The sequence below is a fragment of the Microcoleus sp. S13_C3 genome (genome assembly GCF_036700905.1).
Lineage (GTDB): Bacteria > Cyanobacteriota > Cyanobacteriia > Cyanobacteriales > Microcoleaceae > Microcoleus.
On the sequence record NZ_JAUBPT010000044.1, the window covers coordinates 1 to 51,124 of the forward strand.

General features: G+C 45.8%; 42 protein-coding genes and 2 pseudogenes. 20 read left to right on the forward strand and 24 right to left on the reverse strand.

Annotated features, from left to right (window positions below):
- The first annotated feature begins 178 nt into the window (after positions 1 to 178).
- The 7 genes and pseudogenes from QUA16_RS14285 to QUA16_RS14315 all read left to right on the forward strand — a co-directional run bounded on the left by QUA16_RS14285 (position 179) and on the right by QUA16_RS14315 (position 10,908).
- Positions 179 to 634, forward strand: a pseudogene (locus QUA16_RS14285) (HAD domain-containing protein).
- Between the two features lie 129 nt (positions 635 to 763).
- The gene (locus tag QUA16_RS14290; protein WP_333103565.1) at positions 764 to 2,032 is read left to right on the forward strand and encodes a transposase; all 1,269 of its coding nucleotides are present in this window, start codon (positions 764 to 766) and stop codon (positions 2,030 to 2,032) included.
- Positions 2,033 to 2,075: 43 nt separating this feature from the next.
- Entirely contained in the window at positions 2,076 to 3,515 is a 1,440-nt protein-coding gene (locus QUA16_RS14295) for a pentapeptide repeat-containing protein (RefSeq protein WP_333103571.1), read from the forward strand.
- A gap of 149 nt (positions 3,516 to 3,664) precedes the next feature.
- Positions 3,665 to 5,398: an ATP-binding protein gene (locus QUA16_RS14300; RefSeq protein ID WP_333103564.1), complete on the forward strand. Its 1,734-nt coding sequence runs from the start codon at positions 3,665 to 3,667 to the stop codon at positions 5,396 to 5,398.
- Positions 5,399 to 6,288: 890 nt separating this feature from the next.
- Positions 6,289 to 7,293, forward strand: a complete 1,005-nt coding sequence (locus QUA16_RS14305; protein WP_333103563.1) for an RNA polymerase sigma factor, RpoD/SigA family — start codon at positions 6,289 to 6,291, stop codon at positions 7,291 to 7,293.
- Positions 7,294 to 7,671: 378 nt separating this feature from the next.
- Positions 7,672 to 8,181, forward strand: coding sequence for a hypothetical protein (locus QUA16_RS14310; protein ID WP_333181185.1), 510 nt, complete (start codon positions 7,672 to 7,674; stop codon positions 8,179 to 8,181).
- Positions 8,182 to 8,370: 189 nt separating this feature from the next.
- On the forward strand, positions 8,371 to 10,908 hold the full coding sequence (locus QUA16_RS14315) for a CHASE4 domain-containing protein (RefSeq protein ID WP_333103561.1): 2,538 nt from the start codon (positions 8,371 to 8,373) through the stop codon (positions 10,906 to 10,908).
- A 271-nt stretch (positions 10,909 to 11,179) separates the two neighbouring features.
- Here the strand turns inward: QUA16_RS14315 and cobO are convergent, their stop codons facing one another.
- The 4 genes from cobO to QUA16_RS14335 all read right to left on the reverse strand — a co-directional run bounded on the left by cobO (position 11,180) and on the right by QUA16_RS14335 (position 13,913).
- Positions 11,180 to 11,815: a cob(I)yrinic acid a,c-diamide adenosyltransferase gene (cobO, locus tag QUA16_RS14320; RefSeq protein WP_333103560.1), complete on the reverse strand. Its 636-nt coding sequence runs from the start codon at positions 11,813 to 11,815 to the stop codon at positions 11,180 to 11,182.
- Positions 11,816 to 11,873: 58 nt separating this feature from the next.
- Entirely contained in the window at positions 11,874 to 12,452 is a 579-nt protein-coding gene (locus QUA16_RS14325; RefSeq protein ID WP_333103559.1) for a Uma2 family endonuclease, read from the reverse strand.
- A gap of 105 nt (positions 12,453 to 12,557) precedes the next feature.
- Positions 12,558 to 13,136: a Uma2 family endonuclease gene (locus QUA16_RS14330; RefSeq protein ID WP_333103558.1), complete on the reverse strand. Its 579-nt coding sequence runs from the start codon at positions 13,134 to 13,136 to the stop codon at positions 12,558 to 12,560.
- A 159-nt stretch (positions 13,137 to 13,295) separates the two neighbouring features.
- The gene (locus tag QUA16_RS14335; RefSeq protein WP_333103557.1) at positions 13,296 to 13,913 is read right to left on the reverse strand and encodes a hypothetical protein; all 618 of its coding nucleotides are present in this window, start codon (positions 13,911 to 13,913) and stop codon (positions 13,296 to 13,298) included.
- Positions 13,914 to 14,030: 117 nt separating this feature from the next.
- Between QUA16_RS14335 and QUA16_RS14340 the strand changes: the two genes are divergently transcribed.
- Both QUA16_RS14340 and QUA16_RS14345 read left to right on the forward strand, forming a co-directional pair.
- On the forward strand, positions 14,031 to 15,284 hold the full coding sequence (locus QUA16_RS14340) for a molybdenum cofactor synthesis domain-containing protein (RefSeq protein ID WP_333103556.1): 1,254 nt from the start codon (positions 14,031 to 14,033) through the stop codon (positions 15,282 to 15,284).
- A 202-nt stretch (positions 15,285 to 15,486) separates the two neighbouring features.
- Positions 15,487 to 16,119, forward strand: a complete 633-nt coding sequence (locus QUA16_RS14345) for a response regulator (protein WP_006632834.1) — start codon at positions 15,487 to 15,489, stop codon at positions 16,117 to 16,119.
- A 68-nt stretch (positions 16,120 to 16,187) separates the two neighbouring features.
- Here QUA16_RS14345 and QUA16_RS14350 read toward each other — a convergent pair whose 3' ends face one another.
- Positions 16,188 to 16,385, reverse strand: coding sequence for a hypothetical protein (locus tag QUA16_RS14350; RefSeq protein WP_333103555.1), 198 nt, complete (start codon positions 16,383 to 16,385; stop codon positions 16,188 to 16,190).
- Between the two features lie 7 nt (positions 16,386 to 16,392).
- Here QUA16_RS14350 and rimM point away from each other — a divergent pair, with 7 nt between their 5' ends.
- Positions 16,393 to 17,034, forward strand: a complete 642-nt coding sequence (gene rimM / locus QUA16_RS14355; RefSeq protein WP_333103554.1) for a ribosome maturation factor RimM — start codon at positions 16,393 to 16,395, stop codon at positions 17,032 to 17,034.
- Between the two features lie 63 nt (positions 17,035 to 17,097).
- Here rimM and QUA16_RS14360 read toward each other — a convergent pair whose 3' ends face one another.
- The 5 genes from QUA16_RS14360 to QUA16_RS14380 form a co-directional block, all read right to left on the reverse strand.
- Positions 17,098 to 17,568 (reverse strand): phosphate-starvation-inducible PsiE family protein, encoded by a 471-nt coding sequence (locus QUA16_RS14360; protein WP_333103553.1) that lies wholly within the window; start codon positions 17,566 to 17,568, stop codon positions 17,098 to 17,100.
- Between the two features lie 563 nt (positions 17,569 to 18,131).
- Entirely contained in the window at positions 18,132 to 18,446 is a 315-nt protein-coding gene (locus tag QUA16_RS14365; protein WP_333103552.1) for an RNA-binding protein, read from the reverse strand.
- Between the two features lie 1,106 nt (positions 18,447 to 19,552).
- Positions 19,553 to 21,736 carry a nitrate reductase gene (locus tag QUA16_RS14370; protein ID WP_333103551.1) on the reverse strand — a complete coding sequence of 728 codons (2,184 nt, stop codon included), beginning with the start codon at positions 21,734 to 21,736 and terminating at the stop codon, positions 19,553 to 19,555.
- Positions 21,737 to 22,109: 373 nt separating this feature from the next.
- A complete protein-coding gene (locus QUA16_RS14375) occupies positions 22,110 to 23,747 on the reverse strand; it encodes a nitrate ABC transporter ATP-binding protein (RefSeq protein ID WP_333103550.1) in 1,638 nt (545 codons plus the stop codon).
- A gap of 104 nt (positions 23,748 to 23,851) precedes the next feature.
- Entirely contained in the window at positions 23,852 to 25,876 is a 2,025-nt protein-coding gene (locus QUA16_RS14380; protein WP_333103549.1) for a nitrate ABC transporter ATP-binding protein, read from the reverse strand.
- A gap of 30 nt (positions 25,877 to 25,906) precedes the next feature.
- Here QUA16_RS14380 and QUA16_RS14385 point away from each other — a divergent pair, with 30 nt between their 5' ends.
- Positions 25,907 to 26,053 carry a hypothetical protein gene (locus QUA16_RS14385; RefSeq protein ID WP_333103548.1) on the forward strand — a complete coding sequence of 49 codons (147 nt, stop codon included), beginning with the start codon at positions 25,907 to 25,909 and terminating at the stop codon, positions 26,051 to 26,053.
- 79 nt (positions 26,054 to 26,132) lie between these two features.
- Here QUA16_RS14385 and ntrB read toward each other — a convergent pair whose 3' ends face one another.
- The 4 genes and pseudogenes from ntrB to QUA16_RS14405 form a co-directional block, all read right to left on the reverse strand.
- The gene (gene ntrB, locus QUA16_RS14390; protein ID WP_333103547.1) at positions 26,133 to 27,002 is read right to left on the reverse strand and encodes a nitrate ABC transporter permease; all 870 of its coding nucleotides are present in this window, start codon (positions 27,000 to 27,002) and stop codon (positions 26,133 to 26,135) included.
- Between the two features lie 166 nt (positions 27,003 to 27,168).
- Positions 27,169 to 28,497 (reverse strand): CmpA/NrtA family ABC transporter substrate-binding protein, encoded by a 1,329-nt coding sequence (locus tag QUA16_RS14395; protein ID WP_333103546.1) that lies wholly within the window; start codon positions 28,495 to 28,497, stop codon positions 27,169 to 27,171.
- A gap of 162 nt (positions 28,498 to 28,659) precedes the next feature.
- On the reverse strand, positions 28,660 to 28,986 hold the full coding sequence (locus QUA16_RS14400; RefSeq protein ID WP_333103570.1) for a 2Fe-2S iron-sulfur cluster-binding protein: 327 nt from the start codon (positions 28,984 to 28,986) through the stop codon (positions 28,660 to 28,662).
- 21 nt (positions 28,987 to 29,007) lie between these two features.
- Positions 29,008 to 30,543 (reverse strand): annotated as a pseudogene (locus QUA16_RS14405) (ferredoxin--nitrite reductase); the annotation flags it as partial.
- Between the two features lie 611 nt (positions 30,544 to 31,154).
- Between QUA16_RS14405 and QUA16_RS14410 the strand changes: the two are divergent.
- The 3 genes from QUA16_RS14410 (at position 31,155) to QUA16_RS14420 (ending at position 34,029) form a co-directional block, all read left to right on the forward strand.
- Positions 31,155 to 31,370 carry a hypothetical protein gene (locus QUA16_RS14410; protein WP_333103545.1) on the forward strand — a complete coding sequence of 72 codons (216 nt, stop codon included), beginning with the start codon at positions 31,155 to 31,157 and terminating at the stop codon, positions 31,368 to 31,370.
- Positions 31,371 to 31,703: 333 nt separating this feature from the next.
- Positions 31,704 to 32,963: a transposase gene (locus QUA16_RS14415; RefSeq protein WP_333181186.1), complete on the forward strand. Its 1,260-nt coding sequence runs from the start codon at positions 31,704 to 31,706 to the stop codon at positions 32,961 to 32,963.
- A gap of 178 nt (positions 32,964 to 33,141) precedes the next feature.
- Positions 33,142 to 34,029 (forward strand): PEP-CTERM sorting domain-containing protein, encoded by an 888-nt coding sequence (locus tag QUA16_RS14420; RefSeq protein WP_333103543.1) that lies wholly within the window; start codon positions 33,142 to 33,144, stop codon positions 34,027 to 34,029.
- A gap of 96 nt (positions 34,030 to 34,125) precedes the next feature.
- Here the strand turns inward: QUA16_RS14420 and QUA16_RS14425 are convergent, their stop codons facing one another.
- The 4 genes from QUA16_RS14425 to QUA16_RS14440 form a co-directional block, all read right to left on the reverse strand.
- Positions 34,126 to 36,780, reverse strand: coding sequence for a C39 family peptidase (locus tag QUA16_RS14425; protein ID WP_333103542.1), 2,655 nt, complete (start codon positions 36,778 to 36,780; stop codon positions 34,126 to 34,128).
- 648 nt (positions 36,781 to 37,428) lie between these two features.
- Positions 37,429 to 37,869, reverse strand: a complete 441-nt coding sequence (locus tag QUA16_RS14430) for a peroxiredoxin (RefSeq protein WP_333103541.1) — start codon at positions 37,867 to 37,869, stop codon at positions 37,429 to 37,431.
- A 213-nt stretch (positions 37,870 to 38,082) separates the two neighbouring features.
- Positions 38,083 to 38,565 carry a hypothetical protein gene (locus QUA16_RS14435; protein ID WP_333103540.1) on the reverse strand — a complete coding sequence of 161 codons (483 nt, stop codon included), beginning with the start codon at positions 38,563 to 38,565 and terminating at the stop codon, positions 38,083 to 38,085.
- Positions 38,558 to 38,791, reverse strand: coding sequence for a hypothetical protein (locus QUA16_RS14440; protein WP_333103539.1), 234 nt, complete (start codon positions 38,789 to 38,791; stop codon positions 38,558 to 38,560). The genes QUA16_RS14435 and QUA16_RS14440 overlap by 8 nt, the downstream gene beginning before the upstream one ends.
- Positions 38,792 to 38,940: 149 nt before the next feature.
- On the opposite strand from QUA16_RS14440, the gene QUA16_RS14445 reads away from it, so the two are divergent.
- Complete coding sequence (locus QUA16_RS14445; protein WP_333103538.1) at positions 38,941 to 39,207, forward strand: hypothetical protein; 267 nt, start codon at positions 38,941 to 38,943, stop codon at positions 39,205 to 39,207.
- A gap of 140 nt (positions 39,208 to 39,347) precedes the next feature.
- Here QUA16_RS14445 and QUA16_RS14450 read toward each other — a convergent pair whose 3' ends face one another.
- Positions 39,348 to 42,083, reverse strand: a complete 2,736-nt coding sequence (locus tag QUA16_RS14450; RefSeq protein ID WP_333103537.1) for a DNA methyltransferase — start codon at positions 42,081 to 42,083, stop codon at positions 39,348 to 39,350.
- 92 nt (positions 42,084 to 42,175) lie between these two features.
- Between QUA16_RS14450 and QUA16_RS14455 the strand changes: the two genes are divergently transcribed.
- Complete coding sequence (locus QUA16_RS14455) at positions 42,176 to 42,586, forward strand: Npun_F0494 family protein (protein WP_333103536.1); 411 nt, start codon at positions 42,176 to 42,178, stop codon at positions 42,584 to 42,586.
- Between the two features lie 16 nt (positions 42,587 to 42,602).
- Here the strand turns inward: QUA16_RS14455 and QUA16_RS14460 are convergent, their stop codons facing one another.
- Positions 42,603 to 42,731, reverse strand: a complete 129-nt coding sequence (locus QUA16_RS14460; protein ID WP_333103535.1) for a hypothetical protein — start codon at positions 42,729 to 42,731, stop codon at positions 42,603 to 42,605.
- Between the two features lie 438 nt (positions 42,732 to 43,169).
- Here QUA16_RS14460 and QUA16_RS14465 point away from each other — a divergent pair, with 438 nt between their 5' ends.
- From QUA16_RS14465 to QUA16_RS14475, 3 genes are all read left to right on the forward strand, one after another.
- Positions 43,170 to 43,334, forward strand: a complete 165-nt coding sequence (locus QUA16_RS14465; protein WP_333103534.1) for a hypothetical protein — start codon at positions 43,170 to 43,172, stop codon at positions 43,332 to 43,334.
- A 634-nt stretch (positions 43,335 to 43,968) separates the two neighbouring features.
- Complete coding sequence (gene ileS / locus QUA16_RS14470; protein WP_333103533.1) at positions 43,969 to 47,556, forward strand: isoleucine--tRNA ligase; 3,588 nt, start codon at positions 43,969 to 43,971, stop codon at positions 47,554 to 47,556.
- A gap of 179 nt (positions 47,557 to 47,735) precedes the next feature.
- Positions 47,736 to 48,335, forward strand: a complete 600-nt coding sequence (locus tag QUA16_RS14475; RefSeq protein WP_333103532.1) for a hypothetical protein — start codon at positions 47,736 to 47,738, stop codon at positions 48,333 to 48,335.
- A gap of 207 nt (positions 48,336 to 48,542) precedes the next feature.
- Here QUA16_RS14475 and QUA16_RS14480 read toward each other — a convergent pair whose 3' ends face one another.
- The 4 genes from QUA16_RS14480 to QUA16_RS14495 form a co-directional block, all read right to left on the reverse strand.
- Positions 48,543 to 48,839 (reverse strand): hypothetical protein, encoded by a 297-nt coding sequence (locus tag QUA16_RS14480; RefSeq protein WP_333103531.1) that lies wholly within the window; start codon positions 48,837 to 48,839, stop codon positions 48,543 to 48,545.
- Between the two features lie 7 nt (positions 48,840 to 48,846).
- A complete protein-coding gene (locus tag QUA16_RS14485) occupies positions 48,847 to 49,182 on the reverse strand; it encodes a XisI protein (RefSeq protein WP_333103530.1) in 336 nt (111 codons plus the stop codon).
- Positions 49,170 to 49,589: a XisH family protein gene (locus QUA16_RS14490; RefSeq protein ID WP_333103529.1), complete on the reverse strand. Its 420-nt coding sequence runs from the start codon at positions 49,587 to 49,589 to the stop codon at positions 49,170 to 49,172. Before QUA16_RS14490 ends, QUA16_RS14485 begins: the two co-directional genes overlap by 13 nt.
- 224 nt (positions 49,590 to 49,813) lie before the next feature.
- Entirely contained in the window at positions 49,814 to 50,326 is a 513-nt protein-coding gene (locus tag QUA16_RS14495; protein WP_333103528.1) for a dihydrofolate reductase family protein, read from the reverse strand.
- 292 nt (positions 50,327 to 50,618) lie between these two features.
- Here QUA16_RS14495 and QUA16_RS14500 point away from each other — a divergent pair, with 292 nt between their 5' ends.
- The gene (locus QUA16_RS14500; protein WP_333103527.1) at positions 50,619 to 50,792 is read left to right on the forward strand and encodes a type II toxin-antitoxin system VapB family antitoxin; all 174 of its coding nucleotides are present in this window, start codon (positions 50,619 to 50,621) and stop codon (positions 50,790 to 50,792) included.
- Positions 50,793 to 51,124: the final 332 nt, after the last annotated feature.

Sequence of the window (51,124 nt, forward strand, 5' to 3'; positions counted from 1 at the left end):
AATATCTGCCAATAATTGACAATCTCAAAAACCCGCCCGGCCGGGATATTATGGTCAATCGATCGGACATGATATAACAAGTCGATGTAGCGAACACTTGAGAGAGCATCGTCGATGCACATTTATATTCTTAAGCAGTATTAATAGTCCTTAAATCATTCAAGAGGCTTTTTAATTAATGTTAATTTTTTTAGACATTGATGGTGTACTTATTCCTGACAGAAGACATGAAACATCGAGCTTGCCAACAGATATAATGAAATTCAATTCAGCTTGCCTTAATCACTTTGAGAATGTCCTTCGTTCCTATCCTAATGCGCGAGTAGTAATTTCATTTTCCTGGCGGTAAATATTCCCCTTCGAGGTAATCCCGCCATTGTTTTCACCAGATATCGCTATCCGTATTATCGGATTCACCCCTTTTCTCAACCCCAAAAATATTCATCAAAACAAATATTTACGACACCAGGAAGTTCTTGAGTATCTTCGACAAAATCAAGCAGAAAACTCACCTTGGGTAGCCATTGACGATATTCCAGAACACTACCAGCCAGATGCGCCAGTTGTGGCTATTGATGATTACAATGGTTTTGACCAGAACTCAGCAAAGATACTTTCAGAATATCTAACTTGATTTCAAAGGTTAGAAAAGAAGTATTGTAAAACTTCATGGACTTTATAAGCAATTATAAACAATAATGGTATTATATGGTTGTGAGTGTTGAACAAGGAATACGCATAGCCCAAAGAACGGAAGTCTCAAATGCAACTAACAGAGAGGCACATCATTAAATCAACGTCACACCGTTTCGCCCAAATAGACGAACTAGCTTTCAAGTCCAAAAACCTCTACAATGCCGCCAATTACGTCATTCGTCAGAGCTTTATTTATGGATGGGGTTATGTCAGTTATAACGAAATGAACCGATTGATGAAGTCTCAGGAAGCCTACAAGGCTTTGCCTGCCAAAGTAAGCCAGCAAATCTTAATGGTGTTAGACAAGAGTTGGAAATCGTTTTTTAAAGCAGTTAAAGCTTACAAGGCTGATTCGTCAAAATTCACGGGTCGCCCGAAATTGCCAAAGTACAAAGACAAAACCAAAGGGCGAAACCTTCTCGTCTACACGATTCAAGCGATTAGTAGTAAACAGTTGAAGAAAGGAATCATTAAACTTTCGGGTACTGAACTTTTAATCAAAACCAAAGTCGCTCCCGATAAGATTTGCCAAGTTAGGCTGGTTCCGAAATGTGATTCCTATGTAATTGAGGTAATTTATGATGAACCGGAGTCCACCCTTGGTAACGCAAATTCTGTAGCTAGTATTGATTTAGGACTAGATAATTTAGTGGCGTTAACTTCAAATCAACCGGGATTTATCCCTTTGTTGATCAACGGGCGACCATTGAAATCGATTAACCAGTTCTACAACAAACGCTCTTCACGATTACAATCCCAGTTAAAAGGGAACCGCAAAACTTCACCCCGGATTCAGCGCTTAACTCGTTGTCGCAATCAAAAAGTTGATAATTACTTGCATCAGGCTAGTCGCCTGATTGTTGCCATTTTAAATACCAAACAAATGGGGACGCTAGTAATTGGCAAGAATGCACAGTGGAAAACTGAAATTAATCTAGGGAAGCAAACAAACCAAAACTTTGTTAGTATTCCTCACTCTCGATTAATTGGAATGTTGGAGTACAAAGCTCGGTTGGCGGGAATCAATGTAATTGTGCAGGAAGAATCCTACACATCGCGGGCCAACTTCGTGGGTTTAGACCCAATACCTGTCTACGGGAAAACAGAAAAAGAGCCGATGTTTACTGGTAAGCGTATTAAGCGAGGTTTGTACAAAACATCGACTGGTCAGTTAATTAATTCTGATATCAACGCTTCGTACAACATCCTCAGAAAAGCAATCCCAAATGCGTTCAGCAATGGGATAGAGAGCTGCGTAGTTCAGCCAAGGCGGGTTAATCCGCTTAAAGCAAAAGTGAAGGGGGAGGGGCTTAAAGCCTCCCATGTCTATAAATGACTATACTTTTGCCAGCTATCGGAATAGAGAGGGTAAATTTGACATGGAAATGAACGTTGGTGACTTTCTGCACCGACTCGATCTCAGGGGACAAGCACTTAAAGGCACCAACCTCGGCGGTGCGGAACTCCGGGGAGCCAACCTCCGAGGCACGGATCTCCGAGAAACCAACCTCAGCGGCGCTATGCTCAGGTATGCAGACCTGATGGAAGCCGACCTCAGCGGCGCTAATCTCAGCGGGGCGGATTTAGCTGAATCATTTCTTAATTTAGCTAACCTCACTAGAGCTGATTTGACTGGTGCTGTCCTCCGAGAAGCTAATCTGGTCGGAGCCGAATTAACCGGCGCCAACCTCAAACAAGCAAGTTTGATCAAGGCTAATTTAGTAGGAGCAAATCTCCACGAAGCCAACTTAACCAGAGCCAACCTTAGCGGGGCCGATTTGCGCGGTTCTCAGTTGAGCGGCGCCATTTTAGACAAGGCTGTATACAACAACCGGACTATCTTTCCCGAAGATATTGATCCGGGTGCAATGGGAGCATTTTTGCTAGCTCCCAATGCTTCGCTCCCTGGCTTAAATCTGGCTATGGTAGATTTGACCGAAGCGGATTTAAAAGGAGCCGATTTGCGGCGGACAAACTTATACAAAGCTATTTTATTTGGCGCCAAACTCGATCGGGCAAACTTAGCAGGAGCCAACCTCAGCGCAGCGGACTTGAGGGAAGCCAGTTTGAGCGGCACGATTTTGGAGAAAGCTGTTTACAGCAACAAGACTTTGTTTTCAGAAGGCATTGACCCCAGTCTGGGCGGAGCTTATTTAATTGCTCCCAATGTATCGCTGCAAGGGGTAAATTTAACCGGAGCCGACTTAAACGGGTCAGATTTAAGCGGAGCTAATTTGAGCGGTTCTAACTTAACTTCGGTCAATCTCAAAAATGTAGACCTCAGCAGAGCTAGCTTAAAAAAAGCTTACCTCAAAGGTGCAAACTTGGAGGGAACTGATTTAAGAGGAGCCGATTTAAGCGGCGCAATTTTACACCAAGTAAACTTGAGTTCTGCTGACCTCCGGGGTGTAGACTTAACAAGGGCTGACCTCAGCGGCGCTAATTTAAGGGATGCCGATTTGAGGGAGACAGATTTCACCGGAGCTACTTTGCTGTTCGCTAACTTGAGCGGGGCCGACTTGAGAGGTGTAGACTTGACAAAAGCTGACCTCAGTGGCGCTAAGTTAAACGAAGCCGATCTCCGAAAAGCAGATTTGATGAGAGTAAATTTGGAGGGAGCAGATTTAACTGAGGCCGATTTGAGCGATGCTCATTTATTCCGAGTTAATCTCAGAGGTGCTAACCTGAAAGGTACTAACCTCAAAGGCGCAAGTTTAAAAGGGGTATTTTTAACCGACGCTTATTTGAGCGAAACGGATTTGACCGATCTAGAGCTGAGTCCGAGTTTTTTTGAATTGCCGCTAGAATCGGAATGGTAATTAGTCATTTGGCAGTTGGCAGTTGGCAGTTGGCAGTTGACAGTTGACAGCGGCCAGTTGACATTTGACAGGAAAGCAGTCATTTATCTGAACAATCTAAAATCTAAAATCTATCTGAACAATCTAAAATCTAAAATCTAAAATCTAAAATGGATCGACCGTTAGGCTCTGTTATTCAAGGTTCCCTCAGCAAGGGATTAGAAGTGCGACTGCACGCCGATGTTTCGGTGGAAGATATGAGGGTGGGGAAATTTCTAGTAGTGCGGGGGGTGCGATCGCACTTTTTCTGTATGCTCACCGACGTGTCTCTCGGAACTTCTAGCGCCCGCATTTTATCGAATCCTCCCAATCCCGACGACGATTTTCTGCTCGCAGTGCTAGCCGGTAGCAGCACCTACGGTACGATCGAACTGTCGCCGATGTTGATGTTGACTGCTGAACGAGAAAAACAGCAGGCAATTTTCGACCCGAGGAAAAACGGCGGAGTTCGCGAGAATAAGTTGGCGTTAGGAAATTTGGCTTCTTTTGAGTCACAAAGCGGTGCGGATATTGAGTTGCTGCCCGTTAAAACTATTCCCAGCCACTTTTCGCAGGTGTTTGATGCCAAAGAAACTGATTTTCGGGCAGTTTTTGGCTGGGAAGATGACCCGTATCGCCGCAATTTTGCGATCGGCAAACCGATTGACATGGACGTTGCTGTGTGCTTGGATTTAGACCGCTTTGTGGAACGCAGCAACGGAGTTTTTGGCAAGTCGGGAACGGGAAAATCTTTTCTGACGCGCTTGCTATTGTCGGGAATTATTCGCAAGCAAGCTGCTGTTAATTTAATTTTTGATATGCACTCGGAGTACGGGTGGGAAGCTGTTTCGGAAGGGAAACAGTTCAGCACTGTTAAAGGTTTGCGACAGTTGTTTCCCGATAAAATTCAGATTTATACCCTCGATCCAGAATCGACAAAACGCCGGGGAGTCCGCGACGCTCAAGAATTATTTTTGAGTTTCGATGAAATAGAAGTGGAAGACATCGCGCTGGTACAACGCGAGTTAAATTTGTCGGAAGCTAGTATCGAAAATGCAATAATTTTGCGAAACGAATTGGGCAGCAGTTGGATCAATAAGTTGCTGGAAATGAGCAATGAAGATATTTCAATGTTTTGCGAAGAGAAGCGGGGAAATAAATCTTCGATTATGGCTTTGCAGCGAAAATTAGAGCGCTTAAACGATTTGAAATATATTCGTAAACGCTGTCCGAAAAATTATGTGAGTGAAGTTTTGCAGTGTTTGGATGGGGGGAAGAATGTAGTAATTGAGTTCGGTTCGCACTCGGATTTGCTGTCCTATATGTTAGCAGCAAACGTAATTACTCGCCGCATTCACGGCTCTTACGTGCGGAAAGCTGAGAAGTTTTTGCAGAGCAAAAATCCGTGCGATCGCCCGCAGCCCTTGGTGATTACCATAGAGGAAGCTCACCGCTTTCTCGATCCGGCGATCGTGCGATCGACTATTTTCGGTACGATCGCCAGAGAAATGCGAAAATACTTCGTCACCCTGCTGATTGTAGACCAGCGTCCCTCCGGCATCGACGGCGAAGTCATGTCGCAAGTCGGAACGCGGATCACAGCTTTGCTAAACGACGATAAAGACATCGATGCTATTTTTACCGGCGTTTCTGGAGGGCAGAGTTTGCGTTCAGTTTTGGCAAAACTCGACTCCAAACAGCAAGCATTAGTTTTGGGGCACGCCGTACCGATGCCCGTCGTCGTGCAAACTCGCGCCTATGACGAGCAATTCTACAGAGAAATTGGGGATATTGACTGGCAAGAAATGCCGGATGAACAAGTATTTGCCGAGGCAGAATCTGCTAAAATGGATTTAGGATTTTAGATGGACAACTGCTAGATTCATTACAGAACTTAGGCAAATGTTACTGTAAATTAGTCTTTGCGAACAATTGGCGATCGCTGGCAATGACAGAAATATCTGATTTTTGCCTCAGTTACAAACGAAAATATAAACGAAAAAGTGCGATCGAACGTCCAAAAAATTCGGCCCCAGCTTTGAGTCAGAAGCTTTTCCCCTTTCACCCCGTCACCCCTCATCCCTAAGTGCCCAAAATTTGCTTAAGCTTAAAGATGATGGAGATGATGGAGCCTAGGGGCACAATGAAAGTCAAACAGGGCAACAGCCAGCCTTTATACACCTTGTGGTTACTCGTAGCCGAATTTGATTAGCATATTTAAATAAAAATGTCAATAAATATTTTAAACAGTTACTCGCATCTAATACGGCGATCGAGTTCGGTTATCTCGCATCCCACCATCTAGGCAGCGAGAAAATTTCAAGCGATGATGGAAGAGAGAGCAAAACAAAGCCCTCGAATTGCATGAGTCTGTTTGCATGAGTATTGTGAAGTTGAGTTGCAGTTAAAACTAACAGGGAATTCAAAACCTTAAGGAAAAATGTAGAATCTTGACCTTAAGACAGAGGTTTTTACTCTTTACGATCCTCAAAATTGGGAATAATATTGAGAAAACTAAACTCTTGCTCCACTTCGCCTGGAACTAGCCGTTAAAGCTAGCTAGCTACCGAAAATAGACGGCGATTACTGGAAAATCCAGCACAAAAGTAATCCCAAACAAAAAGCTTCTACCGATCGTCACCGATAAACAAGAGGGGAAACATCCCCTTTGTCGCAGTCTTTATCCCACTTGCAAAAGTGGGACAGGGTATCACCAACTTTTTATCTGTTGTTACAAGGAGTGCAATACTCACCCATGTCCACCACAACCCCCAAAAACAAAACAGTGAAAGCCGATCGCATGGGCAGCCGGCCATACTCCTCAACGGATACGGTTCGTGCCTATCTGCACGAGATCGGTCGCGTACCCCTGCTAACCCGAGAAGAAGAAATTGTTTTCGGGAAGCAAGTGCAGCAAATGATGAAATTAATCGAAGCAAAACAAGCACTTGCTAAAGAATGGCAGCGGGATCTGACGGATCAAGAGTGGGCTGCCGAAATGGAGTTGACCGAACCTGAACTTAGCCGCATCTTACACATAGGGCGGCGGGCTAAGCAAAAGATGATTGAAGCGAATTTGCGGCTAGTAGTGGCGATCGCCAAAAAATACCAGAAACGCAATATGGAATTCTTGGATTTAATTCAAGAAGGTACTCTTGGTTTAGAACGAGGAGTCGAAAAATTTGACCCGATGCGGGGATACAAATTTTCTACCTATGCCTACTGGTGGATTCGGCAAGCAATTACCCGCGCGATCGCCCAACACGCCCGCACCATTCGATTGCCAATTCACATCACCGAAAAACTCAACAAAATCAAAAAAGTGCAGCGGGAACTCACGCAGCAGTTGGGCCGGTCTCCATCCCCAGGGGAAATTGCCACCGCCCTCGAACTGCACCCTTCCCAAATTCGGGAATACCTGCTGATGGCAAGACATCCAGTTTCTTTGGACTTGCGGGTAGGAGACAACCAAGATACCGAACTGCAAGAACTCTTAGAAGACGAAACGGCATCTCCAGACAACTACATTACCTCGGAATTGCTGCGGCAAGACCTCGATACTTTGATATCAGAACTTACCCCCCAGCAGCGAGATGTAATAATTCTGCGCTTCGGTTTGGAAGACGGCACCGAAATGTCTCTGGCGAAAGTCGGAGAACGGTTAAATCTCAGCCGGGAACGGGTGCGGCAGCTAGAACATCAAGCCCTCGCCCACCTGCGCCGCCGCCAATCTCAAGTCCGAGAATACTTGGCTAGTTAGTCACTAAAAAAGTTGAGATTTTTCCCAAAATCTCAACTTTTTTTTCGTGTTGGCGCTGCTGGGAAGGATACTTTTATACCAGTTCAAAAAAAGAATGCAACTGTAGGCCCGTGCTCCAAACCCTTATGGAATAGGTCACGCCAAATTATTCAATTCTTTAATCTAAAATCTCAAATCTAAAATGGTATTATTTGAGGGGTCGATCGCCAGATCGGGGCGGACGCAAAATTGGTCAAAACTAATCTTAGATTTATGTTCAGGCATGGGGCGGGCGATCGTTCCTTCAAGTTAATAGCCAAAATTAAGCCAAATACCCGGTTTCTCTACGATCTTTGTGAAAATGGTACAAGAGGCGCTTGGAACCAGCTATTTTAAATTTTGGGGTCTGGAGTGGTTTTGACTTATTTGATATTGACAGGAAGTTTAGAAGCGATCGCGATCGTGCTTGCTCTCTCGCCCGGTAACTTCAGCATCGCATTCCCCGCACGCCGGGCACAGGACTCGGACATCAAATCCGACGTTTTTAGCTCGCAATCCCCGCCAAATCCTGGGCCAGATACAGCTAGCACAGGTTTAGCAGATGGCATTTACCTCTACGGCCAGTCGAGCCAGCCAGAGGAAATTAAACAAGAATATTTTGTATTTGAAATGCGGCAGAGTAAAGTAGTCGGCGCTTTTTACCTGCCTCGGTCTGCTTTTTACTGTTTTTACGGCACGGGCGAGCTAAATCAGTTAAATTTAACAGTAGTGGACACTTACGACGGCAGTCGCTCTCCCTACTCGGTAAACCTGCAACAGTATTACCCCATTTCTACCATCAGCGAGAACGATCGGCGCATCTTGGGTATTTGCAAAGAATCTCACAAAGAGCAAGTGTGGGAAAAGTAGGAAACACGCGCTGCGCCACCAGTCAATCGATTTTAGATTTTAGATTTTAGATTTTAGAATTGAAGAAAGCAACCCCACTGATACATCGGACGCCCCCGGGCCAAATTGCTTTCGGTCAGGGTTCAGGAAACAGTAGTAAAATTGCTCCTGAGTTTGAGAATTTCGGACGGACACCACACACATGGCACAATGAAACTGCGTCGAAAAACACTATCGATCATTGGCATTACCATCGCTGGATTGACTGGCATTCTGTATGTCGCCTCCTCAAGCATCCTCTTGGGCAGCCTGATCAAAGCAGAGGAACAAGAAGCCACACAGGTTGTCAAGGGAGTGCTCAATGTGTTCGGGCAAACCGCAGATGACTTTAACTCGCGCTTTGCCGACTGGTCGTCCTGGGACGACACCTACACTTTTATCCAAAACCGCAACTCAAAATTCATTGCCTCCAATTTAATTCCAGAAGGGCTGGCTAATATAAGAGTTAATATAGCCATTTTTGTCAATACTTCTGGCAAAATAGTTTACAGTACGGGTTTAGACAGCCAAAAGCTGAAACTAACGCCTGTTCCAGAAGCATTAAAACGGCGCATTTCTCTCAGCGACCCGCTGTTGCACCACCCCAACGCCAAAAGCAGCCTCGCTGGTATCATGCTGCTACCGTCAGGGCCAATACTGATTACTTCCCGGCCTATTCTCACCACTAAAAGCACTGGCCCAATCCGAGGTACGCTGATATTCGGGCGCAATTTGGATGCTACGGGCATTGCAAAGGTCTCTAAAATTACTCGCTTGCCGCTAATCGTACACAGCGTGAATGAGGCTAGGTTGCCTGCAGACTTCCAGAAAGCGCGGGAGAAACTGTCGGAAAAAAAACCGATTTTGGTGCGTCCTTTAAGCGAAGAGTCGATCGCGGGTTACGCTTTGATCAGGGATATTTACAACCAACCTGCGCTGCTATTGCGGGTGGATATCCCCAGAGAAATATACCGGCAAGGTCAGATTAGTTTGCTGTACCTGCTGGGGTGTGTAGCGTTAGTAGGAGTTGGGTTAGTCGGCTGCACTCTACTACTGCTAGAGCGTCTTGTACTGTCTCGGTTGAGCAGTTTGGCGAAAGCAGTGAAGCGCGTCAGTAGCAGCCAAGACCTCTCGGTGCGACTACCGGTGACGGGCGAAGACGAGTTGTCCGACCTTGCCCATACTATCAACGGAATGTTGAGTGCGATCGCCCAAGCCGACAGCGAACAACTTGAGGAAAAAGCCCGCTACAGAGCCGTCGTGGAGCAAGCTACAGATTGCATTTTCCTGTGGGACGCTCAAACCAAACGCCTTTTGGAAGCCAATACAGCGTTTAGAGACTTGCTCGATTACAGTCTTGATGTGATTTCCCAACTGACTATTTACGATATCATCGCTTACTCTAAAGACCTAATTGACAACAATATCGACTTGCTGCTGACGGACAAACAATTCAGAATTGGCGAAGTTCTCTACCGCCGCCGAGACGGTTCCTGCGTGGATGTAGAAGTGAGCGGGAGCGTGATTTCCTACGGCGGCCGCGAGATTATTTGCACGGTTGTCCGCGACATTACCGAGCGCAAGCAAGCGGAAGCCGAACTGCGAGCCTCGGAAGAACGCTACAGACTTTTGTTTAAAAATAACCCCCATCCGATGTGGGTTTACGATTTAGAAACTCTGGAATTTATAGCCGTCAATCAGGCTGCTGTCAAACATTACGGCTACACTCGCGAAGAATTTCTCAAGATGACCGTTGCGGACATTCGTCCCCCCCAAGAGATGCCGAGATTGATAGAAAATATCTCCCCAGTAGATGTCGGTATTGAGTTGGCAGATGTGTGCCAGCACCAGAAAAAAGACGGAACAATTACTGATGTAGAAATTACTTCTTATGCTCTGGTATTTGATAGCAGAAATGCTGAATTAGTGCTGGCTCACGACGTAACCGACCGCTTGCAAGCCGAGGCAGAACTTTACAAGGCAAAGGAAGCTGCAGAAGCAGCTAATTTGGCTAAAAGCCAGTTTTTGGCTAACATGAGCCACGAACTGCGAACTCCTCTGAATGCGATTATCGGTTACAGCGAGATCCTGCAAGAAGAGGCTTTAGATTTGGGCGCGGAAAATTTTGTGTTGGATTTGGAGAGAATTCACAATTCAGGCCAGCTTTTACTTTCCTTAATTAATGATATTCTGGACTTGTCGAAGATTGAAGCCGGTCACGCGGAACTTGAATTAGAAACTTTTGACGTGTCGGAGGCAGTTCAAGATGTAGCCAGAACTGTTGAGCCGCTATTTTTGCGGAACACTAATCGCCTGAATGTGGAGTGCCCTAATAATATTGGCGAATTGTATTCCGATCAAATTAAGTTTACTCAAATTTTGTTTAATTTGCTCAGTAATGCAGCTAAGTTTACTCATAAAGGGACAATTACACTCAGCGTTGAAAGAATTAAAAATGACGAGAATCGTTGGAATTCGGGACAGTTAATTATTAAGTGTACTGATACGGGGATTGGGATTACTCCTGAACAGCTACAAAAGTTATTTCAACCTTTTACGCAAGCTGATGCTTCGACTACCCGCAAGTACGGAGGTACGGGTTTGGGTTTGTCAATAGCGCAGAAATACTCTCAGATGCTGGGGGGACAAATTACTGTGAGTAGCGAGTTCGGCAAGGGGTCAACTTTTACTCTGATGTTGCCAGCATAGCTCGATTTTAGATTTTAGATTTTAGATTTTAGATTTGGTAAAAAGTCCTGACTATAAACAACATAAATACGGTTTGTAGTCAGGGCTTCATATCCTGTCCGATCGAGTGACCGCGATTAAAAGGGCGGGTTTTTGAGATTGTCAATTATTGGCAGATATTTTTCGTGAGGGAAGCCCCTACCTGATTAGGGGTAATCGACCGGACATAATATCAGTCCACTCCCAATCAGCTTTTAGCTAATTAGGACTAAACTTTTGAAGACCAACAACATTAATACTCAATACCTGCTTGAGCTTTAATCCCTTGTTCTCGGAATGGATGCTTAACTAAAGTCATTTCTGTAACCAAGTCTGCCCGTTCGATTAGTGCTGGCGGGGCGCCTCTGCCGGTTAAAATAATGTGGGTTTCTTCGGGTTTTTGGTCTAACCCGGAAAGCACTTGCTCGACTTGCAAATAACCTAGTTTTAATGCTATATTGACTTCATCTAGAAGAACTAATTTAAATTCGGGATTGCAGATAAAAGTTAGGGATTTTTCCCAGGCTTTTTGAGCTGTTTCGATATCTCGATCGCGGTCTTGCGTGTCCCAAGTAAAGCCTTCTCCCATTGCGTGGAATTCTAGCTGTTTTTCCCATAGTTGAAAAACGGCTTTTTCTGCGGGTTCCCAAGCTCCTTTGATAAATTGTACTATGGCGACGCGGTATCCGTGACCGAGCGATCGCACAACCATTCCCAAGGCAGCCGTGGTTTTGCCTTTACCGTTACCCGTATTGACTATAATTAAACCTTTTTCTTTTGAGGAGTTAGCGATTCGCTGTGATTGCACTTCTTGGCGGCGCTGCATTTTCTGTTTGTGTTGTTGGGCTGTTAAGCCAGTGGTTGCAGTAGTTTCTGTATTGGTTTCCATTAATTTTTTTTAACCGCAGATGAACGCAAATAAACGCTGATAGATGCAGGATCTCTAGTTATTGCCACAGTGTTTTCAAGTTTAGCACGAAACCGGGTAAAACATCTTCTCCTGAAAGTTCTGTTGGACATTCCAAAACTTCTATTTCTTGTCCTTGGCGATAGATTTCGACTCTCCGGGTTTTGCGGTTGATTAACCAGCCTAATTTTACTTGGTTATTCATGTATTCTTGCATTTTGTCTTGAGTATCTTTGAGGCTGTCTGTCGGCGACATTAACTCTAAGACGAAATCCGGGGCAATGGGAGGAAATTTTTGTTTTTGTTCGGGGGTGAGTGCATCCCATCTTGATTTTTCAATCCAAGAGACATCGGGAGAACGGTTGGCACCGCTTGGCAGTTTGAAGCAAGTTGAAGAATCGAAACAAATTCCCAGTTTAGTTTGTCGGTTCCAAATCACAAAATCCGCATTAATTTCTGAATTGTAATTTCCGGTTTCTCCTCCTGTGGGTGGCATGACGATTATTTCTCCTTTGGCGTTGCGTTCAAATTTGACATCGGGGTTTTCGCGGCACAGTTGATAAAATTGGTCGTCGGTTATTTTGGCGATCGAGTTGAAGTTGATGGTAACTGCTATCATGGTATTTTAGAGGCTGCATTTAGAGTATTTTAATTGCACATGAATGCCGATCGATGTAGGTAGTCTGTTCGCCCCGAAAATATTGTTGTCAAAGCCGATTTTGCCTTACGCCCAGACTAGCTGCAAGTTTAGCACGAAACCGGGCAAAACATCTTCTCCTGAAAGTTCTGTTGGACATTCCAAAACTTCTATTTCTTGTCCTTGGCGATAGATTTCGACTCTCCGGGTTTTGCGGTTGATTAACCAGCCTAATTTTACTTGGTTATTCATGTATTCTTGCATTTTGTCTTGAGTATCTTTGATGCTGTCTGTCGGCGACATTAACTCTAAGACAAAATCCGGGGCAATGGGAGGAAATTTTTGTTTTTGTTCGGGAGTGAGTGCATCCCATCTTGATTTTTCAATCCAAGAGACATCGGGAGAACGGTTGGCACCGCTTGGCAGTTTGAAGCAAGTTGAAGAATCGAAACAAATTCCCAGTTTAGTTTGTCGGTTCCAAATCACAAAATCCGCATTAATTTCTGAATTGTAATTTCCGGTTTCTCCTCCTGTGGGTGGCATAACGATTATTTCTCCTTCGGCGTTGCGTTCAAATTTGACATCGGGGTTTTCGCGGCACAGTTGATAAAATTGGTCGTCGGTTATTTTGGCGATCGAGTTGAAGTTGATGGTAACTGCTATCATGGTATTTTATCAGGATGCGTTGGGACTTTTAAGCCAGATTATGTATATGAAGGCGGCTCAATGCCGAGCGATGCAGATGCTGTAAATATTATTAAGGGTTAAGAGGATTTAATGGATATCTTTTTATGCACCTTGGCTCATTATATCACATCCTTATAACTAGCTATTAATAGTTTTATCAAATGCTTTTTGGAGTAAACCCTTACAGACATACCAATAATAAAATGCAATGTTGATTTCGCTAAGCAATTTAGGTATTCCTTCTAGTAAACTGGAGAAAATTTTGTTGTTTATATGCAGGGAATCCACGCCGATCGCAAAAAACAACAAGCCTACCCCTGCTAACAATATTTGGTAGGGAGTTAACTGTAGTTCTCGCCGAAAAAACCATCCGTAGGAGGACAAAACAACGGCGTATAAAAGACTTACTCCTAGCTTAGGAATTCCCCCTGCTACCATATATATATGAATTCTGTAAATCTCATTTAGTAAAAATCCACCTGTTAACAAAGCCGAAAACAGAATAAATCGATTTTCTGAACTGCGCGGTTGAATACTTCGAGCTAATTTATAGGTGAAAGTACAAACAATTACGGGTACAGAACATAAAATTTGGAAACTCCGAGTTAACAAAGCGACATTGGGATGGGGATAAGAATAAGGCGGCAAGAATAAATCGCTGACTTTTAACCCGGAAAATTGAGTGAAAAATATCAGTATCGCCACCACAAATAAGGATAAACAATTGAGTCTAACAACCAAACGAGAAATAGTCATAAGCAATTAACACCAGAAATTAGGTTTACTGCCAAAAGCCAAAAAAATTATATCACCAATATCTCTGGATATTTTGCTAAACTTAATCATGAGTGTTATCAAAACAAGGAGACAGTCATGCTGTCAGTGAAAGAAGCAGAATCGATCGTTCTAAATTTGGCGCAACCCCTCGACAGTCAGCGGGATGTAGAAACTGTAGACTTACTGGCAGCATCGGGGCGCATTTTGGCTGCAGCAGTCACTGGTTCCCTGGATTTTCCTTATTGGGATAATTCAGCAATGGATGGGTACGCGGTGCGGTTTGCGGATGTGGAAAACTGTAGCCCCGAAAAACCAGCGGTACTCGAAGTAGTTGAGGAGATTCCAGCCGGATATCAGCCTCAAAGTACAGTGCAATCGGGGCAAGCGGCGCGAATTTTTACGGGTGGGGTGATGCCTGCCGGTGCTGATACGGTGGTAATGCAGGAAGAAACAAGGCGTGAGGGCGATCGTATTTTTATCTTAGTTTCTCCTGAAAAACCGCAAGCATTTGTCAGACACAAAGGCGCTTTTTATCAAGCAGGAACAACTTTGCTAACTCCCGGTACAGTTATCAACGCCCCAGAAATGGCGGTGTTAGCAACTGCCCAGTGCATTCAAGTTCCCGTTTATCGGCGGCTGCGGGTGGCAATTTTTTCTACTGGTGACGAATTGGTATCGCCTGACGAACCTTTGGCACCGGGGAAACTGGTAGACTCGAATCAGTATGCTTTGACAGTTTTGTTGGCGCAGATGGGATTTGAACCGATTCGATTGGGCATTGTTCCTGATAATGAAGATGCCTTAAACAAGGCGATATCGGGGGCTGTGGCGACGGCGGATGTGGTGCTTTCTACGGGCGGCGTCTCGGTAGGAGACTACGATTATATTGAGAAAATATTGGGGGATTTGGGAGGAAAAGTTCACATTAGTTCTGTGGCGATTAAGCCGGGGAAACCTTTAACGGTTGCTGCGTTTAAACGAGGTGAAAAAAATTCGGATTGTCTCTATTTTGGTTTGCCGGGAAATCCGGTTTCGGCTTTAGTCTGCTGTTGGCGGTTTGTTGTGCCTGCTTTGAGAAAGATGTCTGGGCTTGGCCCGGATGCTTGGGGGCCGGAGTTTCTCAAAGCTAGGTGTAATGCTGAATTGCGATCGCACGGTCAGCGCGAAACTTATGTTTGGGGTAAACTACATTTAGTTGCCGGAGTCTGGGAATTTGAACCTGCTAGTGGCAGCCAAAATTCAGCGAATTTAATTAACCTCGCCAATACGAGTGGTTTAGCAGTTTTGCCACCAGGGGACACCTGGATTGTACCGGGCGAATTAGTGGAAGTTTTAAAAGTTAGTCAGTAGTCAGTAGTTAGTGGTTATTGGTTATTGGTTATTGGTTCGGTATAAGTTCATGTAAAATATTAACAACTAAGTAATCTTCCTTCTTCCGACTTCCATCGGACTGACATCCGTTACATCCGTTACACAATCCGTTGCCGAACTTCCTTCTTCCTGACATCCGTTACATCCGTTACACAATCCGTTGCCGAACTTTCTTCGTATTATGAGAATTTTAATTGTTGAAGATGACCCGATGATGCAACTGGGATTAGAGCAAGTTTTAGCCGATTCCCCAGAAATAGAAATAGTAGGACAAGCCGAAGACGGCTATTTAGGCGTAGCAGCCGCACTGAAACTCAAACCTGATATTATTGTAATGGATATCGGTTTGCCACGGCTGGACGGCATAGCAGCGACGCAGCAAATTAAAGCACAACTGCCCGAAGTTCGAGTAGTAATGTTAACTTCTCACACGGCAGAAACTGAAATTATTGCTGCCCTTTCTAGTGGTGCGGATGCTTATTGTATTAAAGGTGCTTCCGTAGACAGGCTGTTAGCAGCGATTGCAGCCGCAGCAGAGGGCGCTACATATCTTGACCCTCAAATTGCCCGGACTGTGATAGAACACCTGAAACCCCCGATACCTGCCTCTACAACTACTTTTGGTCAGTTGTCGCAGCGGGAATTGGAGGTGTTAAAATTAATGGTGGAAGGTAACAGCAATCCCGAAATTGCAGCGGCGCTTTACTTGAGCCCAAATACTATTAAAACTCACGTTCGCGGTATTATGAATAAGTTGGCAGTGGATGACCGCGTGCAAGCCGCAGTTGTAGCGCTGAGAACTGGATTGGTGTAAAGAAGTCAGTAGTCAGTAGTCAGTAGTCAGTAGTCAGTAGTCAGTAGTCATTAGTCATTAGTTATTTGTTATTTGTTGTTTGCTACCAAGGCTTTTCTGCTACCGATGCCCGATGCCCGATGCCCTGTTTGGCCGATGCCCTGTTTGGCCGATGCCCTGTTTGGCCGATGCCCGATGCCCGATGCCCCATGCCCCATGCCCGATGCCCCATGCCCCATGCCCCATGCCCCATTCCCAATTCCCAATTCCCAATTCCCAATTCCCAAAAAGTTTATGTCTGAATGGATAGAAATCGGTAAAATTGTAGCAGCTCAAGGTTTGGAGGGGGAAGTGCGAGTCTATCCCGATTCGGATTTCCCGGAAAGGTTTATCGAACCGGGGAAGCGGTGGATTTTGCGCCCTAACAAAAGTGAACCGGAACCGATCGAGTTTTTGGGCGGTCGCTACATTCCCGGCAAAGGGCTGTATGCTGTAGAGGTAGAGGGTGTGGAAGACCGCGATAGTGCTGAGGCGCTGCGGGGCTGTAAGTTGTTTGTTGAAAAGACCGATCGACCTTACCTCGAATCTGATGAGTTTTACGTCCAAGATTTGATCGGTATGGAAGTTTTTAACCAGTTAACCGGGGAAATCTTAGGCAAGGTAAGTGATATTATTCCCGCAGGTAACGACCTTTTAGAAGTAGAAACGAATCTAACTGCGCCGGAAACTGTCGCTGCAGAATTAGAAAAGCCAAAACAGCCTGAAACTCCCCAAGCAAATGCTGACCCCAGAAATACCCGCAAACCACGGAAAATTCGCGTTAAAGAGCCTAAATCCACAAAAATCTTGATTCCTTTTGTGGAAGAGATTGTGCCAGTTGTGGACTTAGAACAAGGCAGAATTGAAATTGTGCCTCCTCCTGGTTTATTGGAATAATATCATGTCCGGTCGAGCGATCGGATATGATATTAGTTATTAACAATTCCCAATTCCCAATTCCTAATGCCCACCATCACTGTTTCCTCTATTTGTAGACCGCACTATCAAGTAACTGATGGAAAGCGCGAAAATTGCAGTCGCCAAACCAATCAAGTCGGCTGCGGTTTTTTTTTCCAGGTCAAGAATGATGATTTTTCGAGATACTGCTATCAAAGAAGTTACAATAACTAGCTCTACTTGAATTACGTGCTTTTTCAGATAAGCTGTAATATTTTCCAAGATTTCCAGAGCAATTAAAACATTTAAAAATAACCCAAATATGACAAACAACGTGTCTTTTAACAAATTATCGTCGTGGTTTACCAATTCTTTTGCTAAAAAAATCAGCAAATCGCAAACGCTGAGGAGAATTACCCAAATCATCGCCAGTGATAAAATTTTCGATATTACTACTTCTACACTTTCTGTAAAATGCAGAAAATTTTCATCAGTGCTTGACTTGGAAATTTGCCTAAATATTTTTTTCAGCATAAAAGTGATTTAGTCTTCATTCTTAATGATTCTGTCATTGTTCGGTACAGTTTGCAAGCGCAAAACTTTGTGATTGCCTGGTTTTACGGCGGCAACCGATTGCTGGGAAAAGGCGGCTCTCTTTGCCCGTTATATTTCAATACGGTTCAGTTAAGCCCGATCCCCCGGCGCCTAGGGCGGGCACTCTTGGCATCGCCCCTACGAAGGGGAGTAGGGGGTGGGACAAGAACTTACTCAAAACCAACCCCTACTCCCCAACAATCAGGGGGAGTAGGGGGTATGCGAGGGGGATCTCGCCCGGAATAAACAGTTTTAACCCAAGCGTATTGCGTTATATTTTATAGTTTTTCGTGTCAGCGAGGAATCGATCGCACGCGAGCGAACTCCTGATTAATAATTTTTGCCATAAAAAAACCTCAAACTATTGTCTAGCAATATTTTGAGGCTTTTAAGGCGCGGTGCGACCACTGAACTAACTATCTATTCTCAACAGAGAATGATTGTTGGATCCCAGCTTGCTCCGACGCAATATAGAAGATAGCTAAAAATTTAGCTCGGGTGGTTTAGTAGCGACGAGAATTGCCACCGCGATCGTTGTTACCCCAGTTACCACCACCAGAATTACCACCACGTTCTTCACGGGGTTTTGCTTTGTTGACTTTGAGGTCGCGACCCATCCACTCAGCACCGTCAAGAGCCTCAATGGCTGCGGCTTCTTCGGCTTCTGTAGACATTTCTACAAAAGCGAAGCCCCGCATCCGACCTGTTTCCCGGTCAGCAGGCAACTGAACGCGCTTTACTGTACCGTACTCTCCAAAAGTTTGGTTGAGGTGCTCCTGCGTTACTTCGTAGGATAAATTGCCGACATAGATTGACATTGAACATTCTCCAGAATCAGAGTGTGTAGAGATTTAAATCCGGAGGAACGCCGATCGAACGAACTGCACTGCCGAAAATAAAGCCTTGTAAAACCATTATAGCACCTATAGGTGCAAACTGCAATTGTCTGACTCGATTAATTAAAAAGAAGGCAGAAGGCATTCGCCAGAAGACATTCTCCCGAAGGAAAAACCCCCATCAAGAAGGAAGAACTCAGAATACATAAATTTACATAAATTTAATTTTCCTTGTTTCCGAACTCTGGCGGGGAAACCCAGTTTTTAGGCTGCTTGACACTCCCCTGCCTGAAGGCGAGGGGATTCTTGGTTCTGCGACCTACCTTAAAACTATCTATCCTTGCGGCAGTGTTTAAACCAGGTATCCGTTCAAAAGAACCAAATATCGAGCTTAATTTAGATCGCCTCAGAGGGTTTGTCTCCCCAAGCTTTCGAGAATTGCTTCTCTTGTTTCTGTGTGCCCCACAGTACATTTTAGAAATAAAAAGTTTAGTCTCTGATTTTGGCTTACATTAGTTAGCCCAGCTATGTTTTTCGTGGTTTTCGCCACCCACTAACCATTATTGTTTTCCGACAAGTCGTTTGAGCGTGGTGTCTCATGTGTATCGGCGGTTATTCTACCTGTAGTATAGTTATTGTACTCTACAATGAACACAATGCAAGAAAGTTCAAGAAAACAATTAACAAAAGTTGATAATTAATTAAAGCCGTCGAGCTTATGACGGGGCTTTAGACCCAATTTCTTGGTAATGGCATAACGATGTTAGGTTTTAGATCTGGGATTGGGGATTTGAGATTTATGTGTAGGGTGCGTCCGGGTTCAAAATTGCTCGATCGAAAGAGGTTGTTACCCGAAAAACGGGTACAAGCCTCCGACTCCTGTCTTGGAGAGATCCAAATTTGAGACTCTTATTCAAAATCGCACATTTATCTGTGGAGTAAATCTCAAATCCTTCGACTCACGGCGATTGACTAAGCGCTTGTGGAACGTCTCGCCAAACATCAACCCGGTTCCTCCCCATGTCTAAAGCCCGCGGCTTCCCGCTGGTTCTGCGGTGATTTGTAACATCCCGTAGTTGGACGGCAGATCAAGAAGTGGCAGCTAGGGGGGATTTTGGCCAATTAAATTCCTCAACTTCTGCGGCAACTTCCGCTGCAGTTTCTGCCCCAACCAGCACCAACTGCACCGCACAAGCTTTTAACTCTGGCTGTTTTGAATCTGGACAGCTTGCAGCATGAGTCATGGCATTGGCTTCAGCCGCTTCGGCCCACAGAGAACCCCAGTGCATCGGTACAAATAGCGTACCTGGGGCGATCGCCTTTGTGACTTTTGCCGGAAACTGCGCCTTGCCGCGGCGCGATCGAACTTCCAGCAAATCCCCCTCCTTAATCTGCAATGTGGCAGCATCGCGGGGGTGAATTTCCAAAAACGGATCGGGGTGCAATTGATTAATTTTCTCTGTTCTACCCGTCCGCGTCATCGTGTGCCAGTGTCCGTAAAGTCTCCCTGTCGTCAACACAAACGGATAATTTGGATCGGGAGGTTCTGCCAGTCCCCGCGAGTGATAGGCCGAAAATCTCGCCCGCGCGTCAGGAGTGTGAAAACGCCTGTCAGTATACAGCCGTTTCGCTTCGTTCGCTGGATGCACAGGCTCGTTTTCCCGGCAAGGCCACTGCTGCGGCCCTTCTTGGCGGATGTATTCGTGGCTGAGGCCGGTCATATCGCAAGGCTGCCCCCGCGTCAACTGTGCGTACTCTGTAAAAACCTCCGCACTGTTCTCGAAAGCAAAGTGTTCAGCAAAACCCAACCGGCGGCCGACTTCAGCGAAAATGCTCCAGTCGTCGCGGGCTTCCCCGGAGGGAGTGTCGAAACCGGGACAAAAGGTAACGCGGCGTTCGGAATTCGTCATTACTCCGGTTTTTTCGCTCCACTGCGTTGCCGGCAGCAGGATGTGAGCGTAGGCCGAGGTTTCAGTGGGATAGTAAGCTTCTTGATAAATAGTAAAGGGCGATCGCAGCAAAGCGGCTTTAGTGCGTTCCAAATCCGGCATACTCACCACCGGATTGGTAGCTGCAATCCACAGCAACTCGACTTCGCCAGTTTCCAAACCGGTAATCATCTCCCAAGCTGTGCGGCCCGGATTCGGGGAAATGCTTCCCGGTGCGATTCCCCAAAACTCCTCGACTTGGGTTCTGTGTTCAGCATTTTTCACAAATCGGTAGCCTGGGAGCAAGTGAGACAGTCCTCCGGCTTCCCGCCCTCCCATCGCATTTGGCTGGCCGGTGAGGGAAAACGGGCCGCATCCCGGTTTGCCGATTTGACCGGTCATCAAGTGCAAATTAATCAGCGATCGCACCTTTGCCGTGCCTTCCGACGACTGGTTTATTCCCATCGACCACAGAGACAAAACGCGCTGCGACTGTTCCCAGTAGTTTGCCGCCGTTTCTAACTCGCTGACAGTAATGCCGCAGCGCGAGGCTACAAACTCCGGCGTGTAGCTGCTAATAACCTCAGCAAAAGCTGAAAAATTCGCCGTGCATTCTTCAATAAACTCAGAATCTATTGCTTGCCTGCGTAACAGCAAATATGCAATTCCGTTAAGCAAATCTATATCCGTACCCGGTTTAATTGCTAAGTGCAAATCCGCCGCTTCAGCAGTCGGAGTCCGTCTTGGATCTACCACAATCATCTTGACATGAGGATGCTTTTTGTGGTATTTAGCTAATCTATTGAATACGATCGGATGGCATTCTGCTGTATTGCTACCGATAATAAAAGCGCAATCTGTTAATTCTAAATCGTCGTAACAGCAAGGCGGCCCGTCCGAGCCAAAGCTTTGAACGTATCCAGAGACTGCTGAAGACATACACAAGCGAGAATTAGCATCAAAATTATTAGTACCCAGACAACCTTTCATTAGTTTCTGGGCAATATAATAATCTTCTGTTGCGAATTGACCCGAACCGTAAACGCACAAAGCATCGGCGCCGCTGGTGCTGCGAATTGTTTGGATGCGGTGAACAATTGCATCGATAGCTTCGTCCCAGCTAGCGCGGCGGAACGGTTGGTCGAGAGTATCTCGCATCATCGGATACAGTAGCCGATCGCTCCGAATCGACTCTGCTACGGTTGCTCCCTTAATACAAACCATGCCCTGACTCGATGGGTGATTGCGATCGCCCCGCACTTTCCAACTTTGTTTTTTGTCGGGAACAACTTCTAGACCGCAACCTACACCGCAGTATGGGCAAAGAGTTTTTATAGTTTCCATCTGGTGATTTTAGATGCTAATTTTTGAAAGCTAATGCGTAATTGGTAATTCGTTATTATAGTCGGAACTGAGGGCTCCTGCAAATAACCTGTGAATAATTACTTAGTTTCCGCATATATGCTTCTCAGAAATCGACAATACCCTGATTTAAAATTACTCGCTATCTTACTACAAATCGCCCTCGCTCTCGCTTGTAGCCAGCTTTGGGCTGCTACAAAATCTTCCTCAAACAGAGGAAATTCCAACCTAACTCTTGTCACCCCCAATGATGGGGGCTAGGATGATTTTTTGCAGAACTCAAACAGCGCATAGGTAATACTTTCGCCCTAGTTGTTGATAGCAATGTGAGATTTAGTGCGGAGTATTATGTCGCCTACTTCCCAGATTTTACTTCAAATACGCCACCGTTGGTGGGGCTAAAAGTTACTTGGAACTCAGCAGTTTTTTCCGCGCTTGCTGCGGCACCGGCAGGAGTTTGCAAAACCGGCAGAGGAGTTTCTTTGACGAAATCTTTAGCCGCTTTATTTGTGGGATCGAACTGTAGGATATCGCCGTTTTCTTTTACTTTGACCCGATAAGTCAAGCTTTCGGTAAATGTCGGAGTTGTTGTCCACTTTTGGTCGATTTGTGCATACAACTGCTTTCCGATCGCATCGAGTTTGGCTTTGTCAGAAATCTCTGATGTGGCACTGGTGGCTGCATTGGGCGCGCCTGCGTTGTTAGCGGCAGCGATGGGTGCAGGGCTAGCGGCAGCGATGGGTCCAGGGCTGGCACCAGCGATGGGTGCAGGACTTGCATTCGGTGCGATCGAACTTGCTGCGATTTGCGGGCTGGGGGGTGAACTCACAACCGCCGCCGCAGTCGTCGCCTGCGGTGCAGTTTCTTCTAGTTTCGCTTCCTTTAGCTGGCTGGAAATAGCAGACATATTGACGGCTGCTAAAGTAACCATTGCTACGAACCACGAGGCAGCCAGGATGCCGCGTTTGATCGGCGAAGCTTCTGGGGCAACGGCTGCGTGATGCACAAAGGGTGCAGGTGCGATCGGCCTGTTAGCAGTCTCCGCAACCGCAGACTTTTTCTTACTAGCAGGTAATGGCATCGGTAGCGCGACGGCTTCTGTCTCTGAGTCCGTTTCTTCACCTTCTTCGTGGTGGGCGTAGCGAGAAAACAGGAACTCCAAAGCAAAGTTACGCAGTTCGTAGTATTTCGGGTCTTCCATAATCCGCGCCCGGTTGCGGGGACGGCTGAACGGAATGTGCATATCTTCGCCGATGGAAGCTGCAGGCCCGTTGGTCATCATCACGATGCGATCGGCCAAAAACAAAGCCTCATCAATATCGTGAGTAATCATAATGACGGTAATTTTTTCCTTCCGCCAAATTTTCAGCAATTCTTCCTGCAACTCTTCGCGGGTAATCGGGTCTAGAGCTCCGAAAGGTTCGTCCAAAATCAACAGTTTGGGACGAGTTGCCAGAGCTCTGGCGATCGCCACCCGCTGTTTCATCCCCCCGGACAATTGGCCCGGTCTTTTGTTACAAGCTTCGGTCAGCCCCACTAATTCCAAGTGTTCCTTGACGATGGTATTGTGTTCGTCTGCGGACTTTTCCGGGTAAACATTTTCAACGCCGAGGTGAATATTTTCTGTAGCAGTCAGCCACGGTAGCAGCGAGTAGTTTTGAAATACCACCATGCGATCGGGGCCTGGTTCAGTAATCTGCGAACCTTCCAGGGCTACTTCTCCGTTTGTCGGCCCGTTGAATCCCGCAATCATATTCAGCAAAGTTGATTTGCCGCAGCCAGAGTGACCGATCAAACAAATAAATTCGCCTTCATTAATAGTCAGGTTTACACCGTCGAGAACGACGTAAGGGCCTTTAGGAGTTTCGTAGACTTTCGATACGTCTTTAATAGTAAGAAAGTCTTGCTTAGGCGTTTGAATTTGGGTTGTTTGGGGGGTTTTTAGAGTTTGCATATTTTCAGGAGGGGGATTTTGGGTTGGGGAATTAGACATGACAGCTTTCGATTGATAATTTGAAACTATGGAGTTAGGAAGGGGGAAATGTGGAGTCTTGTTTCCTGATTTCTTGCTCCTCATTCCCTCTTCCTATTTGCTGATTATGCTGGCAATTTGATGGAACACTGACTGCCTATTTGTTCAATTAATATTTCTTCAATGCGGACAGCGCGCTTGATTTTGACATTTTGAAGATAGTCGATCGGGTCGTCGAGATTAAAGACAGTGCCGTCAAATAGCTCGATCGTCCGGCGATCTCTGGCAATATCCGGCAAACCCAATTCGCGCACGGCTTGACCAAAAACATCGGGCCGCAAAACTCGATCGACCACTTCCACCCAGTTTTTCGGGAACGGGATCAGTCCCCAGCGAGCCATCTGCGCCATCACCCACACCATTTCTAGGCGGTCTGGAAAATTGGCTTTGTCAACATAGAACTGGTTGAAGTTGTAGAGCATTTCGGGTTCTGCCTCCGTACCGGAGTTGTACGGATCGATGAACCCTGGACGGATGTCTTTCGGATCTGCGCCGATGTATTGTTCTTGGCTAATCAATCCTAGGACTTCTTCGCGGTTGCGGCGGTCGTCGCAGTATTCGCAGGCTTCCAAAAGCGCTTTGACGAGGGCGAGGTGGGTTTGAGGATATTTCTGAGCCCAATCTTCGCTAACACCGAGAACTTTTTCGATGTGTCCGGGCAGAATATCTAGGGAACGGGCCATGACAAAACCCGTGCCGCTGTTGACTGCGTGGGAGTTCCAGGGGTCGCCTGAACAGTAACCGTCAATGTTGCCTGCTTTTAAATTCGCTACCATCTGCGGGGGCGGAATCACTGTCAAGCCCACGTCGATGTCGGGGTCGATGCCGCCGGCTGCCAGCCAGTAGCGGAACAGCAGATTGTGCATGGAGGCGGAGTGTACCATGCCCAAGGTGTGAACTTTATCGGGACTCTTGGCGATCGCAGCTTTGAAATCCTCTAATGTCCGAATGCCTTGTCTGTACAGGTCTTTGCTGAAAACAATCGAATTGCCGTTGCGGGACAGGGTGAGGGCGCTACAGACGGGTACAGGGGCTTCACCGTCGAGGCCCAACAGCATGGCGATCGGCATTCCTGCGACCATTTGCGCCGCGTCCAGCCGTCCTTCGGCGACTCCTTTGGCGATCGCTTTCCAGCTAGGTTCGCGGCTGAGACTAACTTCTTCCAAGCCGTGGGCTTGGAAGAATCCTTTTTCTTTGGCTACAACTAAGGGCGCGCAGTCGGTGAGGGGAATAAAGCCGATGTCGAGGTTGATTTTTTCCAGGCCGTTGCGGGCGATCACAGGCGGTTGTTGTTTGGCCCGGCGCTGTTTGACCCGCTTTTGCTGGTTGAGGAAGTAAACCATTTCGTTACGCAGCGCGTAGTAACTCGGATGGTTGACAACTTCCATGCGCTTGCGGGGGCGGGGAATGTTCACTTCGAGGATTTGCCCGATTTGGGCTTCCGGGCCGTTGGTGAGCATCACAATGCGATCGCTCAGTAATAAAGCCTCATCCACGTCGTGAGTTACCATGACGCTGGTGACTTTACTTTCTTCGCAAATTTTCATCAACTGTTCTTGCAAACCGCCCCGAGTTAAAGCATCAAGTGCTCCGAAGGGTTCGTCTAGCAGCAGCAATTTCGGGCGAATGGCCAGGGCGCGGGCGATCGCAACTCTTTGTTTCATCCCCCCAGAAATTTCGCTTGGGCGTTTGTCGGCGGCGTGTCCGAGTCCGACCAATTTAATGTGGTGTTCGATCACCAACTCGCGATCTTCTTGAGAGTTACCGCTGTAAATTTCATTGACTGCTAGGGCGATATTTTCGCGCACCGTCAGCCAAGGTAGCAGCGAGTAATTTTGAAACACCACCATTCTGTCCGGGCCTGGATCGCGGACTTCGCGTCCTTCTAAAGTAATCCCGCCCTGACTTGCTTTGTCGAGGCCGGCGATGATATTTAGCAGCGTAGATTTGCCGCAGCCAGAGTGCCCAATTAAGGTGATGAATTCTCCCTTTTTAATTTTCAGTTCGATATTTTTAAGAGCGATGTATTGCTCTCCATTGGGCAAGTTAAATACGCGGTCAACGTGGTCTACTTCAACAAATATTGACATGGCTATTTTAGGTTAGTTGGTAATTTCTAGATGCTAATTATTAATTGGAAATTGGCCAAACAGGGCATTGGGCATTGGGCATTGGCCAAACAGGGCATTGGCCAAACAGGGCATTGGGCATTGGGCATTGGGCATTGGGCATTGGGCATTGGGCATTGGGCATTAATTTACAACTAATTTCTAGCAGTTTGTAGTTGGCAACCATTCCCCATTCGCCATGCCCGATGCCCGATGCCCGATGCCCCATTCCCAAATCCTATTTCTGTTCTTCGGGAACCACTTTGGAGGCGATGAAACCAACGATTCTGTCTAAAATTAAACCGACTATTCCTACATAAAGCACTGCTAGAATCACTGCACTGAGTCGAGAACTGTTGTAAGCGTCCCAGATGAAGAAGCCGATGCCGACGCCGCCGACTAACATTTCCGCAGCTACGATCGCCAGCCAAGACAAACCGATGCCAATTCTCAAGCCAGTGAAGATGTAAGGAACTGAAGAAGGGAGCAGGATTTTCCAGAAGTATTTTTGGTTGGGTAGGCGCAATACGCGGGCGACGTTTCTGTAGTCTTGGGGTATTTGTTGAACGCCTACTGTGGTGTTAATTAAAATCGGCCAAATTGCTGTAATTAAAATTACGAAAAGTGCAGAAACTTCGTTAGCTTTCACCCCCATGCCTTCAAAGGGATTGAACTGTTGAAATACAGCCAGGGCGATCGGCAGCCAAGCCAGGGGCGGGATAGTTCTGAATACTTGAAACAGCGGGTCTAAAGCATCGAACATTAGGGAGTTGGTGCCAATCAGGATTCCTAAACTGATGCCGAGAACTGCTGCCAAAGTAAAGCCGATCGCCACCCGTTGCAAGCTCGCCAAAATTTGCCAGAACAAGCCTTTGTCTGTACCGCCGTTGTCGAAGAAAGGATTGATAATTAGATTCCAGCTTTCTTGGACAGCTTTGATTGGCCCCGGCAAGGTGGACTCTGGACTGTGGCAGAGGATTTGCCATATTATCAGTAGAACTGTAATCGCGACTAGCGGGCGGATGATTTTTCGGCGGTTTTTTTGAACCTGATCCAGAACGAAATTTACTGGATTTTTGCTTTTAGTAACAGCGAGGTTTGTTGCCATTTTTGTTTTTGCCGTATTGTGAATAATCGATTATTTGTAGATACTTTGAACAGAGTTCAGCCGGCTGGAACCGTCGAACGCACCCTCCGTTTCCCTCTGTCCAACACCATCACTTTTAGGGGTTTGTCAACTGTCAGCAGTCAACTGTCAACTGTCCACAAACTAATTATGCTTTTTTAATTGCCAGACCCTTCAGATATTCTTCGGGTTTTTCTGGGTCAAACTTCACGCCGTCAAAGAAGGTTTCGACACCGCGAGAAGTGGTAGCAGGAATTTGGGCGGCGGGAACGCCAAGTGCTGTCGCGGCTGCTTTCCAAATATCTTCGCGGTTAACTTTATCAACCGTTGCTTTGATGTCGGTAGTTGCCGGGATATAACCCCAGCGAATATTTTCAGTTAAGAACCAAGCATCGTGACTCTTGTAGGGATAAGAAGCATTATCAGCCCAGAATTTCATCGCCACTGGGCTGGCAGCTTCTATGCGACCTGTACCGTAGTCAATTTGACCTTTAGAGCGACCGATAATATCTGCTACTGGAACTTTTAACCACTTATCTTGAGAGATGATTTGGCACATCTCATCCTGATTTTCTGCCTTGTCGCACCACTGCTGGGCTTCCAGTACGGCCATTGTAATTGCTTTAGCAGCTTTGGGGTTTTTCTCAACCCAATCTGCTCTTAAAGCTAAAGCTTTTTCTGGGTGGTCTTTCCAAAGTTCTCCGGTTAGTAAGGCGGTGTATCCTACCTTTTGAGTAACTAGCTGAGCATTCCAAGGTTCGCCGACGCAAAAGGCTTCCATGCTGCCAGATTTCATGTTCGCTACCATTTGGGGCGGCGGTATGGGAATCACGGAAACATCTGTATCTGGATTGATGCCGCCGGCTGCTAGCCAGTAGCGCATCCACAAGTCGTGGGTGCCGCCGGGAAAAGTGATAGCAATTTTTTGATTGGCGAGGGCTTCTTTGAGAGGTTTGCTGTCAGTACCTACTTTTAAGTCTAGGTATTTTTTGCTGATCGAAATTGCCTGACCGTTAGTATTTAACCGCGCCACAAGGTTCATCGGCACTGGCTGATTGCCTTTGGTAATAGTGCCTAATGTCATGTGGTAAGGCATGGGGGATAAGATGTGGGCGCCGTCAATGCCGCCTTTGTCGGAACCGAGTTCTAAGTTGTCGCGAGTAACTGGCCAAGATGCTTGTTTGGTAACTTGTACGTCTTTCATGCCGTACTTGGCAAATAGCCCTTTTTCTTGGGCGATGATTAAGGGTGCTGCGTCGGTGAGGGCGATGAATCCGAGTTTGGCTGCGGTAACTTCTGGGGCGTCGGCGGGGTTGATGTTGACTGCTGGGGCGGCGCTGGGTGATGCGCCGCCGGCTGCGGGGGTTGCACCTCCGTTAGATGTGGTGGAACTGGAACTGCAACCGTGGGCTAGGAGGGTGCCGGCTGCTGTTGCTCCAGCGGTGATGATGAATTTTCTTCTAGAAAGGTTGCTCATTTGTCTTGAATTGTTGTTGTACTTTGAGATGGTGGAAATGTGAGATTTGATATCAATTCCGGTTGCACCGGAATGATTGTTGACTGTTGACTGTTAACTGTTGACTGTTAACTGTGAAATGACATGATTTTGTGTGTCCAGATCGCATCTCACATTGTCAGATTAGGCGTCGATCGTCACTTTGCCGATCGCCCGCGCGCTGCAAGCTAAAATGAACCCTGGTTGTAAGTCTGCGGCCGCGTCGGGTTGGCTGTCGTAGACTGTTTGGCCTTCTAGGAGTTTCTGCTGGCAAGTGCCACAGCTTCCCGACCGGCAATTGCTGTCAAGTTCGACTCCCGCCCGTTCGGCAACATCGAGAATGAACTCATCTTCGCTGCAAGCAATTTCTTTGCCCGATCGAGCGAAAATGACAGTAGATGTCTGAGGTTTGGCTGCCGGGACTGCCGTTTCGTCCCTGTCAACCGTCAGTTGCAGTTGCCGGTTCAGCAAAGCTACATCCCCTGTAGTCTGTTTGGGAACTGCCCCAAACTGCTCGACTAACAATTGATGCAGTAGCGGTTTGAGGTCTTCGCAAGGGATGCCTTTTTGGACGCAAGCACCCAAATGAGCGTCTTTGCCAACTGTGCCTCCCATGTAAATGTCTACACCTTCGAGGGTTTTGCCGTTCTTGCGAACTTTTGTTCCCATCAAACCAATGTCTGCTACCTGGGGTTGACCGCAGGAATTGGGGCAACCCGTCCAGTGAATTCTGACAGGTTTGGGTACTGAAAGTTCGGCTTCGAGTTCCTCAATCATTGCCACGGATCGGCTTTTGGTTTCGATGAGGGCGAAGTTGCAAAACTTGGCGCCGGTGCAGGAAACCAAGGCTCGCGTCAGCGGTGCGGGGTTGATCGAAAAACGCTGCAACAGCGGTTCTTTGACCAGGGATTCAATCCGCGAGTCGGGAACGTTGGGAATAATCACGTTTTCTTCGACAGTGAGCCTGAGTTCGCCGCTGCCGTAAACCTCGGCGATTCTGGCCAAATCGAATAAATCCGATGCCTGCAGCCGTCCGACGGGAACGTGCAGCCCTACATAGTTGAGCCCTGATTGTTTTTGGGGGTAGATGCCGATGTGGTCGCGTTTGTCCCAGGTGATTTCATCTTTGAGGGCGGCGGCGGGCAAAGTGCGACCTAATTCTTGTTCGACTTCGGCTCGGAATTGTTCGATTCCGAGTTCGTCAATCAGCCACATCAGTCGCGATTTTTGGCGGTTTGCTCTCGGCCCTCGATCGCGAAACACAGTTAAAATTGCTTTGCACAAATCTACAACGTCGCTGGGACTTGCCCATGCGTTGAGAGGAATTGCAGCTTCGCAGCGTTTGGCGGAGAAGAAACCGCCGACTAATACGTTAAAGCCGATGTTGCCGTCTTTGTAAGCGGGTACGAAGGCGATGTCGTTGATTTCTGCGTGGACTGAGTTGTCGCGGCAGCCTGCGATCGCAATATTAAACTTTCTCGGCAAATTTGAAAACGCGGGGTTGCCTTCGCCGCTGTTCGTAATCATGTCTTGGACTTGGTTCGCCAGTTCCCGCGTATCAATCAGTTCGTCGGCGTCGAGCCCTGCGACTGGGGAACCGGTGATGTTACGCACGTTGTCCATGCCCGACTGGATGCTGGTCATGCCCGCTTCTTTGAGGCGGCGGAAGATGTCGGGTACGTCTTCGATGCGAATTCCGCGCAATTGCAGGTTTTGTCTGGTGGTGATGTCGGCGCTGCCGTCGTCGCCGTAGCGTTGGACGATTTCTGCTAGCGTTCTGGTTTGATTGCTAGTAATGATGCCGTTGGGCAAGCGCAGCCGCATCATGAATTTGCCCGGAGTTACTGGCCTAAAGAAGATGCCGAGCCATTTGAGGCGGTGCTCGCGATCGATTTCGTCCATTGCTTCCCAGCCGATTGCGGCGAAGTGGTCGAGTTCGGCTGTTAATGCTAAGCCATCTTTTTCGGCTTTGAGTTTTTCAAACTTGTTCAGGCTCGCTTGGGCTTTGGGTTCTACTGTTTGGGTCATCGATTTACCCTCGCTGCTGGCTTGTGTGGGGAGGTATTGACTTGGAGCATAAAGTGTGTCTTTCCTGCTAACCTTAGTGAGTGTATGGATTTAAAACTGTATATTTAGTTACTAGATGGAATTTCTTTTAAGCATGGTTGATCGGCTGTACAGTTGAGCTTGACTGGGCGCTGGCTCGAACGTCGCCCAACTATTTATGGTTATAGTTGCTACCGAGGATTCGGTCGATCGCTCTGTTTCGATGCACCTTTGTTATGAGCTAATGTAAAGCCCCCGATTGTAAATATTCGTATCTATTTTTACAAAATATTGAGTTTTATGAATATTTCGCATACTGCCGATGCGTTTTATACATGGGAAATGGGTAAAGAGACCCCCAAAACCAAAAAATCTCTCTAAATCTTTAGATTTAGGAGGGGAGAGGGGGATATTGGAATATCTAAGATTAATTTTGTGACTGCGATCGCAGACTTAGAACGAGATCGTCACAACATTAGAGGGTCGCTGTCACACAGTTTGCCTCAAAACATCACATTGTGTGCTATGCCAGCGTCACTATTAATTTTCGGAGAACGAGAGATGATATAAGTATCGAATTCAGGGAACGTCTCATGTTTTTAGTTCAACTTATCCCCGGCGCTATTTCCGAAATGCTTGCCTCTGTTACGGATACGGGTTGTTTGACTTTAGCCGATCGCTACGGCTTGATGGCCGCTGTTTTGGACGACTCTCTCGACGATGAATGCAGACATTCGATCAACCGCCTGCTGCGTTCTGTGATCAAGGGAAGAGTCAAGATAGTCAACGAACTGTCGGCGATATATTAATAGCATTTAAAAATTTGATTGATTTATGCAGCGCATAAGAGTGCAGAAACCATCGGCCGAGTTAGAAGGAACCCACGATGCCTGCAGCGGATGTAGGGTAGGAAGTTGATTGGGTGTTCTAAAAACGTGCGATCGTTATTGCCGTATGATTTTTTTTGACTATAGCGCGTCGCGTGAGAACCCCGGTCTTTCCCGCAGGGTATGAAACGCAGTTGTAGCCTTTAGGCTACCAGTGTTTTATATTTTTTCTGTTATGGGATATATTTTCTAACAATTTTAGTTGAGGTATTGACTTCGTTAAATAGTCGTGTACAATCAATATATTACAAAAAAATGATGCCAATGTTTGGGTGTCAACAAATCCTACTAAAGCCTAATAAAGAACTCAAAGCGGTTCTACAATACATTTGCCAAGAATCGAACAAGCTGCACAATTGTGCAGTTTACTATGCTCGTCAAATATATTTTAAAGCTCGCACTTGTGTCCGTCCATTTGACATAATCAACGCATTAAAGCGCAATCCTCATTACGGGGCTTTATGCGCTCAAGCTGCTCAGCAGACTTGCGGTGCTGTTGGCGAATCGGTAAAATCTTTCAAAGGACTAATTAAATTATTTGGGGAGGGCAAACTCGAAAACAAGCCAAAGTTCCCGAGTTACCGCACTCCTGGTGGATTTCATTTAATCGCTTATCCGAAGCAAGCGCTTGGGAAAAAGTTGGTTGACGGTCAAGTTTTAATTCCTCTTGGTCAAAAGGTAACAACTTGGTTTGGACTGAAGAACTTTCAAGTTCCCATGCCTACCAACTTAAACTATGCCGATATCCGAGAAATTAGAATTCTCCCCAGAAATGGCTGCTTTTACGTTGAGTTTGTTTACAAAACAGCCAGCGTTCAAACTGTGACAGACAGTCAAAAAGCTTTAGGTATCGATCACGGTATTGGTAACTGGCTTACTTGTGTCAGCAACTCAGGGACAAGCTTTATTATTGACGGCAAGCATTTAAAGTCGGTTAATCAGTGGTATAACAAGCGGGTAGCAGCTTTGATGGAGGGCAAGCATAATGGTTTTTGGTCACATCAATTGGCGCGATTAACCGAAAAACGGAACCGTCGGATGCGTGATGCTGTGAACAAAGCAGCTCGTTTAGTCGTCAATCACTGTCTTAAAAACGGAATCGGCGTTATCGTTTTTGGATGGAACAAGGGGCAAAAAAATTCTGCCAGTATGGGCAAAAAAACAAATCAGCAGTTTGTTCAAATTCCTACGGCACGACTAAAAAACCGTATTGCTCAACTATGCGAACAATACGGCATTAAGTTTGTCGAAACTGAAGAAAGTTACACGTCTAAAGCATCATTTGTAGACCGTGATTTTCTACCTAAAATCGGTGAAAAACCCGACGGGTGGAAGGAAACGGGTAGACGAGTAAAACGCGGTTTGTACCGGACGAGTGCGAAAAACTGGTACATCAATGCTGACTGCAACGCCGCAGCAAACATTTTGAGGAAAGTAGAGACGATGTTAGGGCTTGACCTTGACGGAGTTTGTAGGGGTGAATTGACAGCGCCTTCAAGAATTACCTTTTGGTAGTTTCTTTAGAATCCCTGCTGCTTTAGCACAGGGAGTGTCAATTAATATGATGCAATTGCCAGACCAAATTTTTAGCAAAACTTTAAGAAATTCGGCCCGAAGGTATGATTTACTGAAAATTTAAAACAGTCGATCGATCAGACTGGACAATTTAACAATGATTCCCAGGGAGCATTTTATGAAATCCATTGCTAAAAACAGCATCCACTGGACTTACTCAGTAGCTATTTTCTGTGCCCTTTTCGCACTACAGCAACAAAAAGCTACAGCAGCAACGCTATCTCATGGCTGGAATTATGCGATCGATTCCTTCAACGACGGCGTGACAGGGCCCCAAATCGGCGGCGGCGATTTTGAATTTTACGGCATCGCCATCAAAGAAACATCAGATACAGCTTTCATCGCCATCAACTCTAATCTAAGTTTAGCAGGATATGCCGACCCACTAGCTCAAAGAGGCAACATCAACTACGGCGATTTATTCTTCAATTTTTCCGGTCAAAACTTCAATACAGCTAACGCAAACGGCAGCTTGTTTGGTATCCGCTTTGCCGAAGGCAATGACTCCGGCGTGGCGACAACAGGCGTTTACAAAGATGTTACAGCGAAAAACGTCACCCAAACTAACTCTGGCTTTAGCAATTTAACTCAATTCAATACGGTAGTTGCATCTCAAGGCGGAACCCCATCAATGGGCGATTTAGCAGCCACAGACCCCTATTTTCAACAAACAGGAAACTCGACTATTCTCAATTCAATAGCTACGGGTACACAAGTAGGAGAAATCAATTTTTTAACACCAGCAACTTTGAGCGTCCTCGGTCTTGATTTCGCTCAGTTTAATGCCGTAGGTTCTCAAACAATTGGATTCAGTTTCAATAAATCCTCAATGCCTTCGGGGAACTATATTGCTAACTTTTTTGCCGAGTGCGCTAACGATGCGATCGCTATTCAAGGATCGTTTGAGGCTGTACCCGAACCTTCTACTTGGTTGGGTACTTTACTGGGATTGAGCTTTTTAGGTATTGGGGCTGCAAAACGCAAAATTAAGCGCAATATTTCCTAAGTTAGGTAGGGTGTGCATTAAGTACCTTACGAATAGCTGTTATGCACACCTTACTAATAGCCGTAGTGCCTCACAAATTGCCAAAAGTAGAGTAGATTAGCGAGAGATAAAATGCGCCCAAACATTCCCATCTGGCCCAGCAACTTGATTGACATAACTGTAGGGATACATCAACTTTCTCCCTTCAGTATCGCTGTAACCAGTCAGTGCATCTCCCCAAGGATCTTGCACTATATAACCCTGAGAATTGTAGCCAATTACAGTCAGAATATGACCGGCCGCAGTAAAATCTCCTGCTAAAACTACTGGCCGTCGATTCAGCAATTCCGATCGCACCTGGGCCCACGTGCGAGTCGTACTAAAACTCGTCTTAAACCCGTAGGCCTGAATCAGCGCCGAAAGCACGTTGTGATCGGTTTGAGAACCCTGGCCGGCATAATCGAAACACCACTGTAACAACTCATCCTCCAACTGTCCGCCCCACTGAGAACGAATGCCGTAATAATAAAATACCATTGCGATCGAAGTTACGTTGCAAGTAGACCAATCAAAGCGCGGATTGTCTCGCTGCGAAAAATACGGCACGTTCAATTCCACATTGTTCGGAACCGGATCGAAAATTTTATCTCCCCGCTTGAACTGAACAAAACTAGGAAAAACATAACCTGTATTGCCCAAATTCGGCAGTTCTTCAGTCAGGGAAACTTTCAGGTGATCTCCTTCGGCACCGTAGCTGTTCACGCCGTAAACTCGACCTAAAGGCAGCGTAGTTTTCTCGGTACTGCTCAGGCTAGCAGCATCTACCGGCCGTTTTTTAAAGGCGGTTGCTTGCAATATTGTCATCGTCAAAGCACCGGGGTCAAAGGGAACTTCTTTGCCGTCTTTTTTAATTTTAACGTCCTGCCAATAAATAAATCCGATATTGCCGAAACCGGGAATTGATTCGGCGAGAGTTACTCGGAAATGCCCCAAAATGCAGGCATAACCAGTAATGGCATAGGTAGTGCCTAAAAGTAGGTCAGCAATTTGATCGGCAGGCAGTTTCGATGAATCTTCGGGTTTAGCTTTAATCTGAGTTGTTTGAGTTACCAACAGTTGAGCGCTGACGTTGCTATTGGGTACGTCAGCCAGGTTAAATTTTAGGATTTGAGTACCTTTGGCCAACTGAACGTCGGGTTCAGAAAAATAGCCAAAAGTGCCGATAGGTGAAATTGCCGAATCCACAACCACCTTGAGATGCCCGTCAATAAATCCGTATTTGCTAACCGCAAAAGTCTGGCCTGCTTTGACAAAAACTTTTTGCTGATTGTTGAGCCGGGAAGAATCAAGGGGAGCTACCTTAAACAAAGTGTCAGAAACTATCTTTAAGGTCAAACCTCGTCCGACAGTTAGCGGATCAGAAGTTACGGCAATGTAAATTATTTGGCTGCCAGTAACGTTGCCTTTGCTGTCAGTTGCCCGCAACCTGAGCCACCGAGCTCCCGCTATGCTAAATCCTTTAGACAAATTAACTTGCCAAGTGCTGGCCTCTTGGTTTAGCGTGACGCTTAGGGGCAATGTATCCTCAGCTATCACCTCAATTTTTGCTGTTTTTTCTCGGTCAAAAGTACCCCGAAGGACGATCGGCTGATTTACTAAAACTTCTGACGGCCCTTGATAACTTAAATTCACAGCGGGATTAAAAGATTTGCCACCGCGACTGAATTGCACAAAATCGGGATAAATGAAACCCGTATTGCCAAATTGTGGCAAATTCTCGGTCAGCGAGACTTTAATGTGGCTTTGTTCGATCGAGAATCCGGCAATTCCGTAAATCATTCCCGCCGGCAAGGTGATTTTTTCTTGGGGTGGCAGGCTAGCCGCATCTATCGGGCGCTTTTTAAACACAGTCGCTTTGATGATTGTCATCGTAACTGCATTTCTATCATACTCAATTCCCCTCCCGTCTCGCAAAATTTGGACGTGCTGCCAGTACAGAAATCCCGAAGTTCCTAAGTTAGGAACTGCCCGAGCAAAAGCGACTCGGAAATGGTTTTCCACGCAAGCATAGCCAAGAAGATTGAAAGTTTCTCCTGCGTTAAATTGTAATTTCTGAGTCGATCCTAAAGTTGCCGAATCTGCGGGGTTTAACTTTAACCATGTCTTTTTGATCGCCCACAGTAACTGCATTCCACGCGGCGGGGTCGGCAACTCGGCGCGATCGAATATGAGAATTTGTGCGCCTTTGGTTATAAATACGTGTTTTTCGTAGAAAAAGCCAGAGGTTCCCACCGGAGTAATTGGATTATTTAGTTGAACATTCAGATGTCCATCTTCTAACTCGTAGTCCCTAATTTGATAAATTTTACCTGCTGGTATTTCCGCTTTTTGCAGGTTGTTAAGATTGCTTGCGGGCAGTGTTCCGACTTTGAATGCGGTATCTCTGAGAGTAATTAACGTCAAAAATTGAGCGGGTGACCCAGAAGCAGGATTAACTTTGATGTTAATTGTTTGTTGACCGATAACTTGGCCCGTCTTATCAGTTGCCCTCACCAGCAATGTGCGAGTTCCTGCGCTAGGGAATCCTTTTTCTAAACTGATGTTCCAAATGCCTCTAGAGAGATTTCTCCCGACATTCAGGACATTTGAGCCTTCTGTTGCTGAAATCGCTGCCACTAGATTTGTGTCAAAAGTGCCAAGTAAGACAGCGGCCCTATTGACCTCAATTTCTCGCGGGCCTAAGTAACTCAAAATAATTTTGCTGCTTGTCATTATATATCCCCCTATCTACTTAATTATTTAGCTAAAGCAAGGATAACTTCTGATTTTATCAAACACAATGACTCGAACCAGGACAAAATCGCCCTTAGATTCAGCCTACGGCGGTTAATGCCTTTTCCAGCATAAGTTTTTAGTTATTGGCGGGAGTTGCGCCACAAATCTCACTTTAGGCGTACAATAACCACCTTAACCAAATATATGCCTGGTTGAGCGGATTTGTGGTGCAAGTTCTGAAGGAAGGAATTTAGTTCGAGTCGGTTGTTTCCCCCTGAACCGTTGACCCCTCACTGGCTGAGTCAATCGATTTTAGATTTTAGATTTTAGATTTTAGATTTTAGAATTGACCCCACGGATGAATCCGGGGGCTTGTATCCTGGATGCTTTCGGTCAGGACTTAGGATCGCGAATTAAATTACAATTTTAATTGTTATTGTGGGATGGGCGTCCCGCCCGTGCAAAAAGGACGGGCGGGACGCCCATCCCACTTTCAAGAGTGGAAGTTATTTAATTCTCATTCCTTACTAAAAAAACCCGGTTCCTACGAGAATATTGCCTATAGCAACGAGGCATCTAGTAAGAAACCGGGTTTTTAGCCGTTTGGTGCGTGCAGGAGTGTTAGTGCGATCGGCTACACTTCGACTAAACTATGGTGACAAGAATATCTTGAGCGTGAGAGTCAACTTTCAGATTTTCTCCTTCATAAACCTGAATAATTTTGCCGGTGCCGTCGATGACGAAAGTAACGCGCTTGGCATAATCGCCTTTCTCGACATCGTAAGCTTTGGTAATCGTGCCATCAACATCTGCTAATAGCTGGAAAGGCAAACCGTATTTCTCTGTGAACTTTTGGTGCGATTCCTCGTTGTCGCGGCTGACACCGAGAACTACTATATCTTTGCCCTTGTATTCTTCATGGGCTGCTTTGAAGCTTTGGGCTTGTCTGGTGCAGCCGGGGGTGTCATCTTTGGGGTAGAAATACAGGATTACGGTTTTACCGGCGAATTCGGACAGGGAGACGGTGTTGCCGTTGGTGTCTTTGGCGGTAAATTGAGGGGCAGCGCACCCAACTGGTAATGTCATAGTTTTGTTTTTCTTGGGATTTATAAATGTATTTTAATTGATTTTGGGCGGGTTTTAAATTCTGGGGGCATAATACCAAATCTGGGTTCAGAACGTTTTTATATGACATCTTGCAGGATTTGCAATAATCTCTTTAGGGGCGGGCTAGAAGCCCACCCCACAATAAAATTTCCTCTTGGTGGAACAGGCATCTTGCCTGTTCATGACATTTAATTAAACTTCAGTCGTTTGTTTTTGGGACTCTAACCAGCGATCGTAAGCTGGTCGATCGCCTGCGAATGAATCAAGGGTGACGGGCGATCGCTCATATTGCTTGAGAGGAGCATTTTCTATTGGTTTGTAGGCGCAATAGCAAATACAAATTGAGTCAAACTCTGCGCCATAGGGAGCAGGAATTTCAGGAGTGTATTCGTGAACTTTCACAACTTCCCAGCCACTGTCTCTAAAATGAGTTGATGCACTGGGGAACATTGGATCGATCGCACCCTCGACAACAACGCTTTCGGTTAAACGATAGCCCGGTGCTGGGGATGGCTTACCACTAGAGTCATAATGCTCGGCTATTGTCCAAATCAATGACTTAACCGATCCGGCATTAGCTACTCGGTAAAAGCTTTCTCCTACTTTTGTTTCGGTGAGCGATCGGTATTTTTCCAGTTCACCTTTGTCGGCGCGGAAAATAATGTATTTACGCATCTTGTTTTCTCTCCTTCAGGTAATCACCTTGACTCAAGTCCATTGGCGAGGGCGGAAACTCGCAATTTCCATCAAAAATGCAATCAACGCTCAAAATAGAATTGCCAGTCTCTTCTATATTTTTCAGCGGCCAACCGTATTTTTCTTCCATATTAGTGCAAGCCTCTTCGCTTGTGGCTGCATGGCGCGTCTCGTTTTTTTCGTCATCATACCGAGGTTGTGACATAATTAATATGCTCCCTTGTTGGCTATTTCAACATTTGGAGTAGTCGTCATGTCCGGGTGTTACCGCAATCGGACATGACGCTTGTCCTTACTTTATAGTATACAGCCGGCGATATGTATAAGATCCATGTTTAATTTACCCAACAGAATATGATTGATTTCTACACTGTTATTCTCATAAAAAGTGCTGAGCGTTGGGTTTCTTTGTGTTTGGAAAATGGCTTGGTGGGACAAGGCAATACTCCCGAACAATCTATTGATAAACTCAAACAAGCTATTGAGTCATTTTCCGAAGTCTATGAATCAGAGTCTGATGTTTATCTCAGTCCTCTTTCTATTAATGAGTTACACGAATTTCTGACTTTAGAAGATGCGGAAGCTTCAGATACTTATGAATTCAGGAAAGTTTATGCCTAAAATAATTAGACTTACAGGACTTACGCAGGGGCCAGAAACCGGGTTTTTTTACGAAAATACTGAATTACAACCCGCAGATTTGGTAAAAAACCCGGTTTCTTTGGTAGAAGTGCGTCCAGGACTGGATTTAACTAGCATTCTTATACAACAGGCCGCAAACAGGGAGCGACAACAGGTAATCCCTCAGTTTCTCGCTGTGCAACTTCAAAGTTTAATTCTAATAGAAACTTTAAGGGGTCTTGGTTGGCTTTGATACCGTAGGCTTTGCAAACGAGTTGGTCTAATTGGGCATGGAGTTTGGCAAGTTGGCTGGCGGGTTCATCAAAAAATTGGTTGTATAGTTGGGTAATGCCGCACTGTTTGCGCTCCATATACTCTGTACGATAGTCATGGAGAAACTGCATGGCTGCTCGAATTTCAGTTTTGGTTTTTTCTGGGCAATTTTGGGGAAAAGGGAAGGTTGCAAAACAGGTGGTGGGAGTGTAACGTGTGCGATCTTCAAGGGTTGAGCTTTGCGCTTTGACCCACTGGCGATGCAGATTTGAAGTTAGAATGCCAAGAACGTAGAAGTCATCAGAGCTAAGAACATTAGTCGCATCACCCGGAAGCCAATCTGGAATGGCAGGAATAAAAATTGACCATTTAGATACTCTGGGAACAGCGAAATAAAAGGGTAAAGTTGCTAGAGCTTTTCGCATTCCTTCATTTGTGCGTTTAAATCGCCACCACTTTTCTCGCATGACTGCTTCTCGATTGGATTCTCGTTCAGGCTTAACATATTTTTTTACGTGATCAAATGGCAGTAGATAATCACTTACTTCTTCTAAACTGCGATTATCAAAATCAATAATCCAACGATCTGGTTTACCATGTGGACTCTGTGCCAGATTTGAGCCCATTGAGAAGAGTTTGAGAACCTCTTGATTTTTACGATCGGCTTTGATCCATTGCTTTACCTCTTTTTCAGTTACAATAAAACCTTTTCCAGTAGGTTTAACACCTTCAAAACATTGGTTTAAGTTTGCTTTTATCTTTACAGCTTGAGAAACATCAACTTCAGCTTTCAGGGAAGAATTGATGTGAGAAATAACTTGATAATCGATACGGCAGGTTAATTCTTGATGATCACAGGTTTTTAGCCAATTGATAATACTGATGTGTACTTTCGCTTCACCAGACCAAGGCTGGGTAGAAATTGCATCATAAATATAACCGCCATTTTGAATGATGTAGTCTAAAGTAGCTTGACGACTTTGACCTTGAGAGATGGTGTTTGTTGCCACTAAACCAGCCCGACAATCTTCCCTTAAGTGATTATGGGCAAGGCGAAACCAGTAGGAACAAAGATCTACTTGACCTTTGACATCAGGAAATTTAGCAAAAATACGATCGACATAATCATCACCAAGGGTTAGTCGCAGACGATTACCACCCAAAAAGGGAGGATTTCCAATAATTACATTAACTTGTTCCCACTCGCAAAATAGAGCATCATCAAAGCGGATATTGCGATCTAGATTATCCAAAGGTAATGCCCGATCAAGTTCCAGTGGCAGGTTCATTTGTACGACATTGAGCAACTGGTTTTCTTCATCTAAGGCTAACTTTTTGGCAAGCATCAGCGTCACTTTTGCCAATTCCACGGCAAAGGGTTTGATGTCAATGCCGTAAAACTGGCTTGTCTTCACCAGCGACATCGTACCTATCGCATTAGCAGCACGAGAGAAATTTTCATGAATTTTAGTTAGCAATTGTGCCTCTAGTCGCTTCAGTTCCCGATAAGCAACATAGAGAAAATTACCGCTTCCGCAAGCTGGGTCGAGAACTTTGAAATCAAGTAATTCTTGCCGCAGTGCCAACAAATCTTTGAGCGTCTTCGCAGCTTCAATCCGTTCTCGCCACGGGCGTATAATGGTAGGCAAAACCACTTTTTGAATGTCTGCCTCGCTGGTATAGTGCGCTCCCAAGGCATGACGTTCCTCTTTGCCCATACTGGACTCAAACAACGCGCCAAAAATCGCAGGTTCTACCTTTGACCACCGTTCCTTTGCTGCCTGTAATAGCAGATCGATTTCGCTGCGAGTCAGGGCGATGGGTTCAACAACTGAGAAGATACCGCCATTAAAATAGGATACATCTCGATAGCGGCTGTCTTTAGGTGCGGGGCGATCGCTCCCCATTTGCCGAAACAATCCCCCAATTAAATCGTAGGAACTGACTCGGTTCATCTGGCAATCACCTAAAAACTCGGTGAATAAACCGCGCGGCAACAAATCGATATCTTCAGCAAACAAGGCTACTACACACTGAAGGATAAACCTTTGAGCTGTTTCTACTTTTTCGCCGCGCTCTACTAACCGATTAAAAACTAGAGCAACTTTGTCAGCGGCAGTTCGCGTTACATCAATTTGGTTGTTATTGAATAAAGGCTGGCGATTTTCGGGGAAAAGAAAGTTTAAGGCTGTGAAGCGAGCGGGTAACTCTTCCAGATTTACGCGGTCTACCGGTTCCCGCAGTTGTAAATCGAAGTCATAAATCCAAAATTCATCAAAGTTGCAAAGAACCACATATTTAGGACGCTGCGGCACTAGCTCCAGCCAATATTCAAAGGCTTGTTGATAGTGTTTTTCCAGTTTTTCGCCCCGTTTTTTCATCTCCAGCAACAACCTGGGCCGCCACAGCAAATCGGCAAATTTCGTAGTTTTGCCTTTCGCCTTTACTCGAAATTCTAGTTCGGCTCCCGCTTCCTTGTAGCCTAGATGACCGAAGGCTTGAAACAGGCGATCGCAGAATACCTGTGCCTCGCCTTTTTCGTCTCCATTCAAAGTACGGACGTATTCAACAAACCTGTTGATATTATTTAGTGAATCGGTCATAATAAGTGTAAAATTAGGATCAATAGGGTGAATCAGCCCGCTCCGATATCTGTAACAATTAAAAATATAGTACCTGTTTAGAGGTTTTTTGAATGACTTTTATCCCATCAGAAGCGTTTAAATCTATTAGTTATCCCAGCCGCACCGTCAAAAGAGCCGATCGCGCCGTCCGGTGCAGCCCTTTTCAATTACACTTCTTCCAGACAATCCGCGATAACAGTGTTTTCCTAACTGCGATCGCCTCAAACGCGGGTGTCGAAAGCGGCTACACCCGATCGCCCGTATCCGAACTCGTAGCCGAAAACTCCCTACTGTGGCTGATCCAAGTCGGCGTACTCCGGCGGGAAGTAGACGGACAAGGGATTACCGACAGTTTTCGCCTCACGCCCCTGGGTCGCCAACTCGTGGAAAAATGGGAACAGGAAGGACAGGGAGTGCCGGCCGCGTCATTGTGCGATCGTATGGGAAATGCCGTTAGCCGCGGGTTGGGAGTATTTCTATGAGGGGTTTTCACTTGCCCTAGTCCCACAGTCCGACATTCCCACATTCCCACAGTCCGACATTCCCACATTCCGACATTCCCACATTCCGACATTCCCACAGTCCGACATTCCCACATTCCGACAGGGAATGAATTCCCTGTCTCATAGCGAAAGTCGGTTAAAACCGACTGCAAGTCTAAATTCAATTCGATGTTGAGTTTCGCATACAAGCGACTGCAAGTCTCAATTTAACTTGATGTTGAGTTTCGCATTGCACGTTAATCAACCTCCTCAGTCCTCTTTCAGAGGACTTGCGCTATGAGACAGGGATTTCAATCCCTGTCGGACTGCAAGTCTCAATAGACCTCTTGCAAAAATAGCTGGGACGGGCCGGAGAGCCCGTCCCACAAAAAGTTTTTTCTCTTGTGGGATGGGCCGGAGAACCCGTCCGAAAATTTGATCGAAAGGACTTTTGCAAGAAGTCTAATTCAATTCGAGGTTGAGTTTCGCATAAAAGCGACTGCAAGTCTCAATTTAACTTGATATTGAGTTTCGCATTTCACGTTAATCAACCTCCTCAGTCCTCTTTCAGAGGACTTGCGCTATGAGACAGGGATTTCAATCCCTGTCGGACTCGCCGTCAAACGAGTTAGACCGCGATCGCACCATAGCAGTTTTTGAAGAACCGGGCGATCGCATCCCCGTTCCAACCTTTGCCGAATCCTTCAATCTCACCGTGGGTGAAATGTTCAGTTGGCTGACTCAGTAGCGCTACCTCGATTTGTGAAGGATTTTTTAACCGCAGAGGGCGCAGAGGGCGCAGAGGAAGAGAAGAGAGAGAGTTCTACGGATTTGGTTCGATCTAATGTGCGGTCGATCACTTATACTAAAATATCTGGTTGTCAGCTCTTCAATGACGAGAGATGACTAAAGTGGTCACTACAAACTTGATTGTCAGTAACGAGCGGGCTAAAGCCACTGAGCTTGTAAGAAATTACAAGCTGTTCTGACCAGACCCCTCTCAGGAGGAGGCGTTATTCAGGTCACGACACTCCTTGAGTGCGACGCCAGTTTTGGGCTCTGTCATCTGCAATTAAACAGTTTTAAAGTCACTGAAACAGTGTTGCAGGTCTAACAAGCCTTTATAACCAGGTCGAGGCGAACATTACCCCGCAAGGGAGGAAGGAGACAACTGTATCTCCATTGGAGGGGCAACCATACCCCTCTAACCCCGAAAGGGGATTCAAGGCGGTTGAAACCGCCGAGTCGTTTTCCTCTCAGGTCTAAAGACTCTGAGTTTCCCACTTACCGAATATTTTTTATGATTATTTAACCGGACTTGATCTCATCTTTCAAATAACCGCTAACTACTAACAACTAACTACATAAAACGTTTCTCAAAAATGGAAGCTAAATCTTACAAAGACACGGTAAACCTGCCCAAAACCAAGTTTGATATGCGCGCCAACGCGGTCAAGCGCGAACCAGAATTGCAACAATTTTGGGCGGATCAAGAAATCTACGATCGCCTTTCGGAAAATAACCCAGGCGATTTGTTCATCCTCCACGACGGGCCACCCTACGCCAACGGACAACTCCACATCGGCCACGCCCTCAACAAAATCCTCAAAGACTTTATCAACCGCTACCAAATGCTGCGCGGCAAAAAAGTCCGCTACGTTCCCGGTTGGGATTGTCATGGATTGCCGATCGAACTTAAAGTATTGCAGAACATGAAATCGGAGGAGCGGCTAAATCTTTCCCCGATCGAACTCCGCCGCAAAGCCTCCGCCTTCGCCCAGCAAACAATGGAACAGCAGCGCGAATCCTTCCAGCGCTACGGCGTTTGGGGCGACTGGGAACACCCGTATTTAACTCTGAAACCCGAATACGAAGCTGCCCAAATCGGCGTTTTTGGTCAAATGGTGCTCAAAGGCTACATCTACCGCGGCTTCAAACCGGTTCACTGGAGTCCGAGCTCGAAAACAGCCCTCGCCGAAGCTGAATTGGAATATCCCGAAGGCCACACGTCGCGCAGCATCTACGTTGGCTTTCATGTGAGAAAATTGTCAAAATCTTTGCAGTCGAAGCTCAAACGCTATATGCCGAGCCTCTGGGCGGCGATTTGGACGACTACTCCCTGGACAATTCCGGCAAACTTGGCGATCGCCGTCAATCCCGAACTGACTTATGCCGTGGTGGAACCGCCGGCAAATTCCCACATCGCCCAACAATTTATGTTAGTAGCTGTCGATGCGGTCGATCGGCTGTCAGCAACTTTTAACACTGAATTAAAAATACTTGCTACCTTCAAAGGCAAAGAATTAGAAGGTTGCAGTTACAAACACCCGTTGTTCGATCGCGAAAGTCCAATTGTTGCCGGCGGTGACTACATTACCGCTGATTCCGGGACGGGATTGGTGCACACTGCACCGGGCCACGGACAAGAAGACTTTATCGTCGGAAAACGCTGCGGGTTGCCAGTTTTAACACCCGTAGACGAAAACGGAAATTTCACCGCAGAAGCCGGACAGTTTGCAGGTTTAAATGTCCTCGGAAACGGCAATGCCGCAGTGATTGATGCCCTTGCAGAAGCAAATTGTTTGATTAAAGAGGAAAGTTACGCTCACTCTTATCCTTACGATTGGCGCACGAAAAAGCCGACTATTTTTCGGGCGACCGAACAGTGGTTTGCCTCCGTTGAAGGGTTCCGAGATGAAGCCCTAAAAGCGATCGCCGGTGTGAATTGGATTCCCGCCCAAGGAGAAAATAGAATCACTGCAATGGTGGGCGATCGATCGGATTGGTGTATTTCTCGCCAGCGGACTTGGGGCGTTCCCATTCCCGTATTCTACGACGAAGAAAACAACGAACCGCTGCTGAATGAAGAAACGATCGCCCATGTGCAAGCCCTTTTTGCCGAGAAGGGTTCCGATGCTTGGTGGGAATTGTCGATCGATGAATTGCTGCCGGAATCTTACCGCAATAACGGCCGCACTTACCGCAAGGGAACCGACACGATGGATGTGTGGTTTGACTCGGGTTCTTCCTGGGCCGCAGTTGCCCAAGGTCGATCGGAATTAAACTATCCGGCTGATATCTATTTGGAAGGTTCAGACCAACACCGCGGCTGGTTTCAATCGAGTTTGCTTACCAGTGTAGCAACTAACGGCGTTGCTCCTTACAAAACAGTTTTGACTCACGGTTTTGTGCTCGATGAAAAAGGCCGGAAGATGAGCAAATCTGAAGGCAATGTCGTCGATCCGGCAGTCGTAATTAAGGAATATGGAGCCGATGTTTTGCGGTTGTGGGTGTCTTCGGTAGACTACTCGGCAGACGTGCCTTTGGGGAAAAACATTCTCAAACAGCAGTCGGATGTTTACCGCAAAATCCGCAATACAGCTAAGTTTTTGCTGGGCAATTTGCACGACTTCGATCCGGCAAAAGATGCCGTTGCTTACGAGGAATTGCCGGAACTAGACCGCTATATGCTGCACAGAATGGGCGAAGTATTTGCGGAAGTCCAAGATGCTTTTGAAAGCTTCCAATTTTCCCGATTTTTCCAAACTGTGCAGAATTTCTGCACGGTGGATTTATCGAATTTTTACTTGGATATTGCCAAAGACAGACTTTACATCAGCGCGACAGATGTCCGTCGCCGCCGCAGTTGTCAGACGGTGATTGCAATTGCTGTGGAGAATTTGGCAAGGGCGATCGCACCTGTTTTGTGTCACATGGCTGAGGATATTTGGCAGTACCTTCCCTATCCGACTCCTTACAAGTCCGTGTTTGAAGCCGGCTGGGTACAAATTGATGCTTCATGGCATAATCCAGAATTGGCTACTCGCTGGCAGTATTTGCGACAAGTGCGCGGCGAAGTTAACAAGGTTTTGGAAAAAGCCAGGATTGAAAAGGCGATCGGTTCTTCTTTGGAAGCTAAGGTTTTATTGTACGTTCCTGATGTTGAGAAAAGAGAGCAATTGCAAGCTTTGAATCCCAGCAGCGAAGAATTGGTGGATTATGTGCGATCGCAAAATTCCGTCATCGAGTTAGCGGCCCAGGAGAAAGCAAAAGCAGCACAAGATAAACAGGAAGAACAAGCGGCAAAAGTTGCCAAAGTCTTGACAGAAAACAAAATTTATGTTGAGGCGGGAACGAGAGAAAAGGGCGATCGATCTTCTCAGATCGTACAGTATTCGGCCCCGGACACCTCCGCTTTAGATTTGCAGCAAATCTTAGATCGAAGCGCCGAGTTTGTAGCTAATTTGCCTGAATACGCGGGCAACTTTTTTACAGAATACCAACAAGTTTGGGTAACACTTGGGCTGTTAGCCTCTGTGTTGATAACGGGCAGAGTAACGCTGGCGATTTTGGATACGATCAATCAGATTCCGGTGTTGGGAGGCTTATTGGAAGTCATCGGCATCTTATTTACAATCTGGTTTGCTTTCCGTCACTTGCTGTTTGCGGCCAACCGTCAAGAAATTGCACTACAAATTGATTTGCTGACAGCAGATGTGCTGGGCCAGACAACAGCGATCGTGCTTGCAGAAACAAAGGCGATCGTCCTCGCACCGCCAGTAGAGACAGCGCTTGTGCTTGTAGAAACACAGGCGATCGTACAAACAGCCCCAGCCGAAAAAGTGTTTGTAGAAACACCCGAAATCCCGGAAGCAGAATTAGTTGCGATCGAACCCAAACCAGAAATTCCTACTGAAATAGCTGCAGGGCAAGATTCTACAATGACCGGCAACGGTGTAGACGAACTGCGGTATTTGTTCATTACTTCGGAAGTGGAACTGGTAGAATCCAATGCAATCCTGCAAGAATTGCCGTACAGTTATCAGTCTCCCGATTTGGCGATTGGTGTAGTCAAAGCAGACGGGGAAAAGTGCGATCGCTGCTGGAACTACTCTACTCACGTCGGAGAGTCGATCGAACATCCGCTAATTTGCGAACGCTGCGTTTCAGCAGTAGACGGCAAATTCTAAGCTAGGATGTGTCAGTAGTTTGTCATTGCGAGTGAAACGAAGCAATCGCTTAATCTATGCCATTGCTTCGCTTCATATCAAATCCGTTAGCATCTGAATTATTCATCTTTCTTCTCTTCCTCTGTGTTCTCTGTGTTCTCTGCGGTTAAATCATTCCGATTATTGGAATTATAAAAGCAATGGCTTACAGCGATTTCAAATTAAGTAATGTAAGTAAAATATTTGAATTAACAATTGCTGAGTCTTCCCAACTATTCGCTGATGTTCTCGAAATAGAACCCAGCGAATTATTAACAACTATTCTCACAGAAAATATCGATCTCGCTGTTTCAATTAATACCGAAAAAGCCCGATCGGAAATGATTATAGCACCAATTCTTCTAGAAATTAGGCGCAAATTAAATTATCATATAAGTTTATTTTCTGGCATCGAGTTTAATGTCGATCCCAGTAAAGGACTCAATGGATTTTGCGATTTTTTAATGAGCAATTCTCAGGAACAGTTGTTTATTTCCACTCCCATATTAGCAATTGTAGAGGCAAAAAATGATAACTTGAAAGCAGGATTAGGTCAGTGTATCGCTGAAATGGTAGCAGCACAATTGTTTAACCAACAAGAAGGTAATGAAATCTCGATTATTTACGGCGCTGTCACAACCGGTACAGTTTGGCAATTTCTAAAACTAGAAAATAACGTGGTTTCGATAGATTTAACCGAGTATTTTATCCGAGATATTCAGAAAATCATCGGAATTTTAATCAAAGCGATGAACGGCTAACAGTAAGGTGTGTACTCAACAGTATTAGTAGCTAACTGTAGGGTGTGTCAGGGGAAAATTTCTTGAGTAGGTAGGCGATTAAAACCTTCGGCGCTGACGCACCCTACCATAACTTATAGTCAAACTGTACGCAGTCCACACCATACAAACTCAACCGGTGTCCAGTGTACACTATACAGATAGAGGTTATAAAATCGATTACCAAAACTATTTCTGATTAAAAAAACCGCAGACGATTTCACCAGGGTTGTTTTGTCCAAACGCCAAAACAGTTCCATCTTTCTTAACTGTAGTGCGATCGCGGCAATTGTAGATTTCCAGAGGCTGTTTAACTCCATCAACACTCAGAATTACCCTGTATTCCCAATAGTTTTTCGCACTGCGTTTGATATCGACAATGCAAATCTCGCTTCCTTGATAATTGCGGCAAACAGAGGCGTCAGCAGGAAGCGCATTCCAGAAAAAAGATATTAATAGCAACAAGCAGCAAACACATTTCATCATCTGCGATCTATTCTACTGCATAACCCGTATACTTCCGCATAAACGGGGGCTGAAATCCCCAAACAATATCCTCTTTGGGAACTCCGGCTATTACTAAATCTTCAGCAAGATCATCTTCAGTGGCATTCCATTGAAGCCAAATTTTCCCGCCCTTGATATCAATGTGAATGCTACAGTGATGCACCCTAGTCTGCTTGTCCCAGCCCACATAAAAGATTTGGTAATGATCTCGTTCTGTATCAAGAATTGTCTCGACTTCAATGTCTCCGTGAGCAGGTTTGCGCTTGCCGCACTCCAGTAACATTTGCTGCACAATTTGCCGATATTTGATTAATTTTTCCATTCTACAATTACCTCAAGTGCTGTATCATAAACAATCATTTTTACCTGGTTTTCCTCGATCGTTGCTTTCGGGAAATCTAGTTTAAAAAATTCTTCATAAGTTATTAACGGCACAGCCAAGTACAAAATGCGATCGGGTGCTTTTTCTTTAAGTGCGGCTCGATAATTAATGAACTGCCCCAATGCTCTGTGAAATTCCGAGATTGCCGACGATTTTGCCAAAAAACTTTTGACCTCAACGGCAATTTTTTCGCCTTGCCTTTCTGCCGCAATCAGCCTTTCTGCTCCCAGATTGATCGACATATCTACACCGCCAACACTAATCGGAAACGGATCGTGGGTAATATGCCAGCCTTCTTTTTGCAAAGCTGTTTTGACAACTTCATGAAAAACATCTCTGGCAGACATAATATATCGATAACTAACTTACTTATTCCTATCTTACCTTTTTTGATAACCAACTGGCAGTATTTGGCAACTGAGATGTGGCACTATTCTCAAGAACGGGCATCTTGCCCGTTCCACAAGAGATAAATTTTCTTGTGGAACAGGTCGGAAAGCCTGTTCCTAAAAGGATTATTGACAATGATGCAACATCTCAGTTAGAAGCCACTTAAAAATTGGACACGCCCTCAAGTCGCAACATCATAAGATAGCTGAACCATACCAGAACTATATGTCTGACATCCAGTTAACTGCAAAGCTGTAGTATTTATGGGATTAACAAATAAAGGAATTCCCTCGCCTAAAATAATCGGGTGCACCGAGAGAATGACCTCGTTGACAAAATTGTGATTCAGGAAATCGCGAATCAGCAGAGAACCTCCCACCAACCAAATATTCTTGCCCTCAAGCAAGCGCAAGTCATTGACAAAACTCTCTAAATGTGTTACCACTTCGACATCTGAAGTGCCTTGAAAATCTAGATTTTTCGTAAAAACATAGCTCTTTTTTTCCTGGTACGGATACTCGCCAAAAGTTAGAACTTGTTCGTAAGTTTTCCGACCCATGAGAACCGTATCGATACTATCTAAGAATTTATTATAACCGTAATTTTGGTCTGTAAACAGCCAGTCAATATCGCCATTCGCTCGGGCGATATAACCGTCCAGACTAGATGCAATGAATAGTACAATTTTCCGCATGGCAACACCGAGGTTTTGGGAATGATTGGGGTGATTATAGCCCGAATCACCTTAATTTTAAATGATTTAGTGTCCTGACGGTAGCTGGATTTCGATACCCACTTGGTCTCTCGGTAGTCTTGATTTTATTGTGACAGGATTTTTCGCTGGGTGGGGAGTTGTTCGCGCGTCACAATCAAAGAAACCGGGTTTTTTTGGGTTTCTACACTGTCATGCGTCTTCTGGGCAAAAACCCGGTTTCTGAGCGAGGCATCACAACTATAATAAGATAACGCTTACAAGAGGAAAGCCAATGATGACAAGCCTGAATGTGGATACGGCACTGCTGCAAGAGGATCTCGAACTTGAGGGAGAAATTGAGTTCGAGACTCTAGTTGAAATCGCCTTGCGCGAATACATTCAACGCCGCAAACAGCCACAGAATCTCGAACCTAGCTTTGGAGAATCTCTAGCGTGCATTTCGTGAAAAATATCAACTGCACGAACTGGGTTGAAATCCTGATGAAATTTGGGGAGAAGTTCGCGCGAACTTTTGCAGGACGCAAGGTCATTTTTGAATGACTCTGCATTATTTACTCGATACTAACATTATCTCTGAAATAACGGTGGCAATTCCTCCAAATCCAATTCTGTCTGGCCTTCATCAGCGGCTTTGTAGATTAACTGCAATAAGTCCGAGCTCGTCATGCCCTTTGTCTCTGAGTAGTCTTCATTTTATTCTCAGGGTAAACGCATCTTAACTGGAACCCAAAATATGCTACAGTTAAATCCGACTAAATTTCAATGTAGTTTGTTGTA

Coding starts and splice junctions, on each gene's coding strand:
- QUA16_RS14380 (WP_333103549.1), bottom strand. CDS start 25,876: ATGTCAATATTTGTTGAAGTAGACCACGTTGACCGCGTATTTAACTTG.
- QUA16_RS14475 (WP_333103532.1), top strand. CDS start 47,736: ATGGCTTACAGCGATTTCAAATTAAGTAATGTAAGTAAAATATTTGAA.
- QUA16_RS14305 (WP_333103563.1), top strand. CDS start 6,289: ATGTCCACCACAACCCCCAAAAACAAAACAGTGAAAGCCGATCGCATG.
- QUA16_RS14490 (WP_333103529.1), bottom strand. CDS start 49,589: ATGTCTGCCAGAGATGTTTTTCATGAAGTTGTCAAAACAGCTTTGCAA.
- QUA16_RS14345 (WP_006632834.1), top strand. CDS start 15,487: ATGAGAATTTTAATTGTTGAAGATGACCCGATGATGCAACTGGGATTA.
- ntrB (WP_333103547.1), bottom strand. CDS start 27,002: ATGGCAACAAACCTCGCTGTTACTAAAAGCAAAAATCCAGTAAATTTC.
- QUA16_RS14330 (WP_333103558.1), bottom strand. CDS start 13,136: ATGATAGCAGTTACCATCAACTTCAACTCGATCGCCAAAATAACCGAC.
- rimM (WP_333103554.1), top strand. CDS start 16,393: ATGTCTGAATGGATAGAAATCGGTAAAATTGTAGCAGCTCAAGGTTTG.
- QUA16_RS14370 (WP_333103551.1), bottom strand. CDS start 21,736: ATGGAAACTATAAAAACTCTTTGCCCATACTGCGGTGTAGGTTGCGGT.
- cobO (WP_333103560.1), bottom strand. CDS start 11,815: ATGGAAACCAATACAGAAACTACTGCAACCACTGGCTTAACAGCCCAA.
- QUA16_RS14450 (WP_333103537.1), bottom strand. CDS start 42,083: ATGACCGATTCACTAAATAATATCAACAGGTTTGTTGAATACGTCCGT.
- QUA16_RS14340 (WP_333103556.1), top strand. CDS start 14,031: ATGCTGTCAGTGAAAGAAGCAGAATCGATCGTTCTAAATTTGGCGCAA.
- QUA16_RS14375 (WP_333103550.1), bottom strand. CDS start 23,747: ATGTCTAATTCCCCAACCCAAAATCCCCCTCCTGAAAATATGCAAACT.
- QUA16_RS14295 (WP_333103571.1), top strand. CDS start 2,076: ATGGAAATGAACGTTGGTGACTTTCTGCACCGACTCGATCTCAGGGGA.
- QUA16_RS14500 (WP_333103527.1), top strand. CDS start 50,619: ATGATGACAAGCCTGAATGTGGATACGGCACTGCTGCAAGAGGATCTC.
- QUA16_RS14325 (WP_333103559.1), bottom strand. CDS start 12,452: ATGATAGCAGTTACCATCAACTTCAACTCGATCGCCAAAATAACCGAC.
- QUA16_RS14455 (WP_333103536.1), top strand. CDS start 42,176: ATGACTTTTATCCCATCAGAAGCGTTTAAATCTATTAGTTATCCCAGC.
- QUA16_RS14315 (WP_333103561.1), top strand. CDS start 8,371: ATGAAACTGCGTCGAAAAACACTATCGATCATTGGCATTACCATCGCT.
- QUA16_RS14420 (WP_333103543.1), top strand. CDS start 33,142: ATGAAATCCATTGCTAAAAACAGCATCCACTGGACTTACTCAGTAGCT.
- QUA16_RS14365 (WP_333103552.1), bottom strand. CDS start 18,446: ATGTCAATCTATGTCGGCAATTTATCCTACGAAGTAACGCAGGAGCAC.
- QUA16_RS14435 (WP_333103540.1), bottom strand. CDS start 38,565: ATGCGTAAATACATTATTTTCCGCGCCGACAAAGGTGAACTGGAAAAA.
- ileS (WP_333103533.1), top strand. CDS start 43,969: ATGGAAGCTAAATCTTACAAAGACACGGTAAACCTGCCCAAAACCAAG.
- QUA16_RS14445 (WP_333103538.1), top strand. CDS start 38,941: ATGATTGATTTCTACACTGTTATTCTCATAAAAAGTGCTGAGCGTTGG.
- QUA16_RS14360 (WP_333103553.1), bottom strand. CDS start 17,568: ATGCTGAAAAAAATATTTAGGCAAATTTCCAAGTCAAGCACTGATGAA.
- QUA16_RS14385 (WP_333103548.1), top strand. CDS start 25,907: ATGCTAATTATTAATTGGAAATTGGCCAAACAGGGCATTGGGCATTGG.
- QUA16_RS14460 (WP_333103535.1), bottom strand. CDS start 42,731: ATGAGACAGGGAATTCATTCCCTGTCGGAATGTGGGAATGTCGGACTG.
- QUA16_RS14335 (WP_333103557.1), bottom strand. CDS start 13,913: ATGACTATTTCTCGTTTGGTTGTTAGACTCAATTGTTTATCCTTATTT.
- QUA16_RS14300 (WP_333103564.1), top strand. CDS start 3,665: ATGGATCGACCGTTAGGCTCTGTTATTCAAGGTTCCCTCAGCAAGGGA.
- QUA16_RS14290 (WP_333103565.1), top strand. CDS start 764: ATGCAACTAACAGAGAGGCACATCATTAAATCAACGTCACACCGTTTC.
- QUA16_RS14410 (WP_333103545.1), top strand. CDS start 31,155: ATGTTTTTAGTTCAACTTATCCCCGGCGCTATTTCCGAAATGCTTGCC.
- QUA16_RS14415 (WP_333181186.1), top strand. CDS start 31,704: ATGATGCCAATGTTTGGGTGTCAACAAATCCTACTAAAGCCTAATAAA.
- QUA16_RS14495 (WP_333103528.1), bottom strand. CDS start 50,326: ATGCGGAAAATTGTACTATTCATTGCATCTAGTCTGGACGGTTATATC.
- QUA16_RS14430 (WP_333103541.1), bottom strand. CDS start 37,869: ATGACATTACCAGTTGGGTGCGCTGCCCCTCAATTTACCGCCAAAGAC.
- QUA16_RS14465 (WP_333103534.1), top strand. CDS start 43,170: ATGAGACAGGGATTTCAATCCCTGTCGGACTCGCCGTCAAACGAGTTA.
- QUA16_RS14395 (WP_333103546.1), bottom strand. CDS start 28,497: ATGAGCAACCTTTCTAGAAGAAAATTCATCATCACCGCTGGAGCAACA.
- QUA16_RS14425 (WP_333103542.1), bottom strand. CDS start 36,780: ATGACAAGCAGCAAAATTATTTTGAGTTACTTAGGCCCGCGAGAAATT.
- QUA16_RS14440 (WP_333103539.1), bottom strand. CDS start 38,791: ATGTCACAACCTCGGTATGATGACGAAAAAAACGAGACGCGCCATGCA.
- QUA16_RS14485 (WP_333103530.1), bottom strand. CDS start 49,182: ATGGAAAAATTAATCAAATATCGGCAAATTGTGCAGCAAATGTTACTG.
- QUA16_RS14480 (WP_333103531.1), bottom strand. CDS start 48,839: ATGATGAAATGTGTTTGCTGCTTGTTGCTATTAATATCTTTTTTCTGG.